General features: G+C 36.5%; 62 protein-coding genes, 2 tRNA genes, 1 other RNA gene and 3 pseudogenes. 18 read left to right on the forward strand and 50 right to left on the reverse strand.

Going from position 1 to position 57,189, the window contains the following annotated elements:
- A pseudogene (locus tag ACRRVD_RS02350) lies at window positions 1-96 on the forward strand (IS6 family transposase); the annotation flags it as partial.
- 298 nt (window positions 97-394) lie between these two features.
- Here ACRRVD_RS02350 and mnmA read toward each other — a convergent pair.
- The 6 genes from mnmA to ACRRVD_RS02380 all read right to left on the reverse strand — a co-directional run bounded on the left by mnmA (window position 395) and on the right by ACRRVD_RS02380 (window position 5,807).
- Complete coding sequence (mnmA, locus tag ACRRVD_RS02355) at window positions 395-1,501, reverse strand: tRNA 2-thiouridine(34) synthase MnmA (RefSeq protein WP_432461557.1); 1,107 nt, start codon at window positions 1,499-1,501, stop codon at window positions 395-397.
- Between the two features lie 199 nt (window positions 1,502-1,700).
- Complete coding sequence (tsf, locus tag ACRRVD_RS02360) at window positions 1,701-2,534, reverse strand: translation elongation factor Ts (protein WP_432461558.1); 834 nt, start codon at window positions 2,532-2,534, stop codon at window positions 1,701-1,703.
- A gap of 38 nt (window positions 2,535-2,572) precedes the next feature.
- Window positions 2,573-3,511 carry a 30S ribosomal protein S2 gene (gene rpsB / locus ACRRVD_RS02365; protein ID WP_432461559.1) on the reverse strand — a complete coding sequence of 313 codons (939 nt, stop codon included), beginning with the start codon at window positions 3,509-3,511 and terminating at the stop codon, window positions 2,573-2,575.
- A 30-nt stretch (window positions 3,512-3,541) separates the two neighbouring features.
- Window positions 3,542-3,931, reverse strand: coding sequence for a 30S ribosomal protein S9 (gene rpsI / locus ACRRVD_RS02370; RefSeq protein ID WP_432461560.1), 390 nt, complete (start codon window positions 3,929-3,931; stop codon window positions 3,542-3,544).
- A gap of 10 nt (window positions 3,932-3,941) precedes the next feature.
- On the reverse strand, window positions 3,942-4,391 hold the full coding sequence (rplM, locus tag ACRRVD_RS02375) for a 50S ribosomal protein L13 (protein ID WP_432461561.1): 450 nt from the start codon (window positions 4,389-4,391) through the stop codon (window positions 3,942-3,944).
- A gap of 153 nt (window positions 4,392-4,544) precedes the next feature.
- On the reverse strand, window positions 4,545-5,807 hold the full coding sequence (locus ACRRVD_RS02380) for a M16 family metallopeptidase (RefSeq protein WP_432461562.1): 1,263 nt from the start codon (window positions 5,805-5,807) through the stop codon (window positions 4,545-4,547).
- Between the two features lie 140 nt (window positions 5,808-5,947).
- Between ACRRVD_RS02380 and ACRRVD_RS02385 the strand changes: the two genes are divergently transcribed.
- A complete protein-coding gene (locus ACRRVD_RS02385; RefSeq protein ID WP_432461563.1) occupies window positions 5,948-6,655 on the forward strand; it encodes a ComF family protein in 708 nt (235 codons plus the stop codon).
- Between the two features lie 177 nt (window positions 6,656-6,832).
- Here the strand turns inward: ACRRVD_RS02385 and rplQ are convergent, their stop codons facing one another.
- The 27 genes from rplQ to rplC all read right to left on the reverse strand — a co-directional run bounded on the left by rplQ (window position 6,833) and on the right by rplC (window position 20,631).
- A complete protein-coding gene (gene rplQ / locus ACRRVD_RS02390; protein ID WP_432461564.1) occupies window positions 6,833-7,303 on the reverse strand; it encodes a 50S ribosomal protein L17 in 471 nt (156 codons plus the stop codon).
- 60 nt (window positions 7,304-7,363) lie between these two features.
- Window positions 7,364-8,347, reverse strand: a complete 984-nt coding sequence (locus ACRRVD_RS02395; RefSeq protein WP_432461565.1) for a DNA-directed RNA polymerase subunit alpha — start codon at window positions 8,345-8,347, stop codon at window positions 7,364-7,366.
- A gap of 41 nt (window positions 8,348-8,388) precedes the next feature.
- A complete protein-coding gene (rpsD, locus tag ACRRVD_RS02400) occupies window positions 8,389-8,997 on the reverse strand; it encodes a 30S ribosomal protein S4 (protein ID WP_432461566.1) in 609 nt (202 codons plus the stop codon).
- Window positions 8,998-9,037: 40 nt separating this feature from the next.
- Window positions 9,038-9,430 (reverse strand): 30S ribosomal protein S11, encoded by a 393-nt coding sequence (gene rpsK / locus ACRRVD_RS02405; RefSeq protein ID WP_034576384.1) that lies wholly within the window; start codon window positions 9,428-9,430, stop codon window positions 9,038-9,040.
- Window positions 9,431-9,493: 63 nt separating this feature from the next.
- Window positions 9,494-9,871, reverse strand: coding sequence for a 30S ribosomal protein S13 (gene rpsM / locus ACRRVD_RS02410; protein WP_432461567.1), 378 nt, complete (start codon window positions 9,869-9,871; stop codon window positions 9,494-9,496).
- A 3-nt stretch (window positions 9,872-9,874) separates the two neighbouring features.
- Window positions 9,875-9,991 carry a 50S ribosomal protein L36 gene (gene rpmJ, locus ACRRVD_RS02415; RefSeq protein ID WP_014934282.1) on the reverse strand — a complete coding sequence of 39 codons (117 nt, stop codon included), beginning with the start codon at window positions 9,989-9,991 and terminating at the stop codon, window positions 9,875-9,877.
- Window positions 9,992-9,993: 2 nt separating this feature from the next.
- Entirely contained in the window at window positions 9,994-10,230 is a 237-nt protein-coding gene (infA, locus tag ACRRVD_RS02420; RefSeq protein ID WP_014934283.1) for a translation initiation factor IF-1, read from the reverse strand.
- A 163-nt stretch (window positions 10,231-10,393) separates the two neighbouring features.
- Window positions 10,394-11,686, reverse strand: coding sequence for a preprotein translocase subunit SecY (gene secY / locus ACRRVD_RS02425; RefSeq protein ID WP_432461568.1), 1,293 nt, complete (start codon window positions 11,684-11,686; stop codon window positions 10,394-10,396).
- On the reverse strand, window positions 11,679-12,137 hold the full coding sequence (rplO, locus tag ACRRVD_RS02430; protein ID WP_432461569.1) for a 50S ribosomal protein L15: 459 nt from the start codon (window positions 12,135-12,137) through the stop codon (window positions 11,679-11,681). The genes secY and rplO overlap by 8 nt, the downstream gene beginning before the upstream one ends.
- 235 nt (window positions 12,138-12,372) lie before the next feature.
- On the reverse strand, window positions 12,373-12,828 hold the full coding sequence (gene rpsE, locus ACRRVD_RS02435) for a 30S ribosomal protein S5 (RefSeq protein ID WP_432461570.1): 456 nt from the start codon (window positions 12,826-12,828) through the stop codon (window positions 12,373-12,375).
- Window positions 12,829-12,834: 6 nt separating this feature from the next.
- Entirely contained in the window at window positions 12,835-13,182 is a 348-nt protein-coding gene (gene rplR, locus ACRRVD_RS02440) for a 50S ribosomal protein L18 (protein ID WP_432461668.1), read from the reverse strand.
- 49 nt (window positions 13,183-13,231) lie between these two features.
- Window positions 13,232-13,783, reverse strand: coding sequence for a 50S ribosomal protein L6 (rplF, locus tag ACRRVD_RS02445; RefSeq protein WP_432461571.1), 552 nt, complete (start codon window positions 13,781-13,783; stop codon window positions 13,232-13,234).
- Between the two features lie 11 nt (window positions 13,784-13,794).
- Window positions 13,795-14,199: a 30S ribosomal protein S8 gene (gene rpsH, locus ACRRVD_RS02450; RefSeq protein ID WP_432461572.1), complete on the reverse strand. Its 405-nt coding sequence runs from the start codon at window positions 14,197-14,199 to the stop codon at window positions 13,795-13,797.
- Window positions 14,200-14,256: 57 nt separating this feature from the next.
- Complete coding sequence (gene rpsN, locus ACRRVD_RS02455; protein ID WP_432461573.1) at window positions 14,257-14,526, reverse strand: 30S ribosomal protein S14; 270 nt, start codon at window positions 14,524-14,526, stop codon at window positions 14,257-14,259.
- An 11-nt stretch (window positions 14,527-14,537) separates the two neighbouring features.
- Window positions 14,538-15,092, reverse strand: a complete 555-nt coding sequence (rplE, locus tag ACRRVD_RS02460) for a 50S ribosomal protein L5 (protein WP_014934292.1) — start codon at window positions 15,090-15,092, stop codon at window positions 14,538-14,540.
- Complete coding sequence (gene rplX / locus ACRRVD_RS02465) at window positions 15,085-15,432, reverse strand: 50S ribosomal protein L24 (RefSeq protein WP_432461574.1); 348 nt, start codon at window positions 15,430-15,432, stop codon at window positions 15,085-15,087. Before rplX ends, rplE begins: the two co-directional genes overlap by 8 nt.
- A gap of 3 nt (window positions 15,433-15,435) precedes the next feature.
- Window positions 15,436-15,804 carry a 50S ribosomal protein L14 gene (gene rplN / locus ACRRVD_RS02470; protein ID WP_432451071.1) on the reverse strand — a complete coding sequence of 123 codons (369 nt, stop codon included), beginning with the start codon at window positions 15,802-15,804 and terminating at the stop codon, window positions 15,436-15,438.
- Window positions 15,805-15,806: 2 nt separating this feature from the next.
- Window positions 15,807-16,061 (reverse strand): 30S ribosomal protein S17, encoded by a 255-nt coding sequence (gene rpsQ, locus ACRRVD_RS02475; protein ID WP_432461575.1) that lies wholly within the window; start codon window positions 16,059-16,061, stop codon window positions 15,807-15,809.
- On the reverse strand, window positions 16,048-16,269 hold the full coding sequence (gene rpmC / locus ACRRVD_RS02480) for a 50S ribosomal protein L29 (RefSeq protein ID WP_432461576.1): 222 nt from the start codon (window positions 16,267-16,269) through the stop codon (window positions 16,048-16,050). The genes rpsQ and rpmC overlap by 14 nt, the downstream gene beginning before the upstream one ends.
- 85 nt (window positions 16,270-16,354) lie before the next feature.
- A complete protein-coding gene (rplP, locus tag ACRRVD_RS02485) occupies window positions 16,355-16,774 on the reverse strand; it encodes a 50S ribosomal protein L16 (RefSeq protein WP_432461577.1) in 420 nt (139 codons plus the stop codon).
- A 48-nt stretch (window positions 16,775-16,822) separates the two neighbouring features.
- The gene (gene rpsC, locus ACRRVD_RS02490; protein ID WP_432461578.1) at window positions 16,823-17,527 is read right to left on the reverse strand and encodes a 30S ribosomal protein S3; all 705 of its coding nucleotides are present in this window, start codon (window positions 17,525-17,527) and stop codon (window positions 16,823-16,825) included.
- 19 nt (window positions 17,528-17,546) lie between these two features.
- Window positions 17,547-17,933, reverse strand: coding sequence for a 50S ribosomal protein L22 (gene rplV / locus ACRRVD_RS02495; protein ID WP_432461579.1), 387 nt, complete (start codon window positions 17,931-17,933; stop codon window positions 17,547-17,549).
- 8 nt (window positions 17,934-17,941) lie between these two features.
- Window positions 17,942-18,208, reverse strand: a complete 267-nt coding sequence (gene rpsS, locus ACRRVD_RS02500) for a 30S ribosomal protein S19 (protein ID WP_432461580.1) — start codon at window positions 18,206-18,208, stop codon at window positions 17,942-17,944.
- On the reverse strand, window positions 18,208-19,035 hold the full coding sequence (gene rplB, locus ACRRVD_RS02505; RefSeq protein WP_432461581.1) for a 50S ribosomal protein L2: 828 nt from the start codon (window positions 19,033-19,035) through the stop codon (window positions 18,208-18,210). The genes rpsS and rplB overlap by 1 nt, the downstream gene beginning before the upstream one ends.
- A gap of 41 nt (window positions 19,036-19,076) precedes the next feature.
- Window positions 19,077-19,364 carry a 50S ribosomal protein L23 gene (rplW, locus tag ACRRVD_RS02510; protein WP_432461583.1) on the reverse strand — a complete coding sequence of 96 codons (288 nt, stop codon included), beginning with the start codon at window positions 19,362-19,364 and terminating at the stop codon, window positions 19,077-19,079.
- Window positions 19,365-19,367: 3 nt separating this feature from the next.
- Entirely contained in the window at window positions 19,368-19,997 is a 630-nt protein-coding gene (gene rplD, locus ACRRVD_RS02515; protein WP_432461584.1) for a 50S ribosomal protein L4, read from the reverse strand.
- Between the two features lies 1 nt (window position 19,998).
- Complete coding sequence (gene rplC, locus ACRRVD_RS02520) at window positions 19,999-20,631, reverse strand: 50S ribosomal protein L3 (protein ID WP_432461585.1); 633 nt, start codon at window positions 20,629-20,631, stop codon at window positions 19,999-20,001.
- 484 nt (window positions 20,632-21,115) lie between these two features.
- On the opposite strand from rplC, the gene ACRRVD_RS02525 reads away from it, so the two are divergent.
- Window positions 21,116-22,351 carry a hypothetical protein gene (locus tag ACRRVD_RS02525; protein ID WP_432461586.1) on the forward strand — a complete coding sequence of 412 codons (1,236 nt, stop codon included), beginning with the start codon at window positions 21,116-21,118 and terminating at the stop codon, window positions 22,349-22,351.
- A 229-nt stretch (window positions 22,352-22,580) separates the two neighbouring features.
- Here ACRRVD_RS02525 and ACRRVD_RS02530 read toward each other — a convergent pair whose 3' ends face one another.
- From ACRRVD_RS02530 to ssrA, 3 genes are all read right to left on the reverse strand, one after another.
- Window positions 22,581-23,135, reverse strand: a complete 555-nt coding sequence (locus ACRRVD_RS02530) for a ribosome maturation factor RimM (protein ID WP_432461587.1) — start codon at window positions 23,133-23,135, stop codon at window positions 22,581-22,583.
- Between the two features lie 18 nt (window positions 23,136-23,153).
- Window positions 23,154-23,999 (reverse strand): hypothetical protein, encoded by an 846-nt coding sequence (locus ACRRVD_RS02535; RefSeq protein ID WP_432461588.1) that lies wholly within the window; start codon window positions 23,997-23,999, stop codon window positions 23,154-23,156.
- A 201-nt stretch (window positions 24,000-24,200) separates the two neighbouring features.
- Window positions 24,201-24,639, reverse strand: a transfer-messenger RNA (tmRNA) gene (ssrA, locus tag ACRRVD_RS02540).
- Between the two features lie 188 nt (window positions 24,640-24,827).
- Between ssrA and ACRRVD_RS02545 the strand changes: the two genes are divergently transcribed.
- The 4 genes and pseudogenes from ACRRVD_RS02545 to ACRRVD_RS02560 all read left to right on the forward strand — a co-directional run.
- Window positions 24,828-24,901 (forward strand) — tRNA-Val (locus ACRRVD_RS02545).
- 43 nt (window positions 24,902-24,944) lie between these two features.
- The gene (locus ACRRVD_RS02550; protein ID WP_432461589.1) at window positions 24,945-25,097 is read left to right on the forward strand and encodes a hypothetical protein; all 153 of its coding nucleotides are present in this window, start codon (window positions 24,945-24,947) and stop codon (window positions 25,095-25,097) included.
- 79 nt (window positions 25,098-25,176) lie between these two features.
- Window positions 25,177-25,830: a 4'-phosphopantetheinyl transferase family protein gene (locus tag ACRRVD_RS02555; RefSeq protein WP_432461590.1), complete on the forward strand. Its 654-nt coding sequence runs from the start codon at window positions 25,177-25,179 to the stop codon at window positions 25,828-25,830.
- A gap of 4 nt (window positions 25,831-25,834) precedes the next feature.
- A pseudogene (locus ACRRVD_RS02560) lies at window positions 25,835-26,069 on the forward strand (DDE-type integrase/transposase/recombinase); the annotation flags it as partial.
- Window positions 26,070-26,225: 156 nt separating this feature from the next.
- On the opposite strand, the gene ACRRVD_RS02565 reads toward ACRRVD_RS02560, so the two are convergent.
- Window positions 26,226-26,900 (reverse strand): PASTA domain-containing protein, encoded by a 675-nt coding sequence (locus ACRRVD_RS02565; RefSeq protein WP_432461591.1) that lies wholly within the window; start codon window positions 26,898-26,900, stop codon window positions 26,226-26,228.
- 56 nt (window positions 26,901-26,956) lie between these two features.
- The gene (locus tag ACRRVD_RS02570) at window positions 26,957-28,276 is read right to left on the reverse strand and encodes a D-alanine--D-alanine ligase family protein (RefSeq protein WP_432461592.1); all 1,320 of its coding nucleotides are present in this window, start codon (window positions 28,274-28,276) and stop codon (window positions 26,957-26,959) included.
- A gap of 304 nt (window positions 28,277-28,580) precedes the next feature.
- On the opposite strand from ACRRVD_RS02570, the gene ACRRVD_RS02575 reads away from it, so the two are divergent.
- A complete protein-coding gene (locus ACRRVD_RS02575; RefSeq protein WP_432461593.1) occupies window positions 28,581-29,030 on the forward strand; it encodes a hypothetical protein in 450 nt (149 codons plus the stop codon).
- 240 nt (window positions 29,031-29,270) lie between these two features.
- Here the strand turns inward: ACRRVD_RS02575 and ACRRVD_RS02580 are convergent, their stop codons facing one another.
- The 5 genes from ACRRVD_RS02580 to pssA all read right to left on the reverse strand — a co-directional run bounded on the left by ACRRVD_RS02580 (window position 29,271) and on the right by pssA (window position 36,676).
- Window positions 29,271-31,931, reverse strand: coding sequence for a UvrD-helicase domain-containing protein (locus ACRRVD_RS02580; RefSeq protein WP_432461594.1), 2,661 nt, complete (start codon window positions 31,929-31,931; stop codon window positions 29,271-29,273).
- A gap of 84 nt (window positions 31,932-32,015) precedes the next feature.
- Complete coding sequence (locus tag ACRRVD_RS02585) at window positions 32,016-32,825, reverse strand: glycogen/starch synthase (protein ID WP_432461595.1); 810 nt, start codon at window positions 32,823-32,825, stop codon at window positions 32,016-32,018.
- Window positions 32,826-33,701: 876 nt separating this feature from the next.
- The gene (locus tag ACRRVD_RS02590; RefSeq protein WP_432461596.1) at window positions 33,702-34,682 is read right to left on the reverse strand and encodes a zinc dependent phospholipase C family protein; all 981 of its coding nucleotides are present in this window, start codon (window positions 34,680-34,682) and stop codon (window positions 33,702-33,704) included.
- A 285-nt stretch (window positions 34,683-34,967) separates the two neighbouring features.
- Window positions 34,968-35,960 carry a tryptophan--tRNA ligase gene (trpS, locus tag ACRRVD_RS02595; protein ID WP_432461597.1) on the reverse strand — a complete coding sequence of 331 codons (993 nt, stop codon included), beginning with the start codon at window positions 35,958-35,960 and terminating at the stop codon, window positions 34,968-34,970.
- Between the two features lie 29 nt (window positions 35,961-35,989).
- A complete protein-coding gene (gene pssA / locus ACRRVD_RS02600; protein WP_432461598.1) occupies window positions 35,990-36,676 on the reverse strand; it encodes a CDP-diacylglycerol--serine O-phosphatidyltransferase in 687 nt (228 codons plus the stop codon).
- Window positions 36,677-37,183: 507 nt separating this feature from the next.
- Here pssA and ACRRVD_RS02605 point away from each other — a divergent pair.
- Window positions 37,184-37,256 (forward strand) — tRNA-Phe (locus tag ACRRVD_RS02605).
- Between the two features lie 2 nt (window positions 37,257-37,258).
- Here ACRRVD_RS02605 and ACRRVD_RS02610 read toward each other — a convergent pair.
- A complete protein-coding gene (locus tag ACRRVD_RS02610; protein WP_432461599.1) occupies window positions 37,259-37,411 on the reverse strand; it encodes a hypothetical protein in 153 nt (50 codons plus the stop codon).
- Between ACRRVD_RS02610 and secA the strand changes: the two genes are divergently transcribed.
- Entirely contained in the window at window positions 37,410-40,580 is a 3,171-nt protein-coding gene (gene secA / locus ACRRVD_RS02615; RefSeq protein ID WP_432461600.1) for a preprotein translocase subunit SecA, read from the forward strand. The two genes, ACRRVD_RS02610 and secA, sit on opposite strands and share 2 nt — an antisense overlap.
- A gap of 33 nt (window positions 40,581-40,613) precedes the next feature.
- On the opposite strand, the pseudogene ACRRVD_RS02620 reads toward secA, so the two are convergent.
- From ACRRVD_RS02620 to recA, 3 genes and pseudogenes are all read right to left on the reverse strand, one after another.
- Window positions 40,614-40,688, reverse strand: a pseudogene (locus tag ACRRVD_RS02620) (hypothetical protein); the annotation flags it as partial.
- A 60-nt stretch (window positions 40,689-40,748) separates the two neighbouring features.
- Window positions 40,749-42,026, reverse strand: a complete 1,278-nt coding sequence (locus tag ACRRVD_RS02625; protein ID WP_432461601.1) for an ankyrin repeat domain-containing protein — start codon at window positions 42,024-42,026, stop codon at window positions 40,749-40,751.
- A gap of 287 nt (window positions 42,027-42,313) precedes the next feature.
- Window positions 42,314-43,324, reverse strand: coding sequence for a recombinase RecA (gene recA, locus ACRRVD_RS02630; RefSeq protein ID WP_432461602.1), 1,011 nt, complete (start codon window positions 43,322-43,324; stop codon window positions 42,314-42,316).
- 341 nt (window positions 43,325-43,665) lie between these two features.
- On the opposite strand from recA, the gene ACRRVD_RS02635 reads away from it, so the two are divergent.
- The 8 genes from ACRRVD_RS02635 to ACRRVD_RS02670 all read left to right on the forward strand — a co-directional run bounded on the left by ACRRVD_RS02635 (window position 43,666) and on the right by ACRRVD_RS02670 (window position 53,636).
- Window positions 43,666-45,915 (forward strand): BamA/TamA family outer membrane protein, encoded by a 2,250-nt coding sequence (locus ACRRVD_RS02635; RefSeq protein WP_432461603.1) that lies wholly within the window; start codon window positions 43,666-43,668, stop codon window positions 45,913-45,915.
- Window positions 45,916-45,983: 68 nt separating this feature from the next.
- Window positions 45,984-46,187 (forward strand): hypothetical protein, encoded by a 204-nt coding sequence (locus ACRRVD_RS02640; RefSeq protein WP_432461604.1) that lies wholly within the window; start codon window positions 45,984-45,986, stop codon window positions 46,185-46,187.
- A 42-nt stretch (window positions 46,188-46,229) separates the two neighbouring features.
- Window positions 46,230-46,859, forward strand: a complete 630-nt coding sequence (locus ACRRVD_RS02645; protein WP_432461605.1) for a nicotinamide mononucleotide transporter family protein — start codon at window positions 46,230-46,232, stop codon at window positions 46,857-46,859.
- A gap of 538 nt (window positions 46,860-47,397) precedes the next feature.
- On the forward strand, window positions 47,398-48,951 hold the full coding sequence (locus tag ACRRVD_RS02650; protein ID WP_432461606.1) for an Rne/Rng family ribonuclease: 1,554 nt from the start codon (window positions 47,398-47,400) through the stop codon (window positions 48,949-48,951).
- 371 nt (window positions 48,952-49,322) lie between these two features.
- Window positions 49,323-50,666: a hypothetical protein gene (locus ACRRVD_RS02655; RefSeq protein ID WP_432461607.1), complete on the forward strand. Its 1,344-nt coding sequence runs from the start codon at window positions 49,323-49,325 to the stop codon at window positions 50,664-50,666.
- Window positions 50,667-50,870: 204 nt separating this feature from the next.
- Window positions 50,871-52,178, forward strand: coding sequence for a hypothetical protein (locus ACRRVD_RS02660; RefSeq protein ID WP_432461608.1), 1,308 nt, complete (start codon window positions 50,871-50,873; stop codon window positions 52,176-52,178).
- A 128-nt stretch (window positions 52,179-52,306) separates the two neighbouring features.
- Window positions 52,307-52,993: an SIMPL domain-containing protein gene (locus tag ACRRVD_RS02665; RefSeq protein WP_432461609.1), complete on the forward strand. Its 687-nt coding sequence runs from the start codon at window positions 52,307-52,309 to the stop codon at window positions 52,991-52,993.
- Window positions 52,994-53,108: 115 nt separating this feature from the next.
- The gene (locus ACRRVD_RS02670) at window positions 53,109-53,636 is read left to right on the forward strand and encodes a CvpA family protein (RefSeq protein ID WP_432461610.1); all 528 of its coding nucleotides are present in this window, start codon (window positions 53,109-53,111) and stop codon (window positions 53,634-53,636) included.
- Window positions 53,637-53,866: 230 nt separating this feature from the next.
- On the opposite strand, the gene typA is transcribed toward ACRRVD_RS02670, so the two are convergent.
- The 3 genes from typA to rpsT all read right to left on the reverse strand — a co-directional run bounded on the left by typA (window position 53,867) and on the right by rpsT (window position 56,974).
- Entirely contained in the window at window positions 53,867-55,684 is a 1,818-nt protein-coding gene (gene typA, locus ACRRVD_RS02675; RefSeq protein WP_432461611.1) for a translational GTPase TypA, read from the reverse strand.
- Window positions 55,685-55,986: 302 nt separating this feature from the next.
- A complete protein-coding gene (gene radC / locus ACRRVD_RS02680) occupies window positions 55,987-56,694 on the reverse strand; it encodes a RadC family protein (protein ID WP_432461612.1) in 708 nt (235 codons plus the stop codon).
- Window positions 56,695-56,707: 13 nt separating this feature from the next.
- Window positions 56,708-56,974: a 30S ribosomal protein S20 gene (gene rpsT / locus ACRRVD_RS02685; RefSeq protein WP_432461613.1), complete on the reverse strand. Its 267-nt coding sequence runs from the start codon at window positions 56,972-56,974 to the stop codon at window positions 56,708-56,710.
- Window positions 56,975-57,189 lie beyond the last annotated feature (215 nt).

The following is a 57,189-nucleotide window of genomic DNA, read 5'->3' on the forward strand; positions in this document are numbered from 1 at the left end:
ATAGAAAATATTAGAATCATTCAAAAAGGACAATTAATCGCATCTAAAAAACAAGCATCTACTTTTGAGAACTTTGCTAAACTTATGGCCGCATAATATCCAAAATTCAAGACAAAGGAGAGGACTATACAAAATTAATTACAGATGCGACAAAACCTTAACGATTACATGCATAAATATAATTACAACAGATTCCATTCTAGCATTAAATATCAGAAACCTATGAACCTCTATCTTACACATGTAAAAAATCAATACGCTAAAAGCGGAACAACACGGAAACAAAATTTATAAAACTTTTTCCAGTTTTTTCGGGCCACTATATATAGTCGATAGGAAAAATAGAACACATCCTATTGCAACGGTCTCTTATTGAGTATATGATAGAAGTGGCCTACTTTTTTTGAAAAGCGTATAAAATCCATCCCCCTCCTATTACGTCTTCTTCTTCATAAAAAACAGCAGCTTGACCTGGTGTAACCGCATGTACACCGGTACCAAAAAATACATGCATCTGATCATCTACCTGCTCAATTACAGCAGGGGTTCCAGGATCATTATACCGAACCTTGGTAAGGGTATCCAACTTCTTACCTTTAAGATCTATATATTTAGATAAATTGAGTTGGTGTACGTACATACCATCTCGAAGCAACTGATCAAACGTACCCAACACTATTTGATTCGTCTCCTTGCGTATAGCTGTTACATATACTGGATAGCCTAAAGCAATGTTCAATCCTTTACGCTGACCAATGGTATAAAAAGGATATCCTTCATGATGGCCGACCACGGTACCATCTTCTAAGATAAATGTACCACCTTTAACCCGTTCTTCTAATCCAGGAAGCTGTCGTTTTAAAAATCCACGATAATCATTATCGGGAATAAAGCATATTTCGTATGATTCAGACTTATGAACTAAGTCGGTAAAGCCACGTTCAGCAGCAAATGCGCGAATAAAAGATTTTGTATATCCACCCAATGGAAGTAAAGTCCTACTTAGACTCTCTTGAGAAACCCCCCATAGGGCATATGATTGGTCTTTCTTAGGATCTAATCCCTTAGAAATAATATAACGGCCTTGCGATGCGCGTACTTTTGCATAATGACCAGTTGCTAAGTAATCACAATCTAATGTATTGGCACGTTGTAAAAGGGCATCCCACTTAATATGTGTATTGCACAATACGCATGGATTCGGGGTTCTACCAGCCAAATATTCAGCTTTAAAATGGTCAATTACATAGCTACCAAATGCTTCTCTTATATCTAAAACAATATGAGGGAATCCCAACTCAACGGCTACATTCCTGGCATCATTTATGGAATCTAAACTACAACAGCCAGTCTCTTTTTTTTTACCACCACTACTTGCATAATTCCATGTTTTCATGGTAATGCCTACTACTTCATATCCTTGCTCATGCAACATTACAGCGGCTACAGAACTATCTATGCCACCACTCATAGCCACTAATACACGACCTTTTTTACGCATCTAATCTAGTTAAACTTTAAATCTATTAAAGATATTATATAATTTAAGGCAGAGCAAGGTCGACTATTTAGTAGATTTAAAAGAAGCAATAGAGAATGATCCATAGCCATGTATATATGACTTATAGAAATAGATAAGTATAAAATGGTTCATACAAGGATACGAAACAAATCTCGCCTTTTATATCTAAAAGGCGAGATTATGCCCCAACCGCAATACGTTTGAATGCGGTAACGATTAAAGATGGTGCAACGGTTTGAAGATATTCAGCAACGGTTAATTTAGTATTTTTTACAAATGGCTGAGACAACAGTGTATTCTCTTGAAAAAACTTATGTAATCTGCCTTGTATTATCTTTTCTGCTTTATCATCTTTATGCCCTTCATTTATAACTTGTGCATGGATAATAGCTGACTCTCTTGCTACTATAGCAGGGTCAAGTTGATCTTTATGAAGTGCTACTGGTGCCATGGCAGCTATTTGCATGGCTACATCTTTACCTGCAGCGTGCACTTGTTCACTTTGTGCACCTTCTAATCCCACCAAAACGGCTAAACGGTTGCCAGTATGAATATAGGGAACTGTTGTTTGAGCTGTCAAGGTTTCATAACTAGAAATGGTAATTTTTTCACCAATGGTACCAGTAGATGCCACAATAGCTTCTTGGACCGTTTGATTGCCCAATGATAAGGTTTGTAAAGCTTCTATAGAGGCAGGCCTGCGTGCTACTGCAACTTCTAAAATAGATTTACCCAACTGCAAAAACGATTCGTTTTTAGCTACAAAATCTGTTTCACAATTCAGCACGAATAAAAACGACATTTTATGATCCAAACTTGGAGCAGCAAAAACAGCTCCTTCACTTGCATGATGCATGGCACGATCTGCAAATATTTTTTGCCCTTTTTTTCTAAGAAAATCAATTGCTTGTGTAAAATCACCCTTTGTTTCAATTAAAGCTTTTTTACAATCCATCATTCCTGCACCTGTTTTTTGCCTTAGTGCAGCTACATCCTGCGCGGTAACGACCATATATGTTATAAAATATTCAAATGACGTAATAGTTATGCTTACTTTTCCGGCTGATCCTTAAGGGATACCGTAGGTTTTGTTTCTTTTTTGTTAACTGACTGATCTTTAAGGGGGGCAGTAGCTTGTACTACTTTTGCTTTAGCTGCAGGAGCAGAAAACTTAGACTGGGGGGAACTTTTTTTCTTGATTACCACTCCTTGTACTACTTTTATACCTTTTTCAGGGACTACTTTATTAGCTGAATGACCAACCGCTTCTTCTTGTTGAGAGATAGCTTCTGTTCTTTCTTTTTTATAGGATTCTACGCCTTCTTTAATTGCAGCAGCAAGATAACGCACTACTATATCGACAGAACGGCATGCATCATCATTACCAGGAATGGGGAAATCAACTATATCTGGATTTGTATTGGTATCTACAAGGGCAAAAACTGGAATACCTAATTTTCTCGCTTCCCTAACAGCAATATGCTCTTCCTTGATATCAATTACAAACAATGCAGAGGGTAACCTGGTAACATTCACCAATCCCTGCAATATTCTACTAAGCTTTTTTTGCTCTCGCGCAATGACCAATCTTTCTTTTTTGGCCAAACTTTTGTAAGCAAATGTATGCATATTTTTCTCTATGGTAAGCATACGCCTCAATAACTTTCGGGTATTTAGAAAATTAGTCAGTGTGCCACCAAGCCACCGTTCTGTAACATAGGGCATACCTAAATCTTTTGCAGTCTGCTCTACAAAAGATTTAATCTGCTTTTTAGTAGCGACAAAGAGAATTTTTTTCCCAGCTTGCGCCATTGCATTTAGTTGCAAAGAAGCTTTTTGCATACAGTCTATCGTCTTATTTAAGTCGATAATATGTATGCCATTTTGTTTCATAAAAATAAAGGAAGCCATCTTAGGATGCCATTTTCTAGTCAAATGACCAAAATGGACGCCGGCATCAAGTAGTGCTTTAAATTCTAATTGCATCATTATGGGTAATAACAAATAATAACTGTAGGCTTAACGTTTGGTAAACTGGAATCTCTTTCTGGACTTTTTATGACCATATTTCTTACGCTCCACGACCCTAGCATCCCTAGTTAGAAAACCTTCTTTCTTTAGTATAGGCCTATTGTTTTCTAAGTCTAATTTGCAAAGTGCCCTAGCAAGACCCAAGCGAATGGCTTCAGCTTGGCCACGCATCCCGCCACCAGTAACATTAATCTTCAAATTATACTGGCCTACTATATTTAACTTTTCCAAAGGTTGCTGAACGATTAAGCTAATTTCTTCTACTGGGAAATAATCTGTAAGCGACTTATGATTAATGGTAACAGCACCTGTCCCTTTAATAAGATACACCCTAGCTACGGCGGTCTTTCTTCGACCTACTGCGTTAACTGTTTCCATCCGTTAATGATTAATATTTTAGAGTAATCGCGGTTGGTTGCTGAGCCGCATAGGGATGAATAGATGATGCACAAACATGTAAATTGTGCAGTAACTTTCTTCCTAATCTATTTTTAGGCAGCATTCCTTTTACCGCATGTTCTATTATACGCTTGGGATTCGAAGCTAGAACTTCTTGAGGCGTAGCACGCTTTAATCCACCGGGATAGCCTGAATAAGTAGTATAAATCTTTTTTCTCCATTTATTACCTGATAAAGCTACTTTTTCGGCATTCAAAACAATTACATGATTGCCTCCATCTAAATGGGGAGTAAAATTAGGCTTGTGTTTACCACGAATAAGATAAGCAACTTGGCTAGCCAATCTACCTAACGGCTGAGAGGAAGCATCAACACTAACCCATTGTTTATTGACAGCCTGCTTATTCGCATACTTTGTCTTATAACTAATATAATCCACGCTTTTTAAAGAAAAGTTGAACCAACAAAAAAATTTGAGTACGGTAAGAAAAATAACTAACTAATAGATTCAAATATACCTTTTTATTGTGTAAAACACAAATAGAAGGGCATTGAACCAACCTACAATAGCTCCTGATAAAGGTAGAGTGTACTACTGCACAACCACTTCTATAAAGGAATCCAAAGGTAAGTATTTTTGTGCTAAGTTTCTAACTTCTAACGGGGTTATATTGCGTACATGATGATAAAATGCAGTATAATAATCTTGACCTAAGCCATGTAGATAGGCGCCTTGAAATTTTTCCATGATCGAAAAGGGATCGTTAATCATAGTCAAAAAATGGCCTAATAAGTAATTTTTAACATTTACCAAAGCTTCTTGGGAAACTTGTTCATCCTGTAATATTGCAATTTCTTTATAAATTTCTTGAATGGTTTCTTCTGTGACTGCTTGATCTACCTCTGTGGTAATGGACAGATAACCAGCGTGTAATAACGCAACCATACTGGAATGAATGGAATAAGTATAGCCTTTATCTTCCCGAATATTTTGCACCAACCGAGCACCAAAATAGCCACCTAAAAGGGTATTTACCACCATCATTGGTAAAAAATCTGCTTCCTTTTTAAGCAACAACTTTTTACCGATTACAATAGCAGATTGAAGCTGTTTTCCATCCACTATATGGACTTTTTCAGGAAGATGATCAGATGGGACGGAGACTACTTGTAAGCTTTTTTGATAGGGTAAACAGGCTAAGGACTGTTTAATAGACGCTAAGGCTGATGGCGTAACTTGTCCACTGACAAAAGCAGTACAATCCGAAAAAAAGAGCTGTTTATAATGGTGGTGTAAATCTGCCGGTTGAATTTGATCTACATCTTGTAAAGTTAGATGTCTACCATAGGGATGTGTTGCTGTGAAAAGTGCGGTACAAAATCGCTTATAAGCTACCTGATGGTTCTTTTTATCAGCTATTTGAATGGCTTGTACTTTAAGCTGCTTTAACCGTTGGAGTGATTTTTCAGGAAAACTAGGGGTTAATAGAATCTCTACCAATAAGTCTAACAGCGGACTAAGATGCTTAACAAGTGTAGAAAGCGAGAGGATACAAAAATCTTTCTGTACACGCGTAGCAATGGTTGCACCATAATAATCAATTATATGGGCAATGTCTTGGCTGCTTTTCGTTGTGGTTCCCTCTAATAACATAGCCGTTGTAAAATAGGCAGCACCGGGTTGTAATGCATAGCAACTACCAGATTTAAAAATCAGCTCTAACTCTATAATGGGTTGACTACCCATGTTTAAGACATAGAGGGGAACTTTATTTTGAAGTAAGTGGCTTTCTGGCCATGGAAAACAGATAGGATCAATTTCTTTAAACGGTGGTGGAATGGTTCTATCGAGCATAAAAAATAGACTTAAAATTTATTACATTCAGAATGGGAAACGCACATAAAAGGTAGTTGTTTTCTAGGCAACTTATTGGACTACAAACAAAAGTACAAAATCAATGCGATGAAACGATATAAGCTTATACTTTATATACTATGAAAGCATTTATAGCCGGATTATTGGATTTGCTTTTTCCTGCCATATGTGTAGGATGCAATGATAGACTTGTAGAAGGAGAAACTTTGATCTGTACGGTTTGTTTTAACGGATTTCCAGAAACAGATTCCCATACATTAATAGATAATATTGCGAGAAATCATTTTGTAGGTAAAGCGTCGATAACCTATGGATTTACACTCTACATACTAAGAAAGAAAAGTCATCTTGAGCAAGCACTCTTTGCGATGAAGTATAAAAATCAACCGAAAATTGGCTATATATTAGGACAACGTTATGGTAATATCTTAGATGAAGCGCCTATGATGGAGAGTATCGATGCTATTATAGCAGTTCCATTACATCCCAAAAGATTTAAAGAACGAGGCTACAACCAAAGTGATTTTTTTGCTAAAGGGCTTTCTGATGCATTACACATACCTTTATATGAAGGATGCATAGAACGAACACGTTATACAGCATCCCAAACAACCAAAAACAAAAGTGAACGCATCACTAATCTTCAAGCTGCCTTTAAAGTAAGGCAACCGGATCTACTAACAGACAAACACATTCTATTAGTAGACGACATTCTCACTACAGGGGCTACATTAGCCTCTTGCACGAATACACTTTTAGCAGCAGGTGTGGGACAAGTAAGTATTGCAACCATAGCAATAGTAGAAGAATCTGTCGCGTCTGTCTAGAGGTTTCTTTTAAGCCTTATTTTTTTGTACTGTTAACGAAATAAATAACAATTTTTTATACTTTTATGATAAAAAACGTCGTTAAAATTATCTACTTTTTAGTAGATCCAACAAAGGCGACATATCGCAAAATCAACTACAAACGCAACAGAACGAATAAACTTAGGGTATAAGCCTTTATGCTTGACCAGAAACTGTTTTAGCAACTACCTCCTGTACAACAGGAGTAGTTTTTTTCTTTTTTCTACGCCGAGGCATCTTAACGACTTTGGCTTCTTTTGTATAGATATCATTATAATCTACTAATTCAATCATACACATAGCAGCATTATCTCCAGCACGATTGGCCAACTTAATGATGCGTGTATAACCACCTGGACGTTGTTCAATTTTCTCAGCAATATGATTAAAGAGTTCTTTTACGGGAACTTTATCTTGAAAATGAGAAAAAACCATTCTTCTAGCATGCGTAGTATCTTGCTTTGCTCTAGTAAGAATAGGCTCAATAAATGAACGCAAGACTTTTCCCTTGGCCAAAGTGGTCACAATACGCTTATGCATAATAAGCGATTTGGATAAATTCATAAGCAATGCTTTTCTATGAGCTACAGGTCTACTCAGCCGATTAATTTTATTTCTATGCCTCATTGATTTATACTAATACGTTTTTTACTTAAAATGTACTATAGAATTAACTTTAAATAAAAACTATCCATCTAACTTATACCTAGAAAGATCCATACCAATCTTTAGATGCTTTTCTGCCAAAAGTTGATCAATTTCATCACGTGACTTACGACCAAAGTTTCTAAACTTCATAGTATCAAAATCTTTTACGGTTACAAGATCTTCTAAAGTTTCAATACCTGCTGATTTAAGACAATTTAATACACGAGAAGAACATTGTAGCTCACTAATATGGGTTCTAAGATTTTTTTGCATGGCTACTGTTTCTTCATCTAAGATTTGAACTGTTTCATCCTCTGGTGATTGCACAACAATTTCCTGACCAGATAACAAGTTAAGGTGTTGAATCATTAACTTAGCTGCTTCCCGAACGCTTTCTTCTGGACTTATAGAACCATCTGTTTTTACTTCAAATGTCAATTGCTCATAATCGGTACGTTGCTCCACACGCATATTCTCAACACGATACTGTACACTTATAATAGGAGAAAAGATAGCATCAATAGGAATAAGATCTAAGATTGGTTCTTTAGGTTTATGCTCCTCAGCTGAAAGATAGCCCCTATGCTTCATTATATGAAGTTCTATATCAAAACTGGCTGATGCATCAAGCCTACAAATCAATAAATCTGGATTTAAAACTTCAAAAAAAGAAGTAGCTTGTGCAATATCAGCTGCACGAAACTCAGCTTTATTAACCCGAACAGAAATAATATCATTACCACCTTCTAAAATTTTCTTTAAGCGGACTTGCTTGAGGTTTAAAATCATTTCTACTAGATCTTCTTGTACCCCTTCAATCGTAGAAAATTCGTGACGAACACCAGGAACTTTAATGGAAACAATAGCATACCCTTCTAAAGAAGATAATAATACACGCCTAAGTGTATTACCAATAGTAGTACCATATCCCTTTTCAAGTGGACGAAAACTAAAAATACCATAAAAAGAATCAACTTGCTCCACAAATATTTTCTCTGGCATTTGAAAGGCTAATAAGGACATATAGAATCTTTATTTGATTTAAAAAGGAAACAACAGAAGGACTATTTAGAATGGAGCTCCACAATGCTTCGTTCATTAATTTCTTCTGGTATTTCAGAACGCTGCGGAAAGGCAAGAAACTTACCTACCATCAATGATGCATCCCACTGCAACCAACTATATTTATTAGATGGAGTATTTGCTACATTATGAACAATCAGAGCTATTTTTTCTGCCTTCTTTGCTATACCTATTATTTGGCCAGGCTTCAAAGTATAAGAAGGAATATCTACTATTTTAGTATTTACTGTAATATGCCTATGGGATACCATCTGCCTTGCTTCGCCTCGTGTAGTGGCAATGCCTAGCCTATAAACGGTATTGTCTAAACGGGCCTCTAGCCGCTGAAGGATTAGCTCACCAGTAATGCCTTTACTTTTAGTAGCTTTTTCACAAAGATTTTTAAACTGACGCTGTAACAACCCATAGGTATACTTTGCTTTTTGTTGCTCCATTAACTGAAGCCCAAATTGAGAACGCCTTTTACGTCTTCTACCATGTTGCCCTGGTGGATAATTTTTTTTCTGTAATACCTTACCAACAGATGAACCAAATATCGGACTGTTATATCTTCTTGCAACCTTGGCTTTTGGACCACGATATCTTGCCATACGCTATATTTCTTCTAGTATAAATAGTAAATTGTATCATTTATGGACGCCTACGCTTAGGTGGCCTGCAACCATTGTGCGGAAGAGGCGTAACATCTTTTATAGAAATTACCTCTACAGAATGATCTTGAAGGGCACGAATGGCTGATTCACGTCCAATGCCTGGCCCCTTTACAAATACATTCACCCGGCGTAAACCCAACGCATAAGCAGCTTTTGCACAGTCTGCTGATGCCATTTGGGCAGCATAGGGTGTATTTTTTTTAGATCCCTTAAAGCCCATCTTACCAGAAGAAGACCAAGCAATCACTTGACCAACTTCATTTGTAATTGAAATAATAAGGTTATTAAAAGTAGCTTGGATATGTGCTTGCCCCTCTTTACCAACTTTTACAACTCTTTTTTTAACTTTATTTTTTCCTATATTTTTCATAGTAATGCTCTATAAACTTTCTTTAAAGACAAGAAAGGATGCTACCCAATGACAAATTAGAGTTTACTTGGTAGCTTTCTTTTTATTCGCAATTGTTTTAGGCTTTCCTTTACGTGTCCTAGCATTGGTTTTAGTTCGCTGCCCACGAACGGGCAAACCTATTTGATGTCTATGGCCTCTATAACACTTAATTTCAACCAACCGCTTAATATTCAATCGAATTTCGGATTTTAAGTCGCCTTCTATCTTATATACACCACGAATAGCTGTTCTGATGGCTTTTAACTCATCATCTGTCCAAGTAGAGACACGCCGGTCTTTATCCATTTGAACTGCTTGAAGAATCTTATTTGCAGAACTTCTGCCAATTCCATATATATATGTAAGCGCAATCTCTCCACGCTTGTTATCTGGAATGTCTACACCTAATACCCTAGCCATACTTTATCCTTGTCTTTGTTTAAATTTAGGCTGCTTTTTATTAATCACATATAATACACCCTTCCGACGTACAATTTTGCAATCTACACTTCTTTTTCTAACAGATGTTTTAACTTTCATAACTAGTGTAACTGTTCAGTTGCTTTGTATCTATGTACTATCCTGGCTTGTGTCAAATCATAAGGAGTTAACTCCATTCTAACAGAGTCACCAGGAAGAATTTTAATATAATTTTTACGCATCTTTCCAGAAATATGGGCCCTAACAATATGACCATTTTTAAGCGCAACCTTGAATACTGCATTGGGCAATGCTTCTTGCACTATTCCACCTTGTTCAATAGGAGGTATTTTAGCCATATTATGTTATGTAATCTTATTTTATTTTACTTTGCTTATATAGTTGTATTTATAGTTTTTAATAAAGAGAACCATCATATAATAAACAAGGATTTTTCTGGAACTAATATACTAAATTTATAGCAAATAGCTTTAAAAATATGGAAACTTTATTAAAAACTTACTACTGCAGCCTAGCACCTTTGTTAATAATTACTTCATATCGACGCATTAACAAATAGCTTTCAACTTGCTGAAGGGTTTCAAGCATCGAACTGACCATAATCAATAAAGAAGTGCCCCCAAAGAATCTATAAAAAGGGAAACTTAATCCAACTATACGGCCAAAAGCAGGCAAAATAGCAATAATTGCCAAGAAAATAGCACCTGGCAAGGTAATTCTGTCTAATATACCATCTAAAAAGCGAGCCGTTGCATTGCCAGAGGTGACACCAGGAATAAAGCTATTGGCACGCTTCATATCTTCTGCTATTTGCACAGGATTGACTGTAATAGCGGTATAAAAAAAGGTAAAAACAATAACCAAAAAAGCAAATAAAAAATTAAATAGCCAACTGGTATCATCGCGCAACATACCACTAATGAGATCGAACCAAGCAAATTTATCTTTCCAAAAACCTAAAAGACATGAAATGCAAAAAATCAAAAGGTTCGCAAAGATAATAGGCATTACACCTGCACTATTTAACTTAAATGGTATATATTGACGCTGTCCTCCATATATGGTACTGGTGCTCAATTGCCTCGCATATTGAATAGGAACCCTACGTGTAGCTTGTGTAAAAGCAACTAACGCAAGCACAATTAAAAACAATACGAATAACTCTAATACAAATAGAAATATACCCTTACTGCCACGGTATAGCGCTTCTTGGTATAAAGCAGCAGGAAAAGAGGAGACAATACCGACCATCATTAACATGGTTACACCATTACCAATCCCTTTATCGGTAATCTTTTCCCCTAGCCACATACAAAATATGGCACCTGCGGTTAAAATAACAATAGAAATAAAGATGAAAAAGGTACGATTTATAGAAACGTTTCCACTACCTGTAGCAATGAATAAATATTGAAAAGACTGAAAAATAGCAATAAAAATTGTAAGAATACGAGAAATTTGTGCAACTTTACGCCTCCCCATTTCTCCATCACGTTGTATCTTTTGAATTTTTGGCCAGGCAATGGACAAAAGTTGCATAATAATAGAGGCGGAGATATAAGGGGTAACGCCTACTGAAAAAATGGAAACTTGGCTAAGTGAACCACCTAAAAAACTATCGAGTAAACCAAAAACGCGCTTTGCATGACCAGAGATTTGGGTTACATCTATACCAGGCAAAACAATGATACTACCTATACGGAAAAGCAATAGAAAGAATAATGTATTTCTTATACGAATGCGTAGTTCTTTTATTAAAAATACATCCTTAATAATTTTAAATAACTTACTCATATGTTGGCAACATAATAACTTCTCCACCAAGATTTTGAATGGCTTGTAAAGCAGTAGCTGAGCAACGATGTGCAGCAACTGAAAGTTTAAGGTTTAACTCGCCATTTCCTAATATTTTATATTTTTCATACTTACCGATTACATTATGCTTTCTCAAGAAAATATGATCTATAGAAGAAACATGATGCTTCTCTGCCAATGCTTGCAAAGTAGAAAGATTTAAAGGTGTGAAGTGGATTCTACTCGGACATTTAAATCCATACATAGGAATACGTCTCTGGAGTGGTTGTTGACCACCTTCAAAACCAATTTTTCTTTTATAACCAGATCTAGATTGTGCACCATTATAGCCACGTGTAGCAGTTCCACCTTTACCGGAACCTTGCCCTCTACCTACGCGCTTTTTACGCTTTAAAGCACTATTGGCTGGTTTAAGTGTAATGTAATTCATATAGTCTATTATATCTTTTCTGTACGACTAAGTGGCTGATTTACGTGCCATACCGCATTTTTGAGGAGTAGTTCACAAACAGTTTATTAATCGCTATCCAAGTGTTGAATGGTCGCTTTTGAGATTTTAGGCGCTTGATTAAACTTCGCACTGGTAATTTTTAATTTGTTTCATAAGATTTTTATCCTTAAAAAGTTATCTAAAGTGTTCACGCTGCTTGCAATAGTTTATGGGATCAGCATTGCAAAAATGCTTTAAAAGTTGCTTTGACTACATTGTGCGGATTAGAAGAACCTTGGGACTTAGACAAAACGTTTTTAATACCTACGCTTTCTAAGACGATACGGACACCGCCACCTGCAATTACACCAGTACCAGAAGCTGCTGGTTGAATCAAAACATTGCCACCACCATATTTGCCCACTGAACTATGTGGGATGGTATCACGTAAAATAGGGACTTTGATTAGATTGCGCTTGGCTGCTTCTACACCTTTAGCAATGGCATCTGTTAACTCTTTTGCTTTGCCAAGGCCATATCCTACAACACCATCGCCATTTCCAACTACTACAACTGCAGAAGAACTAAATCTGCGGCCACCTTCTACTACTTTGGTAACGCGCTTAATGGCTACTACTTTTTCTTCAAGATTATAATTACTGGCTCTGAGTTTTCTACCACTTAATATCATTTTTAACTAAAATTTAAGACCGTTTGCTCGAGCACCTTCAGCCAATGCTTTAACTTTACCATGATAAGTATACCCAGAACGATCAAAGACAATATGGGTAATACCTTTAGCCAACGCTTGTTGCGCAATTGCTTTTCCTAATGCTAATGCTCCAGGAACGTTATTTTTACTAACTTTTAACTTATACAACGAAGAAGAGAGTAGCGTTTCTCCTGTTTCATCATTAATAAGCTGGGCATATATACAAGTATTGCTCTTGAAAAGCGAAAGACGTGGCTGAGCTAAGGTTCCATACAAACGCTTTCTAATGCTTCTCCTAACTTTAAGTCTTCTTGCTACTTTGTTATCCTTTATTTTCATTTTTTTGGAATATAAAATAGGCCAACATATAAAAATACAAATGCTACTTTTTAGTAGACTTTCCAACCTTACGCCGCACTACCTCACCTAAACGCCTGACACCTTTGCCTTTATAAGGCTCAACTTTTCTTAAAGAACGAATTTTTGCAGCTACTTGACCCAAAAGCTGCTTATCTACACATTCTAAATGGACCAATGGATTTTTCCCTTTAGGCAATTCAGCTGTAGCCATTACTTCCTCTGGCAAAACCAAAGCAATATCATGAGAATAACCTAAACTTAATTCTAAGAGGCTACCTTGGACATTGGCTTTGTAACCAACGCCTACCAACTCTAAGGTACACTTAAAGCCAACGCTAACTCCTACCACCATATTATAAATCAATGCTCTATAAAGACCATAAAGGGCTTTAGATTTTTTAGGATCAACGGGTATCAGCTTAACCAACCCTTCGGAAATTTCAACCATAATGGTTGAATCAATTTGCTGTTGGAGTAGACCTTTAGGACCTTTAACCTGTATGATTCCACCATCTAGGGCAGATACGGTAACACCTGGCGGTACATTAATGGGCTGCTTCCCTATTCTTGACATTTTTCCTAATTTTAGTAAACATAACAAAGTACTTCACCACCAACATGAACTTTACGGGCTTCTTTATCAGTCATAATACCCTTAGAGGTGGACAATATAGCTATTCCCAATCCATTAATGACAGTAGGCATAGCAGCAGCAGTAGAATATTTACGCAACCCTGGCTTACTCACGCGTTTTAAATGTACAATAGCAGATTGCTTTGTAAAAGCATCATATTTGAGGGCAATTTTGATAAATGACTGAACACTATCTGGCTTAGAGACGAGCTTATACCCTCGTATATATCCTTTTTCTTGCAAGACTTCTGTAAGCTTTGTTTTTGTTTTTGAAGCGGGAATTTCCACTACCCTATGCTTGGCACTAATGGCGTTTCTAATTCTAGTAAGATAATCAGCTATTGGATCTGTAGTCATGGTGATTATATATTAACAAATAATAAAAACAGGTATATAGACTTATAGGTTAGCTGACTACCAACTTGCTTTCCGTATACCTGGCAACTTCCCTTCTAAAGCCCATTTTCTAAAGACTAGCCGGGAAATACCAAATCTTCTGATATATCCACGGGCTCTACCGGTTATACTACACCTATTACGCAATCTAACTGGGGAGCTATTTTTGGGAAGTTTATCGAGTGCCATATAGTTACCTTGCTCTTTTAATGCAGCTCTTTTAGCCGCATATTTGGCTACCAAATGTCTTCTTTTTTTATCTCTTGCTTTGACTGATTCTTTTGCCATAACCTTTTAATTTAATCTTGCACCATATTAAAGGGCATTCCTAAGGCTTTTAAAAGTTGAAATGCGGTTTCATTGTTTTGAGCAGTTGTAACAAAAGTTATGTTCATACCGTTGATCTTGATTACTTTATCAATACTAATCTCTGGAAATATGATTTGTTCTTGAATGCCTACATTGTAGTTACCTTTTCCATCAAATCCGTTAGCCTTCAATCCCCAAAAATTTCTAATCCTAGGGAGTGCAATGGATATAAAACGATCAAGAAATTCATACATAAGCCTGCCGCGTAAAGTAACTTTTACACCAATAGGCATACCTTCTCTAAGCTTGAAATTAGAAACTGATTTTTTAGCACGGGTAGCCACGGCACACTGCCCAGCAATAGCAGTTAATTCTTCCAACCCAAGCTGAATTAATTTTTTATTGGATGCACCATCACCTAATCCTTGATTGATACATATTTTATGTAACCTGGGGACTTGCATAACCGATTTGTATCCGAATAAATCTTTAAGCGAAGGAATAACTTCGGCAAAATATTTTTCTTGTAATCTAGGCTTAACCATTTTTTATAAAATTTCCTGTTTTTTTAGCATACCGCTGGAGCTTGCCGGCTTCATTATACTTTCTTCCTACACGAGTAGCAGATCCGCTTACTGCATCTATTAACATCAGATTACTAATATGAATAGAAGATGGTAGCCTTTGGATGGTTCCTTTAGGATGCTCAGTAGAAGGCTTTAAATGCCTAACTACTATATTCATACCTTCAACAACAGCTCGATATTTTTTAGGGAATACCTTTAAAACAGTTCCTTGTTCGTTTCTGTGTTTGCCAGTCAAAATTTTTACACGGTCTCCTGTTCGAATGTGAATCTTAAAACTTTTTTTTATTGTTTTCTTCATGCTTTATAGTACTTCGTCAGCTAAAGAGGCTATTTTCATAAATTTATTATCTCGAACTTCTCGAGCTACTGGCCCAAAAACACCGGTTCCTTTGGGCTCATTGTTGTTTTCAATTAAAACAATAGCATTGTCCTCAAAGCGAATGTAAGAACCATCTTTACGCCTTACTTCTTTTCGAGTACGAACCACAACGGCTTTGGAAATAGTGCCTTTTTTAAGGCTACTAGAAGGATTAGCTGTTTTTACGGTTACTACAATTTTATCACCAACTTGGGCATAACGCTTACGGGTTCCACCCAAAACGCGAATGCAAAGGGCTGTTTTTGCACCACTGTTATCAGCTACTTTTAATATCGATTCCTGTTGTATCATTTTTACTTAGCTCTTTCTATGATTTCAACCAATCTCCATCTCTTTTTTTTACTTAAAGGACGGGTTTCCATAATTTTTACCAGATCACCAATACTACAGCTGTTTTCTTCATCATGTGCCATAAATTTGGTGGATGTTTTTACAAACTTACCATATACGGGGTGTATAGCTTTTGTATCTGTTACAACGGTTATGGTCTTATGGGCTTTATTGCTGGTAACCCTTCCTACCTTTTCTTTTCTTCTATTTCTCAGCATAGTGGTTACAATTCTGATGGTTGCTTCGACAACTGTTCTGAGCTGTTTTTAGCCTTGCAATAGATTTTCTTGCCGCTCTTATTTTCATTGGATGCTCAATTGGAGAAACCGAATGGGCAAGCCTCAATTTAAGTAAATAATCTAAAGCTTCTTTTAATTTATCATTTTGCTCTTTAGAAGAAAGCAACTGAATTTCTTTGTACTTCATTTTAAAAACTTATTACTTATTAAATAGTTTGTTAAAGTAATAGGTTAACCATAGGCAAAAAGCTTTTCAATAACTGGAACCTACCCTACTGCACATAGTCTCTACGGACTACAAAGTGCGCTTTGATGGGTAATTTATGCATGGCAAGACGCATGGCACGCTCTGCAACTTCTTTAGCTACACCATCTAACTCAAAGAGAATTCTACCAGGCTTCACAACAGCTACAAAAGAATCCGGGGCACCTTTACCTTTACCCATCCTTACTTCAGCTGGTTTTTTAGTTAAGGACTTATCTGGAAAGATTCTATTCCAAACTTGCCCCTGCCGTTTCATTTCTCTTGTAATGGCAATACGCATGGCCTCAATTTGCCTAGCAGTAATATATGAGGGTTCTAATGCCTTCAGCCCAAAGGTACCAAATTCTAATGAATTTCCCTTCATTGATAAGCCTTTTATTCTTCCTTTCTGCGTTTTTCTGTAACGTACTCGTTTTGGTTGTAACATCTTTATTATGGAATGCAAAAATTAATATGGCTGTAATGCAGTGCTTAACTACTTCCGCTCCTTGGAAGAAAGAAAGCCTTTCTCGCCTACCTTAGGAGGCTTACCGACTGAACGTTGGAGATGATTCACTGCAACATCCCCCTTAGAAATCCAAACTTTAATACCTATTCTTCCATAAATAGTATGGGCTTCGACCGCTGTATAGTCTATATCATTACGAAGGGTATGGAGTGGAACAGATCCCTCTTTAAACTCATCTGACCTAGCCATTTCAGCACCATCCAACCTACCCGAAACCTTAATTTTAACACCTTGTGCACCAGAACGGATCACAGCAGCTATAGCTTGCTTTACTACACGCTTATAAGGCATACGACCTCTAATCTGTTGGGCAATTTGCAAAGCAACCAACTTAGCTTCCAGATCTGGTTTTTTTATCTCAACAATATTAAGTTCAACTTCCTTGCTGGTTAGCTTTTTCAACTCTTCTTTTACCTTATCAACTTCTGCACCGGACTTCCCAATAACAATACCTGGGCGAGCAGTTCGAATGGTAATGGTAATTTTTTTACCGGCACGTTCTATAAGTATTCTAGCAACACTAGCTTTGGCTATTCGGGCATCTAGATAGGTACGTATTTTTTCGTCCTCCATTAATTTTTCTACATAGGAGGATTTTGATGCAAACCAACTAGAATCTGGCTTACGAATGAACCCAACTCTAAAACCGACGGGATTAACTTTTTGACCCATTATAGTATTATTAATGTGGTTAGATTGTTGTACTTGAAACAGTCTGATGCGGGAGAGAAACAGAATTTTGTAAAGTATCTACCACCATAACAACATGACTAGATCGTTTTCTAATTCTGTGCGCTACACCCCTTGGTGCGGGCATAATTCTTTTTAACATACCGGCTCTATCTACCGTTATTTTCTTCACAAAAATTGCGCCATCTTCAAAGGAAGCTGCATGATTATTTTGCCAATTTGAAATAGCAGAAAGCAACAGTTTTCTCAACTGAAGCGCAGCTTGTTGTGGCTTACTTTGTAAAATAGCTAATGCAGCAGCCACGCTTTTTCCCCTAATAAGTGTTGCTAAGCGCCCAACCTTACGTTCAGATATAGAGAGCTTTCTTAATTTTGCTATTGCCTCCATAGTTTAAATTATCTTTTTTTAGAGGTATGTCCTTTAAAAGTTCTTGTTAAGGCAAATTCACCAACTTTATGGCTTACCATTGACTCTGTAATAAAAACAGGAATAAATTTATGACCATTGTGTACTGCAAGGGTATGGCCTACAAAATCCGGGGTAATAGTTGACCGCCTAGACCAGGTTTTAACCACTGTTTTTTTACCGGACGCATTGAGCATATCTATCTTACATTGTAGATGATGCGCCACATAAGGTCCCTTTTTTATAGATCTACCCATTATTTTTTCTTTTTACTAATGATCAGTCTAGTAGAATATTTACTGCGATTGCGTGTTTTTTTACCTTTTGTATATAATCCCTTAAAAGATCTAGGATGTCCCCCAGAAGCTTTTCCTTCACCACCACCCATTGGATGATCTACAGGGTTCATTACAACGGCGCGCACACGAGGTCTTTTACCCATCCAGCGACTTCTACCTGCTTTGGCAATGGTAACATTACCATGCTCGCTATTGGAAACCGCTCCAATAGTAGCCATACAATGGTCTAATACCAATCGCCTTTCACCAGAAGGCAACTTAATAGTCACATACTTACCACTTTTAGAAAGCAACTGTGCATATGCGCCTGCACTTCTTGCCAATGCGGCACCACGTCCAGGAGCTAGTTCAATATTATGAATAATCGTTCCCAACGGAATATTTTTCATTTCCATAGCATTACCTAGCTCTATTGGTGCATTTGATCCTGCTACAACTTTAGCACCTACTTTAAGTCCTTCTGGTGCTATAATATAGCTTTTTTCACCATCTACATAATGGAGTAGGGCTATGTATGCAGTACGCATAGGATCATACTGAATAGAATGGACAAATGCAGGGACAGTTATTTTTTTCCTTTTAAAATCAATAAGACGGGCACGCCGCTTATGTCCACCGCCTCTATGGGGAACGGTAATCCTACCACGATTATTTCGACCGGCTGTACGTTTGGTTTTTACTAAGAGTGACTTCTCTGGTTTACCGGCAGTAATAACCGTAGAGAAGTCTGGCGCTATTCTAAAACGCTGACCAGGCGTGGTGGGGTTAAGTTTTTTTAATGGCATAACTAGATTCAACTAACAGCTATAAAATTCAATGCAAAAGGCTAGAAATTGCCATAAAAATCTATGACATCTCCTGCCTTAAGTGTTACAAGTACTTTCTTATAGGAAGACCGTTTTCCTTTTATTACACACGACTTAGTATGGCGCGTTATTGGTTTACCTGCATAACGCATAGTATTAATTTTATGGACGGTAACACCATAAAAGCGTTCAATTTCTTTTTGTATTTGGTGCTTATCGGCACGATCATCTACGATTAAACCATATATGCCACGCTTATTAAGTGCTGACATTTTTTCTGTTACCAAAGGCTTCTTTAGGACACTCATCTGTTATTGTGTTAACTTTTCTACTATAGGCATTATAGCTGTTTCCATAATTAACAATTTTTTGGCATGCAAAAGATCATAGGTATTGACGTGATCAACACAAAGTACTTTGGCTTGCTTTATATTCTTACTAGATAGTACAATATTTTTATCTACACTAGGTATAATCAATAATGTTTTTTGATCTAGAAAAGACAAATTTTGAAGCATACCTAAATAATTTTTTGTTTTTGGCGCTTCAAAAGAAAAGGACTCTAAAATAGAGATATGGTTTGCCTTAGCCTTATAGGTGAAGGCAGACTTTCTGGCTATTTTTTTTACCTTACGGTTTAATTTAAAACTATAATCTCTTGGCCTTGGACCAAAAATACGCCCCCCTCCTCTGAACAAAGGAGACTTAATATCACCTGCCCTAGCCGCTCCAGTGCCCTTTTGTCTTTTAATTTTTCTTCTAGAACCACTTACTGCATTGCGCTCCTTTGATTGGTGGGTACCTTGACGCCTACCGGCCAAAATAGCCTTTACATCCAAATAAATGGCATGATCATTAGGCTCAACACCAAACACTTCCTTTGGCAATTGAACAGAACGGCCTACTTCTTCCCCTGTATATTTTAATACTGATAGGTTCATTTTATTTCTCCAAAATTACGTAACCATTATTTGCACCAGGGACTGCTCCATGGAGTACAATTAGATTTTTCTCTGGCAAAACTTTTATCACCTGAAGGTTGGCCACCTTCACTCTGTTGCCACCTGTTCTTCCAGCCATACGCATTCCTTTGAATACACGGGAGGGAAAAGAAGCTGCCCCAACAGAACCAGCTGCCCTTTCTCGATTGTGCTGACCATGAGAACGGCTACCAACGCCACTAAAGCCATGGCGCTTTACAACACCTTGAAAGCCTTTTCCCTTGGAGGTACCGACTACATCTATAAATTGACCTTCGATAAAAACATCTTCTATGCGAATTACTTGACCCAATGCAATTTGCTGCCATACCGCATCATCATCACATCTAAACTCCACTTGCTTGCGCTTAGGTGTAGTAGAGGCTTTAGCAAAATGACCTATAAGAGACTTAGTAGTATTTTTTTCTTTTTTATCGCTATAAGACAACTGAACAGCCTGATATCCATCTATAGACTTTGTTCTAAGCTGTGTCACTACACAGGGGCCACCTTGAATGATGGTACATGCTTTTTTATGACCCTTACCATCATAAAGAGTGGTCATTCCAATTTTTTTTCCTATGATTCCAATCATAAACTTAAATACTAACCATATCCACTTAATCGCTTTAATCGCTTTAAAACCAGCCAAAAAAAACCAGAGAAGGATATAATAGCGAAAGAACAAATTTAAACAAAAATTAAGCTAAATCAAATGGTTTACCTTAAACCGCTACTACATCTTAAGATGCGCGTGATCCAAAGATATAAAAATTAACAGATAAAGAAAAAAGAGTAGATAATAATTACTATATTAACAGCTAATCTAAATAGGCGTTAACTGGATGTAGCCAAACTATAAATAGTATAGCCATAGTGTGACTTTAGAAGTGGAAAAAACATCCACTGCCAATGCCCCTAAGCAAGAGGCCTGCTGAGACTACGCCTTATTATGCAATTGTTATATTATGTATAATTTTACTACGAGGCTGTCTTCATTTATCTATACCCACTGTTTGTATAACTATCTAAATAGTATTATACTTGCGGTATAAACGTCTTACAAATTAGAAACTACTATGGAAATAAAAAAAATATTTTTTTTATTGCTATTAGCGGTATCTACTACCGCACAAAAATGTGACTTTCTTGAAGGTTCTATCGGCAATAACTATCCTATCGGTAATGCTAAAAAGCAGAAACAAAATTTAAGCGATATTATTACTATTAGAGACCTAGGAATGGTTAAGACGGATTGTTATGGCTTAGTTTCACATGAAGGCATTAAAGATATCTTAAAAAGAAAATATCCTGCGTTAAATACGGACGATATTGAAGTTAAGTCATCTCTTTATTATGGCACAGTATTGATTTCTTCAACCTTTTCTGGTAGTTATACAGGTGGTATACTACTTACCTATACCACTAAACAAAAACAAAAGTTAAGTGATATCATTACGATTAAGGATCTAGGAATGGTTAAGGCGGGTTGTTATGGCTTCGTTGCATCTGAAGACATTAAAGATATTTTAAAAAAGAAATATCCTACGTTAAATACAGAGCACATTCACGTTTTCCTATATACATATGGCAGCGGATCTCTATGCATTTCTTCAACTGCTTCTGGTAATTATACAGGTGATGTACTACTTACCTATACCACTAAACAAAAAGAACAAAAACAAAAGTTAACTGATATCATTAAGATTAGCCACCTAGAAATAACTAACAATGATAATCAAATTGAAAGGATTTCAGCGTATGAAATTAAAAATATCTTAAAAGGAGAATATCCGGAGTTAAATACGAGCCATATTGAAGTTTCAGTAGATTTCTATTATGGTTATATCTTGGTAACTATTTCTTCAACCTCTTCTGGTAATTATACAGGTAATATAGTATTTACGTGCACCATTAAACAAAAACAGAATAGTCGCTTTGATAATTCTGATAAGAATTTTGGCAATTCTTCTTCCAAAAAAAACAACTTTAAAGATTCAAAGCAAAATAACAAGAATTCTAGTAATTCTTCTAGTGAATGTCGTACTTGTAAACATAACGACAAAGCAAAAATAAATAAATTTTATAAAACCTTAAACGACTTGCTAAATGAGAACGAGATTACAGATTTGGGAAAAATTAATGACAATTCGTCAATTAAGCAGCTAAATCAGGTTTTTCGTAGACTATGTGCAATATATCATTCAGGTTCAACAAAATTAGGGAAAAAAGAAGATGATAATAAAACCAAAGCTATAACCGAAAGCCGGACCCTCATAGAGGAACACTTTAGGGAATGTCAACGTAAAACTTAATCAGACCCTTCACAAGAAAAGTAACAATAATCAGAGTTAAGGCAATAGATTCCAAGCTATGTTTAGAATCTATTGCCCAATCTACTTTAGGAAAATCAGTAGGTAAAAATGTCAACTTATATTTTTACCTACTGACTTCAATTACTGAAAAAATCTAATATAGCTCTCGATATTACCCCCTACCCTAAGCAGACCGATACCTGATACAGATAAAAGCAATTATTGCTTGTTATAGCATGGCCTCTAAGTAACCCTCTGGGAGTGCTACGGTAACTTTTTTTGCTGCTGTATTAACGTTTATTAGAAATGGTGCAGAATAGGGAATCAATAACTCTTTTTTAGGATGGTCAACGCCCATCATATATTGATCCCGCATGCGATAGATGGCTTGTATGCTGCCGAGCGAACCTAAGGCGATATCTTCTACTACGGCCCCTACCAAACTATAAGGGAGCATAGCCTGCTGCCATTTCGGTTGAAGCACTACGGGAAGAAATAGGGGTAGATTGCGGAGTGCATAGGCCTCCGTTTTGGATTGGATAAGGGACAATTGTATAATCGTTTTCCGCTCGGTGACGGTAATATTTTTAATGGTATAAGGTACTTTTTCGCCATCTATCGCTACAAAAAGAGCGGGTAGTTTAGCCAGTTCAGCTGGGTTATGGGCAACAAAGTAGGCTACTAAACGGCCATCTTTTCCAATGGGCTTTTTAAAGGTCCCAATTTGGAAATATTCTTCTTTTTGAATGGCTTCATAAAAGAGTTCTATAGGGTATAAGGACATATCCAGCAGCCATTAGCCTTATTTGTTGAAAAACATCATATGCGCTGCTATGTACGCTGCTTGATCTGGCTCAGTACAGGTAGACAGCATTGCATGTACGCTTTGGCTTATTTTCTTTGCGAGTTTATGAAGGTTCTTTTTTAAGGTACCCGGGATGGTTGCCATCAACGCTTTATCCGCCTCTACAAGTTTCTGGATTAATCTTCGTATCTCCTTTAGCTGGGGAAGAAAAGATTGTTGCTGCATAAACGAACACTCAAGGGCTGTTTTTTGCATTTCTTGGAACATAAAAAAACCACGGTTATGCATCAACTCTTGATCATTACACGAAAATATAGAATCACTAGTTTCTCCCTTTTCATCTAATATTTGAATTATTTCGTGAAACACTAGCTTTATCTCCTCGACCACTTCTTTTTGAGATATCTCATCTGCTGTACTTTTTGCTTCTATCTCTTTTTTTACCTTTCCCTGATATATTTGATCCATCAGCTCCAGGAGGCCCATACCAAATTTTTCATATAGACTTCGCAAATCTTTGATTTTAGGGAAAATAAGCTGAAGTTGGTCAACCGGCAATTTAAAAAAATATTTTTTATGCTCTTTCAAGGAAAAATTTAACAATTTTTGCAGTTTTTTATAGAGATCCGACTGCTCATTTTTATTTTTTTTTAATGTAGTTTGTATAAACCGCATGTAATGGTTTGCCTCCGATTTCCATCCTGATTCTATTTTATCTTGCAAAACTCTCTTTTCCACCACTGCTTCTTGGGTTGCTTGCACGGATGCTATATATCCAGTGCATAGTATGGTAGATACAGAAACTAAAAATACGGTACAAAAATGTTTAATGCTTTTTGCCATGTTAATGTAAGGTTTAAAAATTATATGGTATATCTCTATTACGGATCGCTTGCCTTGAAAAGGAATAGCTTGCCTAAGCATATCACAAGCAAAAATGGGGTCTTTCTTTCATTTACCTCAATAGAGGCTGCACGCTGATGGCCACGCTGCTGCCGTTAAACTTTACATACATAAAAAGTGCTCCCTTAGTCTATCTTATTTAAGTGGAGCTGGAGGGAATCGAACCCTCGTCCGAACAAGCAAACCGCAACGCTTTCTACATGCTTAGCAACTGTTTATTGTCGGCGCAACCAAGGTCAGCCACCTACCTAATGTTACGCTTATGCGCGGTTATGATTTATGCGGCCATCACGCAGCTGACCACACTAGTGCTATCCATCGATGCCCCTATGCTGATCCGATAACACAAAAACCAGCGGGACAAATTCCCCTTAATCTATCGATTAAGCAGCCTTACGCAATTCGTCGTCCTCTTCTTCTTTTCGAAGCGCAACAAATTTGCAACGGCGGGAATTGATTACAGCTAAGTTGCCGTTTAGGGATTGTGTAAGTTTTATACTAGTTTATACTAGAGGTAATACTTACAACACCTCGCATGCTTACATTGGATTTAATCTTCCCGTCAATTCCTGTCAGCCCCAATGCGTTTTACTTTTACTGATATAGGGCAACACTGCTAACAGGATTTAAATTTAATACTTTTTATGGGTCCAACCAAATCTACTTTTTAGAGAACAATGGAAAGAGCATGCAAAATCAACTACAGATACGAGGGAACCGAACGATCTCGCTTTTTTGAAAAAAATAACTATATTTGTTTTCTTGATTGGGTTCTTAGCTCAGCTGGTTAGAGCATCTGTTTTACACACAGAAGGCCGTAGGTTCGAATCCTACAGGGCCCACACTGGTTATGGGTTTTTTCTATTAAACTTAAATTTAGATCATATGCCTGTTAGATTGCAACGTAAAGCAAGAAAAAATAAAATAAAAGCAGCACAACGCAAAGCTGCCATCAAGCGTCTTATGTTTGTGCCCGTTATTAAATGTTTAGATGTAGCAGCGATACGTAAAAGTTTTGCTGACCGTACCAGCGTTTAATTTATTTTTGATTTATAATATATTCACGTAAAATTCTTGTATAAAGCAGGTCAACTTTCTAAGCTATAGCTTCTTTCATATGGCTGTTTATAATTTTTTCCTGCTTGCTTCTAATACTTTTTGTCTTATTTGGAAAATTGAAGAAAGCGTAAAAAAACTACGCCTTCAACTGCATCCTCATTTTTTAACAGATTTTCAAAATGCCAATCTATCGTCAAAAAATAGGATGCGGCAGTCTTTAGCGGTAAGAATAGCCCTTTGCTGCTTATTAGAAAAATTAAATTTACCTATTTTAAGGCTTGCTAAAAATGAACAAGGTAGCCCTATTTTAGATAATAGTAGTTTTTACCTTAGTTTTACCCATACCCGTTATTTAGCTGCAGTAGGATTATCTACCGCTTCCCCTATAGGGATTGACATAGAAATGATAAAATCCAACTTGCATACGATACAAAAAAAGTATTTAAATGGAGAAGAAATCGAAAGTGCCAATGGTTCCTTAGAAAAATTGGCCATCTATTGGTCTGCAAAAGAAGCATTGTATAAATGTTGCAATAAGCAACGAATCGCTACTTTTAAGGATATTTTTGTAGAGCCCTTTCCATTAGCAGCCAAGGGGAAAATTATAGCGCGTTTGCATCAAAAAAAGTATACAATGGACTATCAGCAAATAGTAGACAGAGCACTACCAAGACATGTTTTGGTATATTGTGCGCACGAGCTAAGGATGTAAATCATATTTTAGTAAGGCAATCAGAAGTAATAATATTTCTCCTAAAGTGGTAGTTGACAAAAACAGTAGTAATAAAGCTGCTCTTGACGCTTTAAATACAGAACTGGATCAAGATCATAAGATTCAAATATTTCAAAACAAATACTTGAATAATAGAGTTGAACAAGACCATAAGTTTATTAAAAATTAAAATCATTCAAAAAGGACAAATAACCGGAACTAAAAAACAAACATCTAGCACTTCGCTAAACTTATGCCCGTATAATAGCCAAATTTTAAGACAAGGGGGAAAACTATACAAAATCAAACACAGACGCGAAAGAACCAATAAAATTCCTTAAAAATTTGTCTGAAAAATCAGTCCACTACGGTCCACCTATAATATTAAAAATCCATTAAAGTTGAACAATCCATAGATTGATAGAAGTCCCCAACGGCACCTTAGTGGCTGGCATAGGGTTTTGTTGTATCACGCTACCGATGGGTGCGTCACTCTTTTTAAGATGATGCACCACACCTATCCGCATGCCCCGCTCTAATAGTGTGACATGTGCTTCTTCTAAAGGCATCGCTATTACATCTGGTACTTCAATAATTTGTTCACCTAATCCAGCGCCAACGACTAAGTCAATAGTCGATCCCTTATGAATAGATTTTCCAGTAGGTATAGGATGCTGATCATGCCATTGTTCCAAAACAGCATATTTTGTAATGTCAGGGACATATTTGATCTTACCTAACTTTAGTCCTTTGTTCTTTAGGAGGAGTTGAGCCTGCCTAATAGAACCTTCAATAAGATGCGGCATAGATACAAGTGGAGGATTTTCTGCATTTAAAGTTAAATAAATTTTTCGTTTTGTCTTTACCCAAGCACCTGCTGCTGGAAATTGTTGCAAAACAGTAAAAGGCGGTAGTTCTGCTGCGTAACTGCTGTTGTCTGTTATAATGTAACGCAAATCATATTTGCTGAGTGCTCCATCCAATGCTTCTAAAGGCATACCCGTTAGATCGGGTACTTGAACCAATTTACCTTGACGGGTAATATAAGGTAATGCTATATAGAAAAACATATATAACATACTGATAAACAAGCAAAATATGTAAATAAGATGTCGTAATATCTTTATTAGCTTTTTTTTATGCATGTATCTAAGCTTAGCGTTTCTGTAGAAACAGCAAAATTTCTTTTGGTCCATCCATATTGGATAATGGCATGTATAAAATCAAATGGTGTATAACCGTTTAAAGCACATTGGTGAAAAATACAGGTAGCTGGTGTCATAGCAGGCAGTGCATTGATTTCAATAATCCATACCTCTATTTTTTGATGGGGATAAATTTTTACAAAAGCATCTATTCTGGCATAACCTTGTATATTTAAAACCGCTGCTATATTTGCCAGTTCGTGCTTGACCTTTTTGCTGATTATAGCAGCTACTTTGGCATTACCATCAAAGCGTGCTGGGGTAATATTATGGCCTTCCCCTGCTAAAAATTTTTCTTCTAATGAAAGTATGGCATCTACTGCTACCGTTTCTGAGGGTTCAAATACTTCATATAAGGTTTTCCCATTATGATCTATATGGGTTAGTAAACCTGTTGTAGTTTCTAAACAAGCCAATGCTTCTGGATCTTTTTCAATCAGTGCTTCTAGTAGAAATCGTTTTTGTTGCGGAATATAGTCTGTTACCTGTAATCCCAAGGTTTGCATCACTTTGTTAGACATTAGTGGTTTATCTCTAAAAGTAGCAGATGCATAAGCAGTCAACATATCACCATTGGCAATGCGCATGACCCCCGCACTGCAACCATCATCTACAGGTTTGGCAATAATTGGATACGTAAACAGATTGGCTACAGTATGGATGGTAGTAACCTGATCATCATCCCAATCTTTTTGGGTAACCACAAGCTGCTGTGCAACCTGAAAGCCTTTTTTAGCTAAAAATTGATTGGTTGCATATTTATCGATCGTTAAAGCGGTAGTAGCTATACCAGATCCGTTGTAAGGTATATCATACTTTTCTAGTATCTTTTGTAGAGTTCCATCTTCTCCAGGCCTGCCATGCAAAGCGATAAAGACAAAATCTATTCTTTCTTTTAAAGCAGAAAAGGTAAGTTCTTGTGCCGTAAAAATAGCATCTTTTGCATAATTTTTAGTAATGGAAGCGGCTTCTTGTCTTATAACGGTTAATAATGCTTCTGCGGCTTTAAATCTAGTTGGATGTAAAAGCGCATCGTGCACATCATCTGCATTATCTTTTAACAATAGCGCAGCAGGTAGTATAAAAATCCGAAAGGCTTTCGTAGAGCCAGATAGAAAAAGCGGAAGCGCTTCGTATTGGTTAGAAGCGGCCAATTTACTGTAAATATTCCGCCCACTTTCTAATGATACATGCCGTTCGGGTGTAAACCCACCCATTAGTACACCTATTTTTTTATGCATCTTTTTCGTTCCATCTGCTAGATGGCAAAAACAATCTATTCCACTTTACTGATCTAATAACGTCAATTCTGGATTAAAGAGCCGATTATGAATCTATCAAAATTAGTTAAAATATATTACGCTGTTGATGAATTTTTAAAAAATTTTGTTCCATATATAGAAAAATGGTAAATCTCTAAAGCAAATCACCTCTTATCTGATTATCCAATAAACGCATCATGTTGCAACAGATAAAATTTTTTAAAGTGGCTATTTTAGCTTATTTTTGATCTTCTAAATCAAAACTTTCATCATACCTAACATAATGAACAAATATAAAATAAAATCTATCGTTTTTTCTGCCCTTTGGGGTATGGCTATTTTGAATAGTGGCGCAGCATCTTGTTCTAAGGAGAAGAAGCCAACAAGGGAAGCAATAATCAAACAGAAGCAAAAAGCAACCGAAAAAGAATTCGAAAGTCAAATACATTCGGCAGCATCTTCACTAGGTTTACAAGAAAAAGATGCCGACGACGCCATAAAAATTATGTATGGTAAAATTATTGAAAATGAGACAAAAGTATCAAAATTAGCTAGCTATTTAGGGACTACGTACAAAAAAATCCTAAAATGTTACAAACAATTTATATCTGGTGAGCTTACTGAAGGTGAATTAGATAAAAAATTAGATGAAGTAGATAACCCCAACTTTAACAAGAAACTATTTAAAGTGGGACTATTAAAAATAAAAAGAGGTATTGAAGAATTCAGTTAGAAATAGAACTTAAAGGCATTGATATCTTAACTTTTTACTTCATCAAAAAGCAAGCAAACAATAAAGCGCTGTGTAAAAATTGCAGAAAGAACGCCACTTACCGTTAAAAAAACAAAAGTCATCTCTTTGCTCCTTTTAATTTTAATGAACTGTTTTTCTTTTTACGTGTAAGCCAATATTTTTACACAGCGCCTTTCTGTTTCAGTAATAGGCACAGATGGCTAAACAGATAGCATCCTATTACCCAAAGCACAGCCTGGTCACTCCAGGCTCTTTTTGCACTGCTACAGCTAGCGGCAATTCGTCTTCAAACAGTGGATTGCTTTCCTCCTTTACCAATGATTGGTAGATCAAATCAGCAACACTATCCATAGCTTCCGATTGCGCTGGAAGGGGGGCCATGACATAGAGCCGTTCTGCTGCTCTAGTAAAAGCAACATACAGTAGGTTTAGGTTATCTAGATGGATTTGCATCTGTTCCAAATAGTAGGCCTTGGCGTAATGGGTTTCTTTTAAATCTACTCCATAACTTATAGGCCATATAGGAAAATGAGTAGATTGCACTTGGTCAACAGACCATAAAATGGGTCCATTTTGCGGTGGATGATCCAAACTCCAATTACAAAAAGGGATAATGACTACTTTAAATGCCAGCCCTTTGGATTGATGAATGGTCATTACTTTAATCACATTTTCATGATGACTTGTAGGCAATGATATAGCACGTCCTCTTTTTTCCCACCAAACCAAAAATTCTGCTATAGAATCAGATTTTGTAAGGCTGAAATTTAAAACAACACTTTGAAAAAAAGATAAAACATCTACAAAATCAGAAGGATTTTTAAATAAAGAATCAATCAGTAGCGCCACACAAGGATAGACAGATAGATTTTTTAAAAAGTCTTTTTGTGCCCAAAATGGCTCGGGGAATAAATTTTTAATGGATCTTGCAGCATCTACTACCCGATAAAATTTATCATGATCTCCAATGGGCAGATCGTGATGGATACAATCGCAATAGGCCTGCAGCCAGGCTGCTTGATTTATTAGATCATCCTCATCATTAAGATAATATAATGAATGGATTAACACTTTTATCGCTATATGACTCCATAAAGCATAGGCATGATCGGATCGTACCGCATAGCAACCAGTGGTATGGCTGGTTTGCCAGTCATTGGTTAGCAAAGCGGCTTCACTATTATTGCGCACCAATAGGACAATATCTTTTGCTGGGATCTCTTCTTTTTGCAACTGTTCTAGCAGATCCATACAGTTTTTTTGCGCATGGACTTTCCAATGAATGGGATGACCTGCTGTATCTATTTGGTCAGACGGAAACAGGTACAATCCTACATGGCCCCCTTTTTGCCCATTGGTTTGTTGGACTACATCGCCATAGGCTCGTCTCATTTGGCCCCATTCATAGGACAGTGCATCAATAGGATGAAAACTAGAGCTGCTTTCAAGGTAATCAACCAACCGGTTGGCAGCCACTTTAAAGAAATAATTATTAAATAATACAATAGCCTCTTGGCTGCGCCTATTGGTGGTTAAATAATGAAGGGTACTTTCCTTAAACTCCGCTTCTACTTGATGGTTCAAAAGTTTCCAATTGCTGCCACGCCAACGGTAAATAGATTGCTTGACATCTCCTACCAATAGACTACTATAACCTTGAACCAGACTATTACGCAACAATGGTTTGATATTCATCCATTGAAAAAGAGAAAGATCTTGAAATTCATCTATCAGAAAATGATGAAATGAATGGCCTATTTTTTCGTATGAGAAAGAAGCATCGCTTTCCTGAATGGCTTGGTAAAGCAAGGCAGAAATATCTGACATAAAACAGACATTGTTTTTAGATCGATAGCGTTCCAACCCTATGAGCAATGCGCCTATCATACCAAAAGCATAGCTAAAACGGGCAGCTACTAACGCTGTTCTATAGGCTAAACCCTCTCTTTCATACAAATCTATAGCCTTTACAAGTAAAGGATGGAGCAATTGCTCGACTACCCTAGCAATAGAAAAAGCATTATGGCTTTTTTCCCTGTACCAACTGGTTAGATGATCTTTTGCTATAACAGCTCGTTTGGTTGGCGTAAACCCTTTCTTGCTAGCCAATTTTAAAAAATAACCTATTACCCCTTTGGTACCATAGGTAAAGTCTGTCGGTACAAGGCCCTTTTCGTGCAATATGGTCAAGGCAGCTTGACCAATTTTTTGCATGCTTTGTTCAAAGGAATGGACAGATGTTTGTGTAGCCAACACAAAGTGCGGCCATGCTTCTTGTTGCTGAAAAGCGCTTAATAATGCCTTTTCATATAGCTTAAATGATTCATCAAAAAGTGATGTACCTAGCTCCTGAATATTGCTTTTAATATTCCAGCTTTTACCAAGCAATAGTTTCGTAAGTGCAAAATCTACCATCCATTGTTGCAAGAATGGATCATCTACGGTAAACAGCTCTTCTACGGTTTCTTTTAAAGCCAATCGTTCATCCATTTCAACCGAAAAATGCTGCTGTAAACCGAGTACTTTAGCAAAGGACTGAATCATTCTATGGAAGAAACGATCAATCGTAGTAACCGCGCAATCACCATAGTGATAAACCATCATCGACAATACCTCCTTGCTGCGCACCTGCAGCTGAGCAGAGGTCCATCCTTCCTGGCATAGTGTTTCTTGTAAAACGGTTGCTTCTCCAATAGATAAGCTATACAAATAGGCTAAAATGCGTTGCTTCATCTCTTGGGTAGCACGATTGGTAAAGGTTACCGCCAAAATATCCTTAAAAGCATCTGGATAACACAAAGCCCATTGAATATAACGGGTTACCAATATATGGGTTTTACCAGCACCTGCAGAAGCACGATAAATATGCAATTCAGCCATAGCATTCATTTAACAAATAACTACATGAATATATCTGCATATATTTATTTGATCTGTTCAAAAGATGGCGCTGGTTCGATTGAATTAGACCGGTAACAGTAGGCTTTTATATACTGCAAAATATCCTTCGTTATATTGATCATCATTTTGCACCCAAGGCAATTCGTTTTTTTTAAATAAATATTCAAATTCAACTGCATCAAGTGTTTCACCACGCAATACCAGATCAGAATACTCCATAGCAAACTGAATGATGTTTCGAAAACCACCAAGGGTCAATGATACTGCATCTTCCCGTGCAATACCCATCTTTTCTATTCTTTCTGCCAAAAAGGGAAAATGGTGCGAGAAAGTATTATTATAAATCGTAAAAATAAGCTTAGCTTTTGTAAAAAGAGGATGGTCTTGATACAGTTTTTTCCAAAAAACAGGTATAAGCGCCGTTATCCAATCATGACAATGTACAATATCTGCTTCCCACTCTAATTTTTTAAGCGTTTCCATTACACCCATACAGAAAAAAATCATGCGCAAGTCATTGTCCTCAAAAAAATTATTATTTTGGTCCTTAAAAACCGATCTTCTACTGCCAAATAGATTGTTGTTGTCTACAAAATAGACCTGTAACCGCGTATTAGGTATCGTGCTTACTTTTACAGAAATGGAGTGATCTACATCATTTACTGATACAATAGAACCTGATAAACGCAACACTTCATGTAGTCTATTCATGCGGTCATTGATGATACCAAATTTAGGTACTACAATTCGTACGTCTATCTGTTTGCTTTGCATGGCTTCAGGTAGCTTGCGTACACAATTTGATACAAGGGAAGTTTCCAAAAAAGGAGCTATTTCACTTGCTACATATAGTATCCTTTGTAGAGACATCATCGAAGATACTTTTGAAGGTCAGATTAGAACAAGCATATTAGCAAACTAGCTCTAAATATAATGTTTTTTCTTTTTTTTTAAACAACTCATGTTCAATATTTTTTATTTTAATTCTTTATAAAAGTAAATTTTATAGATTTTTTTTGTAATTTTTGATACGATGGGGAACCGGGTAATGGTATTATGTATTGAATATTAATTTTATTACTTTTATAGAAAGGGGAAATTTATACCAAATAGGTATATATACGGGGGAAAATCATTTTTTTAGTATATAAGTTTAATCTTAAAACCTAAGGAATGGAAAAAACATAAAAATTTTATTAAAAAGCACGGCAACATACGCTTCTATAGCATCTTTTGTAGTTTCATGCTTTGATCAAAGGTACAGAAAGACCTTTTTTAATGGGAAAAAAGGATAGCAAAAAAAATAAAAAGCTATGCAAGTATAACCAATCAAAATAATAAAGGATTGAATCAAAACAAAGCCCCATACTTAGATCACTTTATAAAAGCAAAACAGAGCAAATTTGTTTTAACACATAAATATGAAGAATCTGATAACCAAATAAATTTGGGTCCTATTCCATCAACAAAAACAGCCCTACCTTCAATCAAAGGACTAGATTTGAAAACAGTTTTTAAACGTATAATATAAAATCTACTTTCAAGTTTAAGGTTCTGTGGCGTATATATATTTTTTATTTGCTATAGACCTTCTCCTGATTCTATATCTTTTTTCGTTATCTGTTCAAAAATTTATAAGCAATAAAATTCCTGGGATAATTTAAATTGTTAGGACAGCCATAAAAAATATACATATAATTTTCGTAAGAAACAAACGCCACAGAAGCTTATTAAGTCCAGTAAACTGGTTTATTCGGCTCCGCATTCTCTAATTCCTTCTAAAATACTATTTTCTTGTAACGATTCGTCTACTGTATCTTGAATGGGTAGATCCGCATTAAAATCATTTAAATTTGGAGATCCTCCGTTTATCCAAGCGGTTAACCAGAAGTTACCTACCTCTTTAATGGACTGTTGCAAACGTGCTTCAACCTGTCCTTGTAGTGCTTGATGATAGATGGTAGCAAATGCAACTGAATATTCTTTTTTGAGTAGCGGACCATCTTGTTCAAAACTATATTTTGCTACCATAGGATATTCTGCTGAAAGCTCCTTTTCTAGATTCAGTACCTGTTCAACCAATTCATGAGATGCTAATACAATATGCCAAATATGGCTTAATGGATCTTTTATATAAACCGCCTGCCCGACAAAAAGATTATAGGTATCGAAAAATAAAATAGGGAGCCGGGTTTCCCATAAAGCATGAATCCCTTCTTGGTCCGTCATTTGTCCATTATAGTTTTCTGTAGTATGTAAGGGAACATGTGCATCTGCAATATAGTGGCCTAAATCTGCTGATTTTTTCAGAATTTTAGCGACATCCTTATCCCTAAAAGCCTCTGTTAGTTCTTTGTGTACATGGAGTATAGCCCAAGGGAGTTTACCATGTGTCTCTACCGCTTTAGCACCATACCTTTCGACAGCTTGCTCCAATAAAAGCTTTTTTCGATCTAATAGAATGGCCTCATAATGCTCCATATCTATAAAGTGTTTTGCGGCTTCACCTTTGACCACATATCTACGTTTATCCGGATTTATAGACTTTTCGGTTAAAAATATTAGATGTGCTTTATAAAAAGCAAACATAGCTGGTGGTAGCGTAGTAATAGCATACCGATTAATCTGCTTATGTGCAAAAAAACCCCAAGACCAACCCTCTAAAGGAAGAAAAAAAGTTATCCAAAACCAATGGATGGTTTGACTAGGTACTAAAAATTGCTTTTTCATTTTCTAAACAAGAAAATTTCAATACACCGATCAAATGGGAGAAGCTATGAGATTATAATAACGCGATCTTAATTGTATTATCATTAAACTATTAATTTAACCTCATAGATTGTTAATCCAATAAACGGGTAGCATACTATAACCTAATTGTTTGGTCCCAGTAAGAAGTGGTTTGAATGATTATTAAATAAAATAGATTAATATTATTTGCTACGGAAATAAAATTCTTATTTTTCTGTCTACTATATTTTTACTGTATGTAAGATAAAATCTTGACTTCTATAACTAAGTAAATTTAATACGCATCGCTTCTCGTACCATTCCCATGGTTTTTTTTGCCAATTGAGCTGCTTTTGCAGTACCATGATGTAGTATTTCTTTTACAATTTTAGTATCTAAATAATTTCTTTTTTCTCTGATTGGTGCCAAAAAAAGTTGTAAGCTCTCGTTTAAGATATTTTTAATGGCTACATCGCCTAGCCCTCCGCGCCTGTAGTGGGCTTTTAAGGAGGCAATAGCTTCTTGGTCACTATGAAAAGCATCCAAATAAGCAAATACAACATTGCCTTCTACACGACCAGGATGACTGGCTTTAATATGATCAGGATCCGTATACATTTGAAAGACTTTTTGTTTGATCATTTCTGGTGGATCGGAGAGCGCAATGGCATTGCCCAATGATTTACTGCACTTGGATTTGCCATCTATACCTACTAACCTAGATGTTTTACCTAGAACCGCTTTACATTCTTTTAAAACTTTGGTACGATAGATTCTATTAAAGCGTCTAACAATTTCATTGGTCTGTTCAATCATAGGCAACTGATCATCCCCAACAGGTACCCATTCTGCTTGAAATAGCGTAATGTCTGCCGCTTGACTAATCGGATAACAGAGAAACCCTAGCGGGATGACTTCATGGTATCCTTTTTGGTGCATTTCATGTTTTACAGTCGGGTTTCTGCTTAATCTGCTCAAAGTAACAAGATTTAGGTAATAGATGGTTAATTCTGCAATTTCTGGTATGCGCGATTGAATGAAAATAGTTGTTTGATTGGGATCAATGCCAACACTTAAGTAATCCTTTACAACTTCAATAATATCTTTAGTAATTTTTTCTGGATGATCAAAATGATCTGTTAAAGCTTGTAGATCTGCTACTAAGATGTACTGGTCGTATGCATGTTGTAATTGGATTCTGTTCTGTAAGGAGCCTATATAATGACCTAAGTGGAGGTTGCCAGTTGGTCTATCACCGGTTAAAATTTTTTGTTTCATACTTTGGGTACAGATAATGGAAGAGCGCTTTATCCAATTTTGGACTTATACACGCCATGTAATATATACAAGCAAAGGCTACAAAAAAGTCCTTCAATATGCATTGTAACGATTAATACTGTACATATGACAATTAACAAATAGCGCGCTCGATTCGCTTGAAAAGAAAATCCTTGAAATTTTAAAGCTATAAATGGAATATTGGAAACCAGTAGATAAGAAAGTAGTATTGTTAATAAAGGCAATACCATGGGGTGGGTTAAAGCATTTACCAAAAAGGGATAAACAGAACGCTCTAGCATTATAGGCAATATAGCTATTAGCATGGCATTAGCGGGTGTAGGCAGCCCTATAAATTGACCTACTTGCCTGGGATCTATAGTAAACTTAGCTAGCCTAAGCGCAGAAAATATAATGATTAACAAAGCAAAATAAGGACGATTTGGACAAGTTTCATAAGTTTTAATCAACATATAGCAGATTGCTGCAGGCAGCATGCCAAAAGTAATAAGATCTGCCAATGTATCTAATTGCTTACCAAAGGAGGATTGCGCACGTAGTATTTTAGCAGCAAAACCATCTAAAAAATCAAAACAAGCGCCTACAAAGATACTGTAAGCAGCATATATCAAATGGCCGTTTAGCGCCAATAAGGTACCTATCGCACCGCTGGTTAGGTTTAAAAGCGATAAGCAATTGGGAATATATTTTTTCATATCTGAATGCATTTAAATAAAGCTCCACGTAATGTCTATTCATTAGACTGATTTCATTATGGCACCAACTGAAATCTAAATATAATTAATTTATGATCTATATTAAAAATGTGAATTCGGGATGGCTTTGTTACCTGAATAAGATTAATTTTTTTCTTTGGGATTTTTATTTGCATTTTTTCCCATTTTTTAGCCTATATTTTTTAGATGCTCCATATATTTTAGTACAGCATCTCTATCTACAGAAGCACCTTAACTGGCTTAGTGTTAAATCTTCTTAATGAATAAAGCCAACACTATTTTAGTCTTTTCTGACCAACTAAAATGGCTAATTTTATCGCTTCCCATTTGAAGCCCTTTGTTTAACCTGATAAAAATTAAATACAAGGAGATAAAATTAATATTTCGTGTCCTAATTCTTGAGTCTAGTACACTTTTTTATGTTCCATCCGCTTGTGTAAACATGATAAAATAAGTAACTTGCTACCTTTGTAAAATAACTAGTTTGGTGATGTAGCTCAGTCGGTAGAGCATCGGACTGAAAATCCGTGGGTCGGAGGTTCGAGTCCTCTCATCACCACTTTATGCCTTGCATTTAATCCTAGCACTAATTTCTAAGCCTGCTTGGCTTTGGTAAGCTACAGCCGTTTTTCGATCCACTTGTCTGCTTAGCATAATGTAGATGGTGCATAAAATAAGTATTAGCTTACCTTTGATGGCATTTTGCTTTAGCATGGCAGCAATTTTTATGATCCCTAGTTTTGTACTCACTCATACAAAGATGCTCAATCAACTTTTTACCAGAATTTTTACTTCAAAAAAAGAAAAACAACTCCGTTTTTATAAGAAAAAAGTACAAGAAATCAATCAAATTTACGCATTATTGCAGTCCCTTTCCCATGATGCATTACGGGAAAAAGTTACAGCGATCCGTCAAGAGATAACTGCCTATTTACAGCCCATTAGGTCTGAAATGGAACAACTCAATAAATCAGCAGATGAACCATTGGGCGATGCTTTGGCTATAGCCAATACAAGGATAGACCAATATAAACGGTTGGAGCAGCTAAAAAAGCAACACAAAGCAGCATTGAGAATCATTTTAGATCAAGTATTACCAGCTGTTTTTGCCATTGTAAAAGAGACCGCGCGCCGTTTTAGGGATCATAACCAGCTAAGTGTGTCGCTGCATCCGCATGATCAAGCTATTGCGGCCACTAAGTCTTATGTGACCATAGAGGGCGATAAAGCCATTTGGCACAATCAATGGAAGGTAAGTGGGCATAGGATTGTTTGGGAAATGGTACACTACGATGTCCAATTGATAGGCGGAATGGTTTTACACCAAGGGAAAATAGCTGAAATGGCTACAGGCGAAGGTAAAACCTTAATTACAACCTTGGCAGCATTCCTAAATGCATTAAGTCATCAAGGCGTCCATGTAGTTACCGTAAATGATTACTTAGCGAAAAGAGATGCCAAATGGATGGCACCTATTTTTGAATTTCATGGTTTTACAGTGGATTGTATAGATAACTATATGGCCTGCTCCACTGGACGGCAACGTGCCTATCAGGCAGATATTATATTTGGTACCAATAATGAATTTGGTTTTGACTACCTTAGGGATAATATGGTAACAGATGCTAGCGATTTGGTCCAACGTGCACACTATTTTGCTATTGTAGATGAAGTTGATTCTGTACTTATTGATGATGCTAGAACACCGCTTATTGTTTCAGGTCCCGTAGAAGAGAGTGACGAGCACATTTACAAAGAATTGGCGCCTAAGATTGCACAATTGTATACACTACAAAAGCAACTAGTGATTAAGTTTCTACAAGAAGCCAAACAAAAAATAAAAGAAGGCGATATAGAAGCAGGAGGACTCGCCCTTTTTCGTGCCTACAGAGGCTTACCTAGATATAAACCTTTAATTAAATTCCTTAGTGAAAAAGGCATGCGTCAGATCTTAGACAATATAGAGTCTTACTACATACAAGAAAATGCTAAGATGATGCCCCAAGCAGACGAACCTCTTTTCTTTTCCATTGATGAAAGAAACAACAATGTTGAAATCACTGAAAAAGGGTTGGCGTATTTAACAGAGCAAGAAAAAAATCCTTCTTTTTTTACATTACCAGACGTAGCAGCGCACATTGCAGCTATTAAGAACGATACTACTTTAACCCACGAAGAAAGCATTGCGCAGCGTTCTTATTTTCAGCAAAGCTATAAGGTAAAAGCACAACGCATTCATGCCTTGCATCAATTGTTAAAAGCCTATTCCTTATTTGAAAAAGATGTGGCCTATATTGTAGCCAAAGGGAAGGTAAAAATTGTAGATGAACAAACCGGTCGGGTGTTAGAGGGTCGTAGATATTCAGATGGTCTACATCAAGCCTTAGAAGCGAAAGAGGAGGTTCGTATTGAAAAACCTACTCAGACCTATGCCTCTATTACCCTGCAAAGCTACTTCCATATGTATGATAAGCTAGCCGGTATGACAGGTACAGCTGAGACAGATTCAGAAGAATTTTGGGATATTTATGGTCTTGCGGTAGTACCTATTCCAACCCATAGGGCATTGTTACGGGAAGACAGGGAAGATAAAATCTATAAAACAAGACGAGAAAAATTTAATGCGATCATTGAAGAAATTGTCGCCTTATCTACCCAAGGAAGACCAGTCTTAGTGGGTACTACTTCAGTAGAAATATCTGAATCAGTAAGTAAAATGCTTGCTTTGCGCAAAATTTCCCATCAAATTTTAAATGCAAAACATCATCAAAAAGAAGCAGAAATCGTGGCGCAAGCCGGTATGGCTGGTACCGTTACGATTGCCACCAATATGGCAGGCCGTGGTACCGATATTAAATTGACCCAACCTGCAAAAGCAGCCGGTGGGTTGGCTATTATTGGTACGGAACGTCATGAGTCCAGGCGTGTAGATAGACAGTTGCGTGGCCGTTCTGGACGACAAGGCGATCCAGGTTCTTCTCAATTTTTTCTTTCCTTAGAGGATAATTTAATGCGCCTCTTTGGTTCTGATAGAATTGCAGCTATAATGGATAGAATTGGGTTAAAAGAGGGAGAAGTTATTCAGCATAGCATGGTAAGTAGGTCTATCGAAAGGGCACAAAAAAAAGTAGAACAGAATAACTTTGCCATGCGCAAACGTTTGTTAGAGTATGACCGTGAAATGGGTACCCATCGCAATGCCGTCTACCAAAGACGGACCCATGCCTTATTAGGCGAAGGAGTTGAAGTGGATATTATGAATATGCTCTACGATACGGTAACCAATATTATAGAGCATGAAAATAGTAAACTAGAGGCAAGTATGCTAAATCCTATTTTTTTCGCTGTATTTGGCATTTTAGATGCTTTTTCAACATCATTTTTCGTAGGTAAGAAAAAAGAAACTATTATAGAGGATATTTATCAGCGGTTGACAGCGCTATATTACGAACGCATGAACACATTGCAAGAAGGATTGTTTTCTTATTTTAAGCAGTCCACCGTAGGCAGGAATCATAGCTTAGAAGCGCCTTTTTTTGACGGTAAAATTTATATTAACGCCACTGTTGATCCTGTTACTTTTATGGCTTCTCGTGGAGGAAAATTGGTTAAAAATTTAGAATGCATGGTTGTGCTGCATGTAATTGATCAACATTGGAAAAGCCATTTGCGAACCATGGACGATTTAAAACAATCGGTACAAAATGCTATTTATGAACGGCAAGACCCTATTATAACCTTTAAGTTTGAAGCTTACCATTTATTTAGAAAATTTATGGCTACGGTAAGTCAAGAAATTATTGCTTTCTTGTTTCATGCGCCGCTTTATGTACAGTTGCCATTGAAGAACGTTATGGAAGATCCATTGGGCAAAAAAGAATAGATATAAAAATAGGCTATGACCAATCAAGCGTAATTTAAAACTGTAAAACCACCCAATGGTGGCTTTACCTTTCGTAGCAATTGATTGAACAATTTTGTGCGCATAGGCTTTTTTGGTATTAACATGAGTCGTCGTACGTTACCTACTTAACCTGCTATTAGAGGCTGGTTATTCCAACCACTTGGCAATTTCTGTCGCACCATGTTCTTTTGCATAGTACAAAGCAGTATTTCCTGCTTTATCTGTTACATTTAGATCTGCTTTATTATCTATCAATAATTTGGCAAATTGTTTGCTGTTATAAATTGCTGCATGCATCAAAGCAGTCTTCCCTTCGTTATCTTGTGCATTTAGATTTGCCCCTTTTTCTAGCAAAGCATTAAAGGTACGTGTTCTACCATGTTTTACTGCATACATCAAAGCAGTCTTTCCTTCGTTATCTTTTGCATTCGGATCTGCTCCTTTATCTAGCAGGAATTGTAAAATGTCGTTTACATTGGAGTATATTGCGTGCATTAAAACAGTCGTTCCTGCGTCACTTTTTGCATTTACATCTGCCCCCTTATTTAGTAATATTTTGGTCATATCCATTTGATTATGTCCTACTGCATACATCAAAGGAGGAGATCCCCATTTATCTTTTATATTTATATCTACCCCTTTGTCTAGTAATAACTTGAAAGCATTCATCTCATCATTTGATATTGCTGAGACTAAAGCAGATTCTTTATCAAAATTCTTTATATTTACATCTGGATGGTTATCCAATAACAATTTGTACATATGTATGCGATGATCTTTTATTGCACAGATCAAAGCAGTATTTCCTTCTTGATTTTGTATATCTACATTTGGATGGTTTTTTAACAACACTTCAACGACCTCTTTTCTATTTTCTTTTATTGCATACATTAAGGCTGTGTTGCCATAGTCATCTTTTGCATTTAGATCCGCCCCTTCATTTATCAACTGTTGCACATTTGCTATATCGCCACTTTTCGACTTCTCCATTAGGAATGTCCTCCCATACGGCCCTTTTCTATTTATAGTATCGCTATTCCACTCGGTTGTACTAGATGGTTCTAGTGTTGATGGACTGGTTGATGCTGCAGTGGCACTGCTGTTACTCCATTCAGTTATGACGAGTGGCAGCATTGTGGTTCGTACATCTGGACCTATAGTCGTAAAGTTAGTACCATTTAACGCAGTAGCATTGGATGGTGGTAACGTGTCGGTACCAGCAAGATTATATCCCACTAAACCAGCACCAAAAAGTGCAAGTGCCACTGCTCCATAAGCACATTTCTTTGGATACGTATTAATGTACCTGTGTACGTCACCTAAAGTAGGACGATGCATGGTTTGCTTGGTCTGTACACAAGCAGAGAAAGTGCTTAAGCTTAACAGTCCAATACATAGACCTAGACTACGGTTTATCTTTTTCATAGCAATGATATTTAAATATTAAAAACATATTATAAACAGCAAGCAGAATGCTTTGAATAGAATAAACCGTTATCTAGCCCTACTATTCCCTCTGCTTAGCTTAATTAAAAACAATAAGACAAAAGGCAACTTTAATAATGATTAACTGTAATATAGAACGAAGTATCTTTTGTCCCTTGCTTAATGTTTATTAAAAAATAAATAGAATTCCAAATCTAATGGACTGAAAAGTATAGCACTTAAAGAGATAATTGTCTTGGTAGAACTACAAAATGCTTTATATTTGGCTAATTTTTATCCATAACCTGAGCAATTTTTGCTTTAATATCTGCTTCTATCTTATTAAAAAGTTCTGGATGGCCATTTAAGAGCTCCTTGCTGGCCTCTCTTCCTTGGGCGAGCTTATGATCTTCGTAGGAAAACCAAGATCCAGCTTTCTTCACTATACCTAACTCTACGCCAATATCAATAAGTTCGCCAACTTTAGAAATCCCTTCTCCATAGACAATATCAAACTCAACCACTCGAAAAGGAGGTGCTACTTTGTTTTTTACAATCTTAACTCGGGTGCGTTTCCCTGATACCGTTCCATCACTCTCCTTTAGTGAGGTTATACTACGAATATCCAGACGAACAGAGGCATAAAATTTTAATGCATGCCCACCTGTAGTGGTTTCTGGGTTACCAAATAGCACACCAATTTTTTCCCTAAGTTGATTGATAAAAATGCAAGCACATCCTGTTTTATTAATCGTTCCGGTAAGTTTGCGCAAGGCTTGTGACATCAAACGTGCCTGTAATCCCATTTTGCTATCACCCATGTCCCCCTCTAGTTCACTACGGGGCACTAGTGCAGCTACAGAATCAACCACTAAGATGTCTATGCTACCAGAACGAATCAGATGTTCGGCTATTTCTAGCGCTTGTTCTCCATCATCTGGTTGGGCGATAAGCAAATTTTCCATATCTATGCCCAAACGCTCCGCATAGCTTTTATCAAAAGCATGTTCGGCATCAATAAATGCAGCTAACCCACCTTTTTTTTGGGCCTCTGCAATACAGTGTAAAGAAAGTGTGGTTTTTCCAGAAGATTCTGGTCCATAAATTTCAATAATTCTGCCACGTGGTATGCCACCTACGCCTAATGCTAGGTCTAAACCCAGAGAGCCTGTGGAAATGACTGGAATATCTACTACATGATTGTCACTTAACCGCATAACTGCTCCGCGTCCATATGTTTTTTCTAACTTGTCAATCGTAATTTGTAACGCTTTTAATTTTTCTGTATTATCCGTCATAGTCTAAGTTTAAAAAAAATAGAAATTTCGTAAATTATGTAGTAGCTTGAATAGTGTGCTTATGAACAAAGCCATCTGCAGTTAACGAAATAATTAGATGATCAATAGCATGTATTCGCCAAGTAGGCCAATTGATCCTTAAACATACTACATTTATTTGACATCGCATCATCATAGCCGATACTTTGTATCGAAGCTACAAGCATTCTATTATATCTTATGCCTTTGGTAGGTCTTCAAATTTTTATTCTAAATATAAGGTGTTGAAAACGTATTGCTCAGAAAAAAAAAATCTGATTATACAATGTATTTTATACCTATTGCTATCTATTTATGCAAGCATGTTGCATGCAGCTATTGGTAAACCTTTACCCATTAAAGAAGTAATTGTAGGCGTGAACCATATACATAAAAAGGGCTTACAAAAACATTCTATTTATCACCCAGCGACTACCTTTTTAGGCATGCCCATTAGAAAATGGCTTTATCAATGGGGCGATCACTATTTTAATCTTGAAAAGATCAAAAATCAGTCTGCCTCTATTGAGGCAACCTATGCCTACCGGATCTCTAAAGCAGCCAACGAAAAAGAAAAAAAGAAACTTATCGCCAAGCGAGATAAAGCTATTAAACGAAAACAAGAGCTGGCGGCAAAGGGAAACCATCTCATGCGTATGGGTGAAAAACCCTTATACTATGACCCAACCTATGTGCATCATAATGAAAAAATATTTTTAAACTATCTACACTCCAAAGGCTATTTAGATGCTGAGGTTACTAGTAAAACTGATTTGCAAAAATCAAGTGCACGTGTCACTTACTACATCAACCTAAAAAAATTGTATAAAATTGCCTCAATAAGGCTACAAACAACTGATCAAGCCATAGGCACCCTGCTGGGCAATTATAATAGTGAAAGTTTGATTAAAATAGGCGACTCATATACTTATGAAAATTTTGTCAACGAGCAAGAACGTATTATAAACCTATTGTCAGATAATGGTTATTTTGAATTTAATGAACAATATGTGCACTTTATAGCTGATCGATCAGACGGTGACCATACCATAGCGGTAACTACTGTAGTAGATCTCCCAAATCCTAAAATGGCCTACCATAAAACAAAGATAGGACGTATTGTAGTGGATCTAACTACCCAAAAGGATCACGCTTCGTGTATAACTCCTTTGCTAACCAAAGTATGTCAAGGTCTTTATTTTTTAGTTCCATCAGATGGATATCCCTTAGATGACATAGCGGCTAAAATACCGCTTCGACCTGGAGATTTGTACAACAAAAGTAAGATTTTAGAAACCTATGAGCGGCTCCATCGAATTGCTACATTTGGGTCTATTGCTATTTTACCCAAAATAGAAGGGGATCAATTGGTCATTTATATTCATGCCAAGCCTGATGAACGCGTAAGAATTCAAACAGAAATTGGCGGAGAATGTGTGAACTTCAACCTTAATAAACTCCGTCCTGCTATCAAATTAAATCCCATTATAAGGCGGGTTAGAGGGCTAGGTATACTGCAGATAGAGGCCAGTGTTGCGCGAAGAGAGGAGTTTGTAATCCAAAAATCTTACCAGAATACCACCTACGGATTGCGTGGTAAATTTACTACGCCATGCTTTATGCTTTTTTTATCAAAAAAAACCAATCTAATGCTGGAAAAGCTTAATCCAAGCACCACTATGACTATCGATTATAGCTTTACTAAAAATCGTGGTTACAGCAGCAAAAAAATAGATTCAGGATTAAATTATAATTGGTATAGCAAACATGTGTTATACGAATGCGCCCCTTTTAAAGTGACATTTGACTACCCCCAAGTTCTAGATGACTCAAAAATAAACCAATCGCATATAAAATTACCCTCTTTTTTGACTAGCATGGGATGCATACTTACCATACGATCAGCCATGCCTGCGTTATATTTCAATCCGTTGGTCAGCTATAGATGGATGATTTTAATCGATATAGAGCATGGAGGACTCTATGAACATCTTTTTCCAGTGAAGAAAATTTTACATAAGGAGATTCAACTATACAAGTATTTTAAAATTGAGATGGGTTATCAACATGCTTTTGATATTACAGCCTATACGAGACTAGTTTACCAAGCTAAATTAGGTGCTGTTAAGGGATACAAAGCAACTGATAAAATCCCCCTAGACAAACAATATACAATAGGAGGATATGGTAGCGTGCGCGCTTGGGAAAGAGGAATGATTGGGCCTGGTCTGTATGAAAGCGAAGAAGATAACAAGGAAAGACAAAAAGGTAATTTGCTTTTACTGGGCAATATAGAACTACGTCGAAAGTTAATTGGCTATTTAGAAGGGGCGCTTTTCCTAGATATGGGCAATACTTGGAAGCTAGGGAAAGATGCGCCATTAAAAATGAAATTTAAATTCCATAAATTTTACAAAGCTTTTGCAGTAGGAGGTGGTTTTGGATTAAGATTAAATTTGTACAATATTTTTATACTTTGTGGGGATCTGGCATTCCCATTGCATAGACCTTCTGGCAGCAAACTACAAAAGCTGAAACCCATTTTTAATTTAAACATTGGCTATCCTTTTTAAAATTGCCATATACTTGTTATACCACATAAAATAATGTATACCATACGTTTTAAATAGGATCTAATCATATGCAGCAAAATACAATAGCACTAAGGTTAAATATCACTGAAGTAAATGTAATTATTAAAGCTTTGTCTGAAAAGCCTTTTCGGGAAGTATATGAATTAATAGGAAAAATTCATGCGCAATCCAATGCACAACTCAAATCAAGTTGCAGGGAACTTGAAACCAATAAGCCCATAGATACCCATGATTTACATCATAAAGGATGATGATATATTTTTAATTTTATCTATTCTTGCTTATATATGCACATGCATCAACTTTTAGTAGCTACTATGGATGTAGTACAATCGCTCATCTATCAGCCACAAAGGTTATTAGAATGTATCCTAGTAGTTGTATCCATTTTTGCCCATTTTTTAGAAGCACGCCAAAATATTTGGAGCAAAATTTTAGCCTTTCCTATAGCTTTAACGAATATCTATGTTTACTCAATTAGACAGCTTTATGGAAAAGTGATCTATAGTATCATTTTTATATTCTTCAATGTATATGCCTATCTAAGATGGAAAGGAACCTTGCATCGAAAACCGTTACAAGTGAGCAGAATATCCTATAAAATTCTTGTATCTATTACTGGCCTAAGTATGTTGGGTAGCATGGCGTGGAGCTTTATAGCATATATATATTTTAATAAGCTCCCATTTATATCTACATATGGGGATACTTGTTATATGTTTTTGGGTTTTATGGATAAGTGGCTGATGTCGCATAAAAAATTAGAACGATGGATGATTGCGATTTTTCGTTATCTCATCTTCTCCTTAGCTTGCTATCAAAAAGGGGCCATCATCTTGAGTATACAGTACCTGATTCTATCCGCTATAGGGATTTATGGTCAAATACAATGGTACATATCTTACAAAGCAATGAAAATATAAGTAGATCTGCTTTGAATAGGTCACATACATAAGACCATATATTAAGTTTACATCAGCTGTTGAATCGCTAGATTGAATCTAAAAACGCTCTTTATCGTACCCATGTACGGCTGTAATCATTATAAACATGCATGTAATTAGAGAAAAAAACAGTAAATTCGAGGCATTAATCTCCAATGCCTTAACTGTATTGGGATTTTCATAAGGTCTACCGCATAAGTCAATAGATCTTATGAAAGATAAATGAATAGTATCCTCTTGTACAACAGAAGTTATAGGGCAGGAAGGAGTCTATTCTAGAGTGGTATATAAATATAACTTACGAAATCTTAGTAAAATGCCTTGTGGTAGGAAAAGAAAAAGACAAAAGGTAGCTACACATAAGCGTAAAAAACGTCTTAGGTTAAATAGACATAAAAAGAAAAATAGATAGCACTTAAGTGCCAAGAAGGATTATTATCTACTTTGCTTAACTATTTATTAAATAGGCTACTGATTGCTTTCTAGGTTTTTGTAAAAGCGTAAACAAAATGAGCACGTGGGTAACGAATTAATAATTAATAGTACAGGTAATAATTGTAGAATAGCACTTCTAAAAGATGGAAATCTTTTTGAGTATCAGGTAGAAAAAGAAGATAATAAATTCAAAGTAGGCGATATTTATTTGGGAATTATTAAAAAAGTAGTCCCCAGTTTAAATGCAAGTTTTGTAGATGTAGGATACAAAAAAGATGCTTTTTTGCATTATTTAGATCTTGGTCCGCAGTTTAATTCTTTAAAAAATGCGATTCAAGTAGTTAGGCATCAGCAAAATAATGTAAAAAATCTAGTTGATTTTGTAGTTGAGCCCTCTATAGACAAGCTTGGTAAAATTGGAGATGTACTGACAAAAGGGCAAGAAGTATTGGTACAAATTGTCAAAGAGCCTATTTCTAGTAAAGGTCCTCGTATAGCTTCTGAGCTAACTTTACCTGGTCGTTACATGATACTTATACCTTTTATAGATACGATTAGTATTTCTAAGAAAATTACAAATGCTGAAGAAAGAGAGCGGCTAAACCGTTTAATTGCTTCTATTAAGCCAAAAAATTTTGGTGTAATTGTGCGTACAGTAGCAAAAGGGATTGATGTCGCTACATTAGACAGAGATCTTAAAGATCTTATCAATAAATGGAAAAAGGGAATGGAGCAGCTAGTTAATGTATTACCTGGGGAAAAAGTTATAGGTGAGGTAAATAGAGCCTATACTATTTTACGCGATATGCTCAACGAGTCTTTTGACAGTATTGTTGTGGACGACCAACTTCTTTATGCTGAAATAAAACAGTATATACATACAATTGCACCCGATAAGGAGAAGATTCTTAAACTTCACCAAGGGAAGATTAAGCTTTTTGAACAGTGGGGTATAGAACGTCAGTTAAAAACCCTTTTTGGCCAAACCGTTGGTATAGAGGGGGGGGGGTATCTAGTCATTGAGCATACTGAAGCCATGCATGTTATTGATGTGAACAGTGGCAATAGGGCATTAGATGAAGAAGGACAAGGGAAAATGGCTTTAAATGTCAATTTAGCCGCTGCACAAGAAATTGCACGGCAATTGCGTTTGCGGGATATGGGAGGCATTATTGTAGTGGATTTTATAGATATTAAGGACATAGAAGATCGCAAGCTCCTTTATCAAAAAATGAAAGAGCTCATGAAAGAAGATCGTGCCAAAACTTCTGTTTTACCATTGTCCAAGTTTAGTATTATGCAAATCACACGGCAACGGGTCCGACCAGAAATGAATGTAGTTACAAGAGAGCTTTGCCCATCTTGTAATGGAACAGGAAAAATTGATGCTTCTATATTGGTTTCAGAAAGAATTGAAGAAAGCTTGGGTCTTGTTTTAATGAATCAAAATGAAAAAGGCATAAGACTTTTAGTCCATCCTTATCTCTATGCTTACTTTACAAAAAATTTATTCTCTAAGAGGTTTAGATGGTTTATAAAATATGGTAAGTGGGTTACATTGATTGAAGATTCTTCAATGGCGGTAACAGACTATAAATTTATCAACCGAAATCAAGAAGAAATAGAACTTTATTAGTGCTTTTTATACTTTTATTACCAATCGTTTTGGCTTATCATAAGCCAAAACGATTTTTCTTGCTCCTTATAAGTCGGTAACAAAACAGGCTTACATCCTACTAAAACATCTGCTTGGCTAGATGGTTGTGTTAGGCTTGTATAATTGAAAAGGAAGCATTAGATTAATATTGAGCACAACAAAGAGGTCCACAACCACCTAAAAACTAAAAAAATAAGGTTAATTAAGATGGGATACTTTCATTATGCATCACTAGCTAACCTAGTTAACTTATTTTTTCATTTTGATTAAGAGGGAGATACAACTTAGATAAATAAAGGCTGAAAGCGGTAAAAGTAATAGAAAAGTTAACGCAACGAATAATAAAAATTATGGGACCCACTAATCTACCTAAATGTAGCAAAGCATCCACTTTATTAACAGCTATTTTAGGTATAATTTTTTGCTTATTTACCGATCCAAGTAACGCAAAAGGTAAAAAAATCGGAAATCTTTCCACAATTATACAAAATAAAGAGGAGTATTGCAAAAAAACATTTAAAAGAAGTTTTACTTTAAAACATTTAGATCATGAAGGCCTCTATCCGCTTCAACTGCACAGTGATCCGTCCATTGATCCAATCATGGATGATACCGCTTATATAAGATTTTGCCCATACGATTTGTCTGATCAAAGCTGGCATAAATTTAGTCTTATATCCTATTTGCAACAACCCAACACCCAGATAAATAGCGACGCTCCCGCTACTGCTACAAAAAAAACAATTTTAACAGATCAGAATAATCTATTGCATGATCAGCCTGTAGCTACAGATGGGCTATTGGAAGAATTGCTGGGTGTTCACACACTTACCACGCTTGCGGAACAAGCGAAAAGTATATGGGCTAAAATTTCATTTGATTGCTCCCTAGGCATTGGAGCTGTTTTCTATACCAATCGCTTGGAACAGATGCAATTACTCCAAAGGCAAAACAATACTTACTTCTTTAGGACTAAGACAGATGAAGTATACAAACCCAACTGGTTCCACCATACGCTTGATAAAGTCACAGATTTTGAGCCATTTGATCCTATAGAATATCGCGGCACTGAAAAGACAAAATTTCAAGGAAAAGGGTTAGGCCTGCCTATTACATTAGGGATACAATATCTTTGTGGCCAACGACTGTTTATAGGTTTGGGTAGAGAAATGATCTTTAATGCGACCAGTAGATTGATCCATCATCACAAACACATACCACATAAAGCCTATCATACGCATCAAAAATGGTCTGCACAGGGAAGATGGTTTGCCAAATGTGGGTGGTATGCATTTGGTAATGGTAATGAAAAACATAGATTTTTTGGAGATGTGCGGCTATTTTATGTGCATCATTTGGGTAGTAGGTTGGCTAGGTTGGTAACCTTTGGCCCCTATTTACATCAAACAGTTGCCTATAATTTCGGTGTAGGATACGAGCAGCAGCTGACGGATTACCTTTCATACAGCATGCGTTTTGCTATGGAATCGCAAAGATTTAAACAGTTTCCTAATAAAATTTCCAATATTCAATACAGACAACCGGCTATTTATCTCCAAGTGGGCCTTTCTATGCGATGTACCAAGTGTAATCTTGATAACCATTTTAAAAATGGAGCCTACCATACTAAAAACCATACATTAAACGACTCAAGCAAGCTGAATGGTCTACAAGATTTGTTGGATTTAGATTAATGCTTCCTTGGAAATATTTGTTTATTCCAATCATATGTATTATAATGTATCCAGTTGTTATGCAAGTAGTTCAATTTTTGGAAAAAACTCGTAAATACAGGTTAAGCCATTAGCTAACTTTTTAGCTTTTTCATGTTCAGGGGACTTAACTAAGCTCTACAATTATTCAATTTTAAATTATACCACATTTAACATATTAGTGTCATGAAAATTAAAATTGCATTGCTTGGCTTATTTTTTGCCAATAATATCATACATCCTATATACGCGGATCCATTGGAGCATCGATTAGAAGTAGACAAAACCGATATGCCCCCAATAACTGAGCAGGATGATGTAAAAGTAGAAGAAGCTCAAGAAGAGGAAGCTAAATCTAAAGATTTAATAAAATTGGGTGCTACTATTACAATGGGCCCTGCTATGGTATACCGGAACAAAGAATGGTCGTCTAAAAATAGCATTGGTGCAAATCTAACCTTCAAAGCGGAGGTGCCAAACGCTTGGTGCAACCAAACTGCAACCTTCAATATAGCTGCTGCTTGCAAAGAAGAAAAAACTACACTTAGTAGTGCTACTGTTACCATTGGAAAAATGACAACGATTGGCTATGCTTCTACTATTTTGTCTTATGAAAAAGCAGATGGTGATTTACTTATTTCTGGAGGAAAAAAAGTGTTACAAATAAAAAATCAGCATGCCTTTGATTGGTTCCGAATTGGCTATGCCATTGAGAAACCTATTGCGTTGCAGGTAGGATTGTTTGATAAAAATCAAGCGGAAGAAGAAAAATCAGCATCAAAAGAAAAGAAGGAGAAAAAAGAAGAGGAAGGAGAGAAACCAAAAGGCATTCGACTTAATAAAGTGGATGCGTTAAAAGAGAAGGATCGTCCTTTTAAAATTAAAAATAGTTTCCCATCCTTTGGTTTAAACCTAAGCGTCATTACAGATGATCTTAATATTGGCCTAAGTGGTTTAGGGCGTCTTTCCGATTACACCCATAGTACTGACCCTGACGCAGAAAATTTGCCTAATAAGTTAGCGGTTACTTATGGTGGACATTTAGGTGTTGAGTATCAAGTAATACCTAAAAAGCTTACTATTACAGGACAAGGGGCTTATGTACATGGTTTGGGTGATTACCTACCGGGCCTTGCAGCGGTTCAAAGTGATGAGGAACGGAAAGAAATGTGTGCGGCCTACTATCTAGATAAGGATAAAAATAAATTGTCTTTTATAGATGCATGGGGATTTGGCGCTGCTTTATCCTACTGTGTAACACCTAAGTGGACGTTATCTATAGCAGGCTCTTATCTTGCTACTGTAGAAGATTCCCATAAGCCGGCTACAGCATTTTGTAACCAATGGAATCTAATTCCGAAAGTAGCCTATAAGTTCAATAAGCATTTCACCTTTTCTGGTGGGTATGATGTAGGAAACGAGTCCAGGGTAGATGCGACAAAAAACAAGGAAGCCGTGCATGAATTCTCTGGAAGTATAAAATTTAGCTTGTAGTATCGCTAGAAGAGAAATGGTTCAGAAGCTTATATAAACTTTAGTTGTATATAGAGATGAGAGGGTTAGCTAGTTTGAAGGTAGTGACCCATAAAGCTAGCTATTACCCTTAACTACATTAAATTACGATGCATAAAAATATAATAAAAGCCAGTGTAATGCTAAGCTTAGGATTTGTAGTAAGCAGTATTATTTTTGTCTTAGGGCTATACTACACCCGTTCAAGCGTGGTAGCATCTGTTAGCGTAAAAGGGCTTTCAGAAAGGGAAGTTGATGCCAATCTAGGTATATGGACTATTCCATTTGAGGCAATAGATAGTGATTTAGAGGGCGTAAATAGGAAAATCAAAAAGCAAACAGAAATATTACTTGCCTTTCTAAGACAACAAGGTTTTGTAGATAAAGAAATTATACATGGTACCCCAGAATTTCGTTATCTTGGAAGAAATGAGGCACAACCTGTGGGGAACTCCATAAAGATGGAAATCGTTGTACATACATCCAATGTATTTTTACTATATGAAACTGTACAAAAGTCTAAAGAGCTCATGAAACTAGGTGTTTGCATAACCTATCATAGGTGGGATGGACCAGCTAAATTTATCTTCACAGATTTAAATAAAATTAAGCCATCTATGATCCAAGAGGCTACTATAAATGCCAGAAAAGCGGCAAAGCAGTTTACTACTGATGCAAATGTTTCTTTAGGAAAGTTGCGTAATGCTTCTCAAGGTGCTTTTTCTATAGAAGATACCCATATTCCTACTAAAAAACGGGTCCGTGTAGTAACTCAGATGCAATATGCTATTCAATAACCCTATCCTGTCCGAAAGGAATTAATTCGTAGCTACCTAAAAAAATAGTGCAATACCTACTCTAAAGCAATAAATCTAAATTAAAATATATTGTTAAATTGATGCCAATAAAAGTATGAATGGGTTGGATGCTTTACTCATTATACCCCTTATTTGGGGGAGCTATAATGGGTTTAAAAAAGGGTTTATCGTAGAGCTAATTGCTTCCGCTCTAGTGGTATTGGGTTGCATAAAAGGTGTACCTTTATTTTATACATTGCTACCAATTGTAAAAGATAAATTACCTGCTTTAGCTACTTGCCTTCCTATTTGCTTGGCCGTTCTTATGCTTTTCATAGGAGGAGGAGTCATTTATTTCCTAATGAAATTAATAAAAGGCATTTTAGTGATTGGTCTACTGGGTATATTCGATAACCTACTAGGGGCACTATTTGGACTGTGTAAAGTCGCATTCTTTATCAGCTTGTTGATCTACTGTTGGCGGCTTTTACAGCTTACCCCTTTGCCCAGTATCTATACAAATAATAGCCTGCTGTTCCCATTATTAGAAGCTATCGTTCCAAAGATTTTACAGTCCGTTACGAGTATACCTAAACTCTATCTGTTTAGCGCATGCCCTTCATTAAAAGGGAAAGCTCACTGATCGCCTAGCAGCCTCCTATAAATAAAATCTAAGGACACTATTTCTATCCGCTTAAATATCTAGGAACGTTACCTTTTAACCAATCGCAAAAAAGAGCTGTGTAAAGGTACTTCTTGGAGCTTTTTATCTAGGGGGTAATTTTTATTTACTTTTTGATCAAGTAAAAAGTAAAGTATATATCCACCTTTTTCCTAAGCAAATAGTGTACACAACACTTCTTTTATTAAAAACTAATAACCTGATTTATTAGCTCTTTTTCGCTGATTAGGATCCAATATAGCTTTTCGTAAACGGATAGATTTCGGTGTAACTTCTACACGTTCATCATCTTTTATATAAGTAATTGCTTCTTCTAATGTCATCAGAACCGGTGGACTTAATCGGATGGATTCGTCTGAGCTTGACGCGCGCATATTCGTAAGCTGTTTCCCTTTTAATAAGTTTACTTCTAGATCATTATCCCTATTGTGTTCTCCTACAACCATCCCACCATAGACCTTTTCACCTGGACCGATAAACATTTTACCTCGGTCTGCTAAATTAAAAAGAGCATAGGCAACTGCATCGCCCATACCCATTGCAACCAGTACCCCATTGCGTCGTCCAGCAATGGTTCCACGATAAGGACCATAACTATGAAAGGTCCTATTCATAATACCGGTACCCCTAGTTTCAGTAAGAAAAGTGCCATAATAACCAATTAAGCCACGTGATGGCCCAATAAAAATAATACGTGTTTTGCCGCCACCTACTGGACGCAGGTCGCTCATTTCTGCTTTTCGCACATTCATAGATTCAATTACAGTGCCTGAAAATGCATCATCTACTTCTATTTGTATTTCTTCTAATGGCTCTAATTTTTCACCATTAGATCCTAATTTAATTAATACACGAGGTCTACCAATGGAAAGTTCAAATCCCTCTCTTCTCATGGTTTCTATTAAAACCCCTAACTGTAACTCACCACGTCCTGCTACTTCAAAAGAATCTTTATTATCGCTTTCTGTTACTTGGATCGATACGTTTGATTCAAGTTCGCGCATAAGCCTATCACGTAGGGCATTAAAAGTGACCTTATTGCCTTCTGTTCCAGCGAGTGGAGAATCATTTACTGAAAAATTAATGGCTAGTGTAGGTGGGTCTATAGGAATCGCAGGTAAAGCTTTCATCACTGTAGGTGCACAAATAGTATCCGCTACGTTGGCCCGTTGCATCCCTGCAATGGCAATAATATCACCAGCATATGCTGTTTCAATGGGTACATGTTCCATACCCCGGAAAGCCATAATTTTTGTAACCTTACCATTTTCTACCACTGCATTGTCTTTATTGAGTGCTTTAATGGCCTGTTGTACTTTTAAGCTACCCGTGAAGATACGTCCTGTCAGCATACGACCTAAATAAGGGTCATATTCCCTTGCTGTTATAAGCATGGAAAAATCATTATTTAAATCCACAGTTGGCGCAGGTACATGATCTAGGATTAGATCAAATAAAGGGGATAGATCTTTTCGTTCACCATCTAATGTTCTACTAGCCCAACCTGCTCTGCCAGAAGCATAGGCGGTAGGAAAGTTAAATTGCGCCTCTGTAGCTTCAAGTACCATAAACAGTTCTAAGATTTCATCTTCCACTTCTTCTACACGCGCATCCGAACGATCAATCTTATTGACGACTACAATAGGACTTAATCCCAGCTTTAAAGCTTTACTTAAAACGAATTTAGTTTGGGGCATGGTTCCTTCTGCAGCATCTACCAATAAGACGACACCATCTACCATACTTAAGATGCGTTCTACTTCTCCACCAAAGTCAGCATGACCAGGTGTGTCTACAACATTGATGCGGGTATCTTTCCAAACTAAAGAGGTACACTTGGCCAAAATCGTAATGCCACGTTCTCGCTCTAAATCATTAGAGTCCATAACCCGCTCGGCTACTTCCTGATGGGATCTAAATGTGCCACTTTGCTTTAATAAGTTGTCTAATAAGGTAGTTTTTCCGTGGTCTACGTGTGCTATAATGGCAATATTACGTAAGGATTGCATGAAATCTTTTAATTTAATGGCCGCCTAGGCTACTGGTAGTTTAAATAACATTAATTAAAAAAGAGTAGTCATCTATTATATTTATTACGCTTCATTGTGATAGAAAGAGAATAAGTCTAAAGATACTGACTAAACTCCTACAAAGATAACGAGAAGGTGATAACATATCTATAGAAAAGAATGGCTAATGGTATTTATACATTCTTAAAAAAGCATTAAAAACGATCATCAATATATATCCTATTGGGATATAAGTTTTTTACCAGCTATCCCTCAAGAAAGCTACTTTGGAAGCTATGGTCTCAAAGCATTCCTTCATCAGAAAAACTGAAATAATTTCTATCTGTAAATATAATATGGTCTAAAACGGCTATATCAAGCAATTTCCCAGCCTTGTCAAGGGAGCTGGTTAATTCAATATCAGCAGTACTTGGAACCGTATTGCCAGAAGGATGATTGTGTGCCAATATAATAGAAACAGCTTGATGGTCTAACACCAATCTAAATAAGAACTTAGCATCTACAATAGTTCTACTCGTGCCTCCACTGCTGACTTTTATTTTCTTGATAAGATAATTTGCCCTATTCAGCAACAAGATCCAAAACTCTTCTATAGATTTATCGGTTAAATCTGGCTGTAGTAATTTATAAGCTTTAAAAGAACTGTTAACCAGTTCTTTTTTTCGAAATGGCTCATGTGTTCGCCTACGAGTAAGTTCCATAGCACAAACAATAGCAATTGCTTTTGCTGCCCCTATACCCCTAAATCGCTGTAATTCTTGTACAGAACGTTTGGCCAGCTCTTGAAGACTATTGCCATTCATTTTTAAGATATGCTGTGCCAGCATTACAACACTTGTGTTACGTGTACCAGAGCCTATAAGAACAGCTAAAAGCTCTGCATCGGTTAAGGCTGCTGCTCCCTTTTGTAGTAGCTTTTCCCTTGGCCGATCTTCAGGCGCCCAGTCTTGAATCTTAAGCGGAACTGTTGCGTACATCTCTGCTGCCATATCACTTAAGCAATTAGGCTACAGTTGCAGTTAACCTATTGACATATTTAGCCAGCTTAGCTTTACTATTGGCACTTTTATTTTTATGCACAATGTTTTTTGCTGCTAATTTATCCAGCATAGAAAAAACCTTAGGTAACAACTGCTCTGCAGCGGTTTTATCTGTAAAATTACCCACCTTTTTCATAAAGGTTCTACATGTTTTTAGCTGATAACGATTGCGAAGATACTTAGTATGACTTGATCGTATGCGTTTTTCAGCTGATTTGTGATTTGCCATATGAATGGAATTAAATGTTTTAAATGCTTTCTTTGCATACAAGATACTACTTTTTTGCATATCATTCAATTACTTGATGTCCAAGATATACCCAACCAAAACGCTTGCATTACTTCAGATCATATCCGAGAAAAAAGTGATATATTAACTGTAATCCAGAATTGACGTTATAGGGATGATTGCTGGCTTGCTAGCTATTTTGGATTGGCAAAAAT

This window comes from Candidatus Cardinium hertigii (assembly GCF_050864915.1).
Classification (GTDB): domain Bacteria; phylum Bacteroidota; class Bacteroidia; order Cytophagales; family Amoebophilaceae; genus Cardinium; species Cardinium hertigii_D.

Bases quoted from the DNA above. Each gene is read 5' to 3' on its own strand.
- mnmA (WP_432461557.1), bottom strand. From the start codon at position 1,501: ATGCGTAAAAAAGGTCGTGTATTAGTGGCTATGAGTGGTGGCATAGAT.
- tsf (WP_432461558.1), bottom strand. From the start codon at position 2,534: ATGGTCGTTACCGCGCAGGATGTAGCTGCACTAAGGCAAAAAACAGGT.
- rpsB (WP_432461559.1), bottom strand. From the start codon at position 3,511: ATGATGCAATTAGAATTTAAAGCACTACTTGATGCCGGCGTCCATTTT.
- rpsI (WP_432461560.1), bottom strand. From the start codon at position 3,931: ATGGAAACAGTTAACGCAGTAGGTCGAAGAAAGACCGCCGTAGCTAGG.
- ACRRVD_RS02380 (WP_432461562.1), bottom strand. From the start codon at position 5,807: ATGCTCGATAGAACCATTCCACCACCGTTTAAAGAAATTGATCCTATC.
- ACRRVD_RS02385 (WP_432461563.1), top strand. From the start codon at position 5,948: ATGAAAGCATTTATAGCCGGATTATTGGATTTGCTTTTTCCTGCCATA.
- rplQ (WP_432461564.1), bottom strand. From the start codon at position 7,303: ATGAGGCATAGAAATAAAATTAATCGGCTGAGTAGACCTGTAGCTCAT.
- ACRRVD_RS02395 (WP_432461565.1), bottom strand. From the start codon at position 8,347: ATGTCCTTATTAGCCTTTCAAATGCCAGAGAAAATATTTGTGGAGCAA.
- rpsD (WP_432461566.1), bottom strand. From the start codon at position 8,997: ATGGCAAGATATCGTGGTCCAAAAGCCAAGGTTGCAAGAAGATATAAC.
- rpsK (WP_034576384.1), bottom strand. From the start codon at position 9,430: ATGAAAAATATAGGAAAAAATAAAGTTAAAAAAAGAGTTGTAAAAGTT.
- rpsM (WP_432461567.1), bottom strand. From the start codon at position 9,871: ATGGCTAGGGTATTAGGTGTAGACATTCCAGATAACAAGCGTGGAGAG.
- rpmJ (WP_014934282.1), bottom strand. From the start codon at position 9,991: ATGAAAGTTAAAACATCTGTTAGAAAAAGAAGTGTAGATTGCAAAATT.
- infA (WP_014934283.1), bottom strand. From the start codon at position 10,230: ATGGCTAAAATACCTCCTATTGAACAAGGTGGAATAGTGCAAGAAGCA.
- secY (WP_432461568.1), bottom strand. From the start codon at position 11,686: ATGAGTAAGTTATTTAAAATTATTAAGGATGTATTTTTAATAAAAGAA.
- rplO (WP_432461569.1), bottom strand. From the start codon at position 12,137: ATGAATTACATTACACTTAAACCAGCCAATAGTGCTTTAAAGCGTAAA.
- rpsE (WP_432461570.1), bottom strand. From the start codon at position 12,828: ATGATATTAAGTGGTAGAAAACTCAGAGCCAGTAATTATAATCTTGAA.
- rplF (WP_432461571.1), bottom strand. From the start codon at position 13,783: ATGTCAAGAATAGGGAAGCAGCCCATTAATGTACCGCCAGGTGTTACC.
- rpsH (WP_432461572.1), bottom strand. From the start codon at position 14,199: ATGACTACAGATCCAATAGCTGATTATCTTACTAGAATTAGAAACGCC.
- rpsN (WP_432461573.1), bottom strand. From the start codon at position 14,526: ATGGCAAAAGAATCAGTCAAAGCAAGAGATAAAAAAAGAAGACATTTG.
- rplE (WP_014934292.1), bottom strand. From the start codon at position 15,092: ATGGTTAAGCCTAGATTACAAGAAAAATATTTTGCCGAAGTTATTCCT.
- rplX (WP_432461574.1), bottom strand. From the start codon at position 15,432: ATGAAGAAAACAATAAAAAAAAGTTTTAAGATTCACATTCGAACAGGA.
- rplN (WP_432451071.1), bottom strand. From the start codon at position 15,804: ATGATACAACAGGAATCGATATTAAAAGTAGCTGATAACAGTGGTGCA.
- rpsQ (WP_432461575.1), bottom strand. From the start codon at position 16,061: ATGCTGAGAAATAGAAGAAAAGAAAAGGTAGGAAGGGTTACCAGCAAT.
- rpmC (WP_432461576.1), bottom strand. From the start codon at position 16,269: ATGAAGTACAAAGAAATTCAGTTGCTTTCTTCTAAAGAGCAAAATGAT.
- rplP (WP_432461577.1), bottom strand. From the start codon at position 16,774: ATGTTACAACCAAAACGAGTACGTTACAGAAAAACGCAGAAAGGAAGA.
- rpsC (WP_432461578.1), bottom strand. From the start codon at position 17,527: ATGGGTCAAAAAGTTAATCCCGTCGGTTTTAGAGTTGGGTTCATTCGT.
- rplV (WP_432461579.1), bottom strand. From the start codon at position 17,933: ATGGAGGCAATAGCAAAATTAAGAAAGCTCTCTATATCTGAACGTAAG.
- rpsS (WP_432461580.1), bottom strand. From the start codon at position 18,208: ATGGGTAGATCTATAAAAAAGGGACCTTATGTGGCGCATCATCTACAA.
- rplB (WP_432461581.1), bottom strand. From the start codon at position 19,035: ATGCCATTAAAAAAACTTAACCCCACCACGCCTGGTCAGCGTTTTAGA.
- rplW (WP_432461583.1), bottom strand. From the start codon at position 19,364: ATGAGTGTCCTAAAGAAGCCTTTGGTAACAGAAAAAATGTCAGCACTT.
- rplD (WP_432461584.1), bottom strand. From the start codon at position 19,997: ATGAACCTATCAGTATTAAAATATACAGGGGAAGAAGTAGGCCGTTCT.
- rplC (WP_432461585.1), bottom strand. From the start codon at position 20,631: ATGATTGGAATCATAGGAAAAAAAATTGGAATGACCACTCTTTATGAT.
- ACRRVD_RS02525 (WP_432461586.1), top strand. From the start codon at position 21,116: ATGGAAATAAAAAAAATATTTTTTTTATTGCTATTAGCGGTATCTACT.
- ACRRVD_RS02530 (WP_432461587.1), bottom strand. From the start codon at position 23,135: ATGTCCTTATACCCTATAGAACTCTTTTATGAAGCCATTCAAAAAGAA.
- ACRRVD_RS02535 (WP_432461588.1), bottom strand. From the start codon at position 23,999: ATGGCAAAAAGCATTAAACATTTTTGTACCGTATTTTTAGTTTCTGTA.
- ACRRVD_RS02550 (WP_432461589.1), top strand. From the start codon at position 24,945: ATGCCTGTTAGATTGCAACGTAAAGCAAGAAAAAATAAAATAAAAGCA.
- ACRRVD_RS02555 (WP_432461590.1), top strand. From the start codon at position 25,177: ATGGCTGTTTATAATTTTTTCCTGCTTGCTTCTAATACTTTTTGTCTT.
- ACRRVD_RS02565 (WP_432461591.1), bottom strand. From the start codon at position 26,900: ATGTTTTTCTATATAGCATTACCTTATATTACCCGTCAAGGTAAATTG.
- ACRRVD_RS02570 (WP_432461592.1), bottom strand. From the start codon at position 28,276: ATGCATAAAAAAATAGGTGTACTAATGGGTGGGTTTACACCCGAACGG.
- ACRRVD_RS02575 (WP_432461593.1), top strand. From the start codon at position 28,581: ATGAACAAATATAAAATAAAATCTATCGTTTTTTCTGCCCTTTGGGGT.
- ACRRVD_RS02580 (WP_432461594.1), bottom strand. From the start codon at position 31,931: ATGGCTGAATTGCATATTTATCGTGCTTCTGCAGGTGCTGGTAAAACC.
- ACRRVD_RS02585 (WP_432461595.1), bottom strand. From the start codon at position 32,825: ATGATGTCTCTACAAAGGATACTATATGTAGCAAGTGAAATAGCTCCT.
- ACRRVD_RS02590 (WP_432461596.1), bottom strand. From the start codon at position 34,682: ATGAAAAAGCAATTTTTAGTACCTAGTCAAACCATCCATTGGTTTTGG.
- trpS (WP_432461597.1), bottom strand. From the start codon at position 35,960: ATGAAACAAAAAATTTTAACCGGTGATAGACCAACTGGCAACCTCCAC.
- pssA (WP_432461598.1), bottom strand. From the start codon at position 36,676: ATGAAAAAATATATTCCCAATTGCTTATCGCTTTTAAACCTAACCAGC.
- secA (WP_432461600.1), top strand. From the start codon at position 37,410: ATGGCAGCAATTTTTATGATCCCTAGTTTTGTACTCACTCATACAAAG.
- ACRRVD_RS02610 (WP_432461599.1), bottom strand. From the start codon at position 37,411: ATGCTAAAGCAAAATGCCATCAAAGGTAAGCTAATACTTATTTTATGC.
- ACRRVD_RS02625 (WP_432461601.1), bottom strand. From the start codon at position 42,026: ATGAAAAAGATAAACCGTAGTCTAGGTCTATGTATTGGACTGTTAAGC.
- recA (WP_432461602.1), bottom strand. From the start codon at position 43,324: ATGACGGATAATACAGAAAAATTAAAAGCGTTACAAATTACGATTGAC.
- ACRRVD_RS02635 (WP_432461603.1), top strand. From the start codon at position 43,666: ATGTTGCATGCAGCTATTGGTAAACCTTTACCCATTAAAGAAGTAATT.
- ACRRVD_RS02640 (WP_432461604.1), top strand. From the start codon at position 45,984: ATGCAGCAAAATACAATAGCACTAAGGTTAAATATCACTGAAGTAAAT.
- ACRRVD_RS02645 (WP_432461605.1), top strand. From the start codon at position 46,230: ATGCATCAACTTTTAGTAGCTACTATGGATGTAGTACAATCGCTCATC.
- ACRRVD_RS02655 (WP_432461607.1), top strand. From the start codon at position 49,323: ATGGGACCCACTAATCTACCTAAATGTAGCAAAGCATCCACTTTATTA.
- ACRRVD_RS02660 (WP_432461608.1), top strand. From the start codon at position 50,871: ATGAAAATTAAAATTGCATTGCTTGGCTTATTTTTTGCCAATAATATC.
- ACRRVD_RS02665 (WP_432461609.1), top strand. From the start codon at position 52,307: ATGCATAAAAATATAATAAAAGCCAGTGTAATGCTAAGCTTAGGATTT.
- ACRRVD_RS02670 (WP_432461610.1), top strand. From the start codon at position 53,109: ATGAATGGGTTGGATGCTTTACTCATTATACCCCTTATTTGGGGGAGC.
- typA (WP_432461611.1), bottom strand. From the start codon at position 55,684: ATGCAATCCTTACGTAATATTGCCATTATAGCACACGTAGACCACGGA.
- radC (WP_432461612.1), bottom strand. From the start codon at position 56,694: ATGGCAGCAGAGATGTACGCAACAGTTCCGCTTAAGATTCAAGACTGG.
- rpsT (WP_432461613.1), bottom strand. From the start codon at position 56,974: ATGGCAAATCACAAATCAGCTGAAAAACGCATACGATCAAGTCATACT.